Genomic DNA, 57,671 nt, shown 5'->3' with positions numbered 1-57,671 from the left:
ATGGAAAAAGTCAGTGCGGGCTATGGCAATCGCATTATTCTCGACTCGATAAAACTGAATCTGGTCCCCGGTTCGCGTATTGGCCTGTTAGGCCGCAATGGCGCAGGTAAATCGACATTAATCAAACTGTTAGCCGGTGAACTTGCGCCAGTCAGCGGTGAAATTGGTCTGGCTAAAGGGATCAAGCTCGGCTACTTCGCCCAGCATCAACTGGAATACCTGCGCGCCGACGAATCGCCTATTCAACATCTGGCACGTTTAGCACCGCAGGAACTGGAGCAAAAACTGCGTGACTACCTCGGCGGCTTTGGTTTCCAGGGCGATAAAGTAACCGAAGAAACGCGCCGCTTCTCCGGTGGGGAAAAAGCCCGCCTGGTGCTGGCGCTAATCGTCTGGCAGCGTCCGAATCTGCTGCTGCTCGACGAACCGACTAACCACCTTGACCTCGACATGCGCCAGGCACTAACCGAAGCGTTAATCGAGTTTGAAGGCGCGCTGGTTGTCGTTTCGCACGACCGCCATTTACTGCGTTCCACCACTGACGATCTCTATCTGGTTCACGATCGTAAAGTCGAACCGTTCGACGGCGACCTGGAAGATTATCAACAGTGGTTAAGCGACGTACAAAAGCAGGAAAACCAGACCGACGAAACACCCAAAGAGAACGCTAACAGCGCCCAGGCACGTAAAGATCAGAAGCGTCGGGAAGCGGAGCTGCGTGCGCAAACCCAGCCACTGCGTAAAGAGATCGCCCGTCTGGAAAAAGAGATGGAGAAGTTGAACGCACAGCTGGCGCAGGCGGAAGAGAAACTCGGCGATAGCGAACTGTACGACCAGAGCCGTAAAGCAGAACTGACCGCCTGCCTGCAACAACAAGCCAGCGCCAAATCAGGGCTGGAAGAGTGCGAAATGGCGTGGCTGGAAGCCCAGGAGCAACTGGAACAGATGCTGCTGGAAGGCCAAAGCAACTGATGGCGCAGATAACGACGACCGATGCCAATGAATTCAGCAGCAGTGCTGAATTCACCCCTATGCGCGGTTTCAGCAATTGCCATCTCCAAACCATGCTGCCGCGTCTGTTTCGTCGTCAGGTGAAATTCACCCCGCACTGGCAGCGACTGGAGTTGCCCGACGGCGATTTTGTCGATCTCGCATGGAGTGAAGATCCCGCACAGGCGCAGCATAAACCGCGTCTGGTAGTTTTCCACGGTCTCGAAGGCAGCCTTAATAGTCCTTATGCCCACGGTCTGATCGAGGCAGCGCAAAAGCGCGGCTGGCTGGGCGTGGTGATGCATTTTCGCGGTTGCAGCGGTGAACCAAACCGGATGCACCGCATTTATCACTCTGGCGAAACGGAAGACGCCAGTTGGTTTTTACGCTGGCTGCAACGCGAGTTTGGTCACGCGCCAACGGCTGCCGTCGGCTATTCGCTCGGCGGTAATATGCTGGCCTGTTTGCTGGCAAAAGAAGGCAATGAGCTCCCGATTGATGTGGCGGTGATTGTCTCTGCGCCGTTTATGCTGGAAGCCTGTAGTTACCATATGGAAAAGGGCTTTTCCCGCGTTTATCAGCGTTACTTACTGAACCTGTTAAAAGCCAATGCTGCGCGCAAACTGGCGGCCTACCCCGGAACGCTGCCGATTAATCTCGCACAGTTAAAATCGGTACGTCGAATCCGCGAATTTGACGATCTGATCACCGCCAAAATTCACGGCTACGCCGACGCTATCGACTATTATCGTCAGTGTAGCGCCATGCCGCTGCTCAATCGGATCGCCAAACCCACGCTGATTATTCACGCCAAAGACGATCCGTTTATGGATCATCAGGTGATCCCGAAACCGGAAAATCTCCCACCGCAGGTGGAGTATCAACTGACGGAACATGGCGGTCATGTTGGCTTTATTGGCGGTACATTACTTCATCCGCAAATGTGGCTGGAGTCACGCATTCCTGACTGGTTAACAACGTATCTGGAGGCGAAATCATGTTGATTCCCTGGCAAGACCTCTCCCCTGAAACGCTGGAAAATTTAATTGAAAGTTTTGTGTTACGCGAAGGCACCGATTATGGTGAACATGAGCGTACACTTGAACAGAAAGTCGCCGACGTCAAACGCCAGCTACAGTGCGGAGAAGCGGTGCTGGTATGGTCGGAACTGCACGAAACGGTCAATATCATGCCGCGCAGTCAGTTTCGCGAATAACCTGCAACCGTCGGCGGACGAGATAATAATGATAACCAGGTCATGGAGTTACTATGTCTGCCAAACATCCGGTCATTGCAGTAACAGGGTCCAGCGGCGCGGGAACCACCACCACCAGCCTCGCGTTTCGTAAAATATTCGCGCAGTTAAATCTGCGCTCAGCCGAGGTAGAAGGCGACAGTTTTCACCGCTACACCCGCCCGGAAATGGACATGGCGATCCGCAAGGCGCGCGATGCAGGACGGCATATCAGCTACTTCGGCCCCGAAGCTAACGACTTCGGCCTGCTGGAACAAACCTTCATTGAATACGGCCAGAGCGGCAAAGGGAAATCTCGCAAATATCTGCATACCTACGACGAAGCCGTACCGTGGAATCAGGTGCCTGGTACGTTTACCCCGTGGCAGGCGCTGCCAGAACCCACCGATGTGCTGTTTTATGAAGGTTTGCACGGCGGCGTGGTCACACCACAACATAACGTTGCGCAGCATGTGGACTTACTGGTCGGCGTGGTGCCTATCGTTAACCTTGAGTGGATTCAAAAACTGATCCGCGACACCAGCGAGCGCGGGCACTCACGAGAAGCAGTGATGGACTCGGTAGTGCGTTCAATGGAAGACTATATCAACTACATCACGCCGCAATTTTCCCGCACCCATCTTAACTTCCAGCGCGTTCCCACCGTCGACACCTCAAACCCGTTCGCGGCAAAAGGTATCCCGTCGCTGGATGAAAGCTTTGTGGTGATCCATTTTCGTAATCTGGAGGGAATCGATTTCCCCTGGCTGCTGGCGATGCTGCAAGGCTCGTTCATTTCCCACATCAATACATTAGTGGTGCCGGGCGGCAAAATGGGTCTGGCAATGGAGTTAATTATGCTGCCGCTGGTGCAACGACTGATGGAAGGGAAAAAAATCGAGTAACTCTGCTATTAAGCCGGATAAAATACTCTCCGGCTTCACAACGGGATAGTTAAATCACGCGGCAACCACTTCATACGAGTGAGTAATATTCACCGCTTTTTCCAGCATCAACGCGACTGAGCAATACTTCTCGGCTGAGAGATCGACCGCTCGCGAAACCGCTGCGTCTTTCAGGTCACGGCCGGTGACGATAAAATGCAGATTAATGTGCGTAAACAGGCGTGGAGCCTCTTCGCGGCGTTCAGAGGTCAATTTTACTTCACAATCGACCACATCCTGACGCCCTTTTTGCAGGATCGAAACCACATCAATTGCGCTACAGCCACCTGCCGCCATCAACACCATTTCCATCGGACTTGGCGCTTTATCGCCAGAGTTGCCATCCATTAAAATCTGGTGACCAGAGGCGGACTCGCCCAGAAAGGTTAACCCTTCGACCCACTTCACACGCGCTTGCATAATCGAAACTCCATTGCGTCAATTTTCCTGACAGAGTACGCGTACTGACCAAATCGCGCAACGGAAGGCGACCTGGGTCATGCTGAAGCGAGACACCAGGAGACACAACGCGAAAGCTATGCTAAAACAGTCAGGATGCTACAGTAATACATTGATGTACTGCATGTATGTAAAGGACGTCACATTACCGTGCAGTTCAGTTGATAGCCCCTTCCCAGGTAGCGGGAAGCACATTTCGGCAATCCAGAGACAGCGGCGTTTTCTGGCTCTGGAGAAAGCTTATAACAGAGGATAACCGCGCATGGTGCTTGGCAAACCGCAAACAGACCCGACTCTCGAATGGTTCTTGTCTCATTGCCACATTCATAAGTACCCATCCAAGAGCACGCTTATTCACCAGGGTGAAAAAGCGGAAACGCTGTACTACATCGTTAAAGGCTCTGTGGCAGTGCTGATCAAAGACGAGGAGGGTAAAGAAATGATCCTCTCTTATCTGAATCAGGGTGATTTCATTGGCGAACTGGGCCTGTTTGAAGAAGGCCAGGAACGTAGCGCATGGGTACGTGCGAAAACCGCCTGTGAAGTGGCTGAAATTTCCTACAAAAAATTCCGCCAATTAATTCAGGTAAACCCGGATATTCTGATGCGTCTCTCCGCACAGATGGCGCGTCGTCTGCAAGTCACTTCAGAGAAAGTGGGTAACCTGGCGTTCCTCGATGTAACGGGCCGCATTGCACAGACTCTGCTGAACCTGGCAAAACAACCGGATGCCATGACTCACCCTGACGGTATGCAAATCAAAATTACCCGTCAGGAAATCGGTCAGATTGTCGGCTGTTCTCGTGAAACCGTGGGGCGCATTCTGAAGATGCTGGAAGATCAGAACCTGATCTCCGCACACGGTAAAACCATCGTCGTTTACGGCACTCGTTAATCCCGTCGGAGTGGCGCGTTACTGAGTAGCGCGCCATTTTGTTTAACCCGATGTGGCGCAGACTGATTTATCATCCCGATATCAACTATGCACTACGACAAACGCTGGTGCTATGTTTGCCCGTGGCCGTTGGTCTATTGCTTGGCGAATTAAGACTCGGGCTGCTCTTTTCCCTCGTCCCCGCCTGTTGCAATATTGCGGGGCTTGATACTCCCCATAAACGTTTTTTCAAGCGTTTAATTATTGGTGCGTCGCTGTTTGCCACCTGCAGCTTGCTAACACAACTGCTGCTGGAAAAAGATATCCCCCTGCCATTTCTGCTGACGGGGTTAACGTTGATACTTGGCGTTACTGCCGAGTTAGGGCCATTACACGCAAAATTACTTCCCGCATCGCTGCTGGCAGCTATTTTTACCTTAAGTCTGGCGGGATACATGCCCGTCTGGGAACCGCTGCTCATCTATGCGTTAGGTACACTCTGGTATGGGCTGTTTAACTGGTTTTGGTTCTGGATCTGGCGCGAACAACCGCTGCGCGAGTCACTTAGCCTGCTGTACCGTGAACTGGCAGATTATTGCGAAGCCAAATACAGCCTGCTTACCCAGCACACCGATCCTGAGAAAGCGTTGCCACCGCTGCTGGAACGCCAGCAAAAAGCGGTCGATTTAATTACCCAGTGCTATCAGCAAATGCATATGCTTTCCGCGCAAAATAATACCGATTACAAGCGGATGCTGCGCATTTTCCAGGAGGCGCTGGATTTACAGGAACACATTTCGGTCAGTTTGCATCAGCCGGAAGAGGTGCAAAAGCTGGTCGAGCGTAGCCATGCGGAGGAAGTTATCCGCTGGAATGCGCAAACCGTCGCCGCTCGCCTGCGCGTGCTGGCTGATGACATTCTTTATCATCGCCTGCCGACGCGTTTTACGATGGAAAAGCAAATTGGCGCACTGGAAAAAATCGCCCGCCAACATCCGGATAACCCTGTGGGGCAATTCTGCTACTGGCATTTCAGCCGCATCGCCCGCGTGCTGCGAACGCAAAAACCACTCTATGCCCGTGACTTACTGGCAGATAAACAGCGCCGAATGCCGTTACTCCCGGCGCTGAAAAGCTATCTTTCCCTGAAATCGCCAGCACTGCGTAATGCCGGACGACTGAGTGTGATGTTAAGCATTGCCAGTCTGATGGGCACCGCGCTGCATCTGCCGAAATCCTATTGGATACTAATGACGGTATTGCTGGTGACGCAAAATGGTTATGGCGCTACTCGCCTGCGGATTGTGAATCGTTCTGTGGGAACCGTGGTTGGATTAATTATTGCAGGCGTTGCGCTGCACTTTAAAATCCCTGAGGGTTACACCCTGACGCTGATGCTTTTCACCACGCTCGCCAGTTACCTGATATTGCGCAAAAACTACGGCTGGGCGACGGTCGGTTTTACCATTACCGCTGTATATACCCTGCAACTGTTATGGCTGAATGGTGAGCAGTACATCATCCCCCGTCTTATCGATACTATCATCGGCTGTCTGATTGCCTTCGGCGGCACAGTGTGGCTGTGGCCGCAGTGGCAGAGCGGCTTATTGCGCAAGAACGCCCATGATGCCTTAGAAACTTACCAGGAGGCCATTCGTCTGATCCTCAGTAAAGATCCGCAACCTACGCCACTAGCCTGGCAACGAATGCGGGTTAATCAGGCGCATAACACCTTGTATAACTCATTGAACCAGGCGATGCAGGAACCGGCGTTTAACAGCCATTATCTGGCAGATATGAAACTGTGGGTAACGCATAGTCAGTTTATTGTTGAGCATATTAATGCCATGACCACGCTGGCGCGGGAGCACCGGACATTACCGCCGGAACTGGCGCAGGAGTATTTGCAGTCTTGTGAAATCGCTATTCAACGCTGTCAGCAGCGCCTGGAATATGATGAACCGGGTAGTTCTGGTGACGCCAATATCATAGACTCGCCAGAGATGCTGCCACACGAAGGCGCGTCTGGCACACTGGAGCAGCATTTACAACGCGTTATTGGCCATCTGAATACAATGCACACCATTTCAGCGATGGCCTGGCGGCAGCGACCGCATCACGGGATTTGGTTGAGCCGGAAGTTACGGGATTCGAAGGCGTAATATCATCATTGCCAGAAGCAAACCGTAGGTCGGATAAGGCGTTTACGCCGCATCCGACATGCTTTGCCTGATGCGACGATGACACGTCTTATTACGCCCCAACCACCTTCGCCACCGCGCGGGCAAAACGCTGCATCCCTTCATCGATATCCGCATCTTCCACCACCAGCGATGGTGCAAAACGCATCACATCTGTCCCGGCATTCAGCACCATTACGCCAGCCTCAGCGCCCGCATAAAGGAAATCGCGCGCCCGACCTTTGTACTGTGACTTAAGCTCGGCGCCAATCAACAACCCCATACCGCGAAGATCGCCAAACACATCGTACTGCTGATCTATCTTCTGCAAATGATCAACAAAACGCTGGCGTTTCGCCTGAATGCCTTCCAGCACTTCAGAGGTATTGATGATATCAAAGGCCGCGCCCGCAACCGCACAGGCCAGCGGGTTACCGCCGTAGGTGGAACCGTGAGAACCAGGATGAAACGCAGAAGCAATCTCCGCCGTGGTCAGCATGGCGCTAATCGGGAAGCCGCCGCCTAACGCTTTCGCTGAGGTCAAAATATCCGGCGTCACGCCGTAGTGCATATAGGCAAACAGATCGCCGGTACGCCCCATCCCGCACTGCACTTCATCAAACACCAATAATGCCTGATGCTGATCGCACAGCTCACGCAAGCCCCGCAAAAACTCTGGCGTCGCTGCCGTCACGCCGCCCTCGCCCTGAATCGGCTCAACCACTACCGCGCAGGTGTGATCATCCATCACTGCTTTCACTGCGTGGAGATCGTTAAAGGGAACGTGAATGATGTCTGCCGGTTTTGGCCCAAAGCCGTCGGAATATTTCGGCTGCCCGCCCACTGAGACGGTAAACAGCGAGCGTCCATGAAAGGCGTTATGGAAGGCAATAATTTTGGTTTTGAAGGGGCTATGGCGCACGCAGGCGTAATGCCGCGCCAGTTTAAAGGCGGTTTCGTTGGCTTCCGTCCCGGAGTTCATAAACACCACGCGTTCGGCAAAGGTTGCCTCGATCAGCTTACGCCCGAGACGCAGCGCCGGTTCATTGGTGAAAACATTGCTGATATGCCATAGCGTTTCCCCCTGGGTTTTTAACGCTTCCACCAGCGCCGGATGGCAATGGCCTAATGCCGTAACCGCAATGCCACCCGCGAAATCGACGTACTCCTTGCCCTGTTGATCCCAGACTCGGCTGCCCTGACCTTTTACCGGAATAAACTCTGCCGGTGCATAAATCGGCAGGATCACTTCATCGAAAGTCGCGCGTGTAATTGCTGTTTGTTCAGTTGCCATCTCATGATCACCCTGTTACGCATAAACTAATGTGAAATTATAATCACAAAATATGCATAAAAAATCACTAAATGGCAATCAGAAATCAGCGATGCAGGAAATTAGCCAACAGTTGATGCCCTTGTTCGCTGAGAATACTTTCCGGATGGAACTGCACCCCTTCCAGATCCCACTGGCGATGGCGAATCCCCATAATCTCGCGAGTTTCGCTCCAGGCAGTCACTTCAAAACACGCTGGTAATGAGCCAGGTTCCACCACCAGTGAATGGTAGCGCGTCACGGTGAGTGGATTTGCCAGCCCACGAAATACCCCCTGGCCGTTATGCGTAATCGGTGAAGTTTTACCGTGCATAACCTTTGCGGCGCGCACAACTTTGCCACCGAAAGCCTGTGCCATTGCCTGATGACCGAGGCAGACGCCAAGAATCGGCAAGCGCCCGGCGTAGTGGCGAATAACCTCAAGGGAGATCCCGGCTTCATCGGGCGTACAGGGGCCTGGCGAGATGACAATTTTCTGCGGCTTTAGGGCGTCGATATCCGCCAGCGTCAACGCATCGTTGCGCTTAACCAGCACATCCGCCCCCAGTTCACAAAAGTACTGGTAGAGGTTCCAGGTGAAAGAATCGTAGTTATCAATAAGCAGGATCATGGCGGCTCCGGTACGAAAGAACCGCGCTATTTTACTCAGATTCCCCGGCTTCGCTTACCACTTTGCTAAATATCGTCTGCAGCGCAGAGAGATCGCCCATAGCCCCGCTCTGATTTGCCTGATTCCAGGTCTCTTTTTCGATACCCTGCCAGCTCAGTTGATAGCCTGCATGAATCGCCAGTTGCTCGAAGAAGATCCGCTGTGCCAGGCCACTTCCTGCACGGAATGGATGCAGGACATTGATTTCACAATAGTAATGCGCCAGCCGCTCGACGAACTTCGCTTTCTCAAGGCCGACCAGATAACCTTCTTCCTCCAGATCCTGCATCAGGGCATTGCCCTCTTTTTCAATATAGGCAAAGTGGCAGAACGGTGTATCCCCCTGATAAATATCGACTTCACGCAGTTGCCCCGCCCAGTCGAAAATATCCTGATACAGCTGGCGATGAATAGCACGCAAATGCGGTAAACCACGCACCAATGGACCAAGCTCAATGGTCGCGGCACGCAGCGCCGTCATTTCGTAAGCCGCCTGCTCCAGCCGCTGCTGTTGTCGGATATCCAGCCGATTACGCATGATATCGAGGCCAGGATAGAGATACGGGTCGCGCCCTTCGCCGAATTTATCGCTCATAGTGCCTCCTTAGCTCTTCAAGGCGCACCAAAGCCTCAGCGGCAGTCAGTGTCACCAAAGGGATCTCAACACCTTCGAGACGACGGCTGGCCTGAAAATTACGATTACGCTGAAGCTCCCAGAGGCGGGACTTTTGCTTATCGGTGAGTTTCTTCACTTAATGCCTCCCTGAACGTGTCCGTTTGCCACAAGTATAAGCGGCAAATCCGGGTTACGCCGGAAGAGCAGATGCGCGGGCAAGATTGCCCGCGCGAGAAATCGTTACGGCAGGACTTTAGCAGAAAGGATAACTACTGGCTTTGACGGCACATTCTGGTATGGACCAACGTCATGAGTCGGCACCTGGGAAATCTTATCGGCAACGTCCATACCTTTCACCACTTTACCAAAGACGGCGTAGCCGAAATCACGCTGACCGTGGTCGAGGAAGGCATTGTCGGCCACGTTGATAAAGAACTGACTGGTTGCGCTGTCTTTGTCCGCAGTACGCGCCATAGCAATAGTGCCGCGCGTATTGCGCAGACCGTTATCAGCTTCATTTTTGATTGGCGGATTTGGTTTTTTCTGCTGCATCTGCTCGGTAAATCCACCGCCCTGAATCATAAAGCCAGGGATAACGCGGTGAAAGGTGGTGTTGTTATAAAAACCACTGTTCACATAATCGACAAAGTTTTGCACTGATACCGGTGCTTTCTGGCTATCCAGCTCCAGTTCGATATTACCAGCAGAGGTTGTTAACAATACGTGCGGGTCCCCTTTCGCTGCCATTGCTACGGGTGAGAGAGCAGAAAGAGCGAAAACAGCTACGAAAGCTGCCAGGGTCGATTTGAACATGAGATTTCCTTAACAGAGCAGAAAAAAAGCAAGTGGAGAGATTCTAAATAGCCTTCAATGACAAGGCCATTCCTTTACCTAATTTTACGTACTTGAAATATATGTAACCTGATGATCACTTTTATTTTGTGATCAGAATCACTTTAAATATTGCAAATTAGCAACCGTTTGCAATTAAATATTTAATCAGATCACAAAATCACCTAAAATCCCCCGCTCGCAGCATATCCACTATGCCATTTTATCTTTTAACGCAGGCCAATCATGACTAACAGCAATCGCATCAAGCTCACATGGATTAGCTTTCTTTCCTACGCACTGACCGGTGCGTTGGTTATTGTCACCGGGATGGTGATGGGAAATATCGCCGATTATTTCAATCTGCCTGTTTCCAGTATGAGTAACACCTTCACCTTCCTCAATGCCGGCATTTTAATCTCTATCTTCCTCAACGCCTGGCTGATGGAAATTGTCCCGCTGAAAACGCAGTTACGTTTTGGCTTTCTCCTGATGGTGCTGGCGGTTGCCGGTTTGATGTTCAGCCACAGCCTGGCGCTGTTCTCGGCGGCGATGTTCATCCTTGGGGTGGTCAGCGGCATCACCATGTCGATTGGTACATTCCTGGTAACGCAAATGTATGAAGGGCGCCAGCGCGGTTCCCGTCTGCTGTTTACCGACTCCTTCTTCAGTATGGCAGGGATGATTTTCCCGATGATCGCCGCATTTCTGCTGGCGCGCAGCATTGAGTGGTACTGGGTTTATGCCTGCATCGGGCTTGTGTACGTCGCTATTTTTATTCTGACCTTCGGCTGTGAGTTCCCGGCGCTGGGCAAACATGCGCCAAAAGCTGACGCTCCGGTAGCGAAAGAAAAGTGGGGGATCGGCGTGCTGTTTCTCTCGATTGCTGCGCTGTGCTACATCCTCGGTCAGTTAGGTTTTATCTCCTGGGTGCCAGAGTACGCCAAAGGTCTGGGCATGAGCCTGAACGATGCGGGTACGCTGGTGAGCAACTTCTGGATGTCGTACATGGTCGGCATGTGGGCGTTCAGCTTTATTCTGCGTTTCTTTGACCTGCAACGTATTCTGACCGTGCTGGCAGGCCTGGCTGCGATTCTGATGTATGTCTTTAACACCGGAACACCAGCGCATATGGCGTGGTCTATTCTTGCTCTGGGCTTCTTCTCCAGCGCAATCTATACCACCATCATCACTCTGGGTTCCCAGCAGACAAAAGTACCGTCGCCAAAACTGGTTAACTTCGTACTCACCTGTGGAACCATCGGCACCATGCTGACCTTTGTGGTTACTGGTCCGATCGTAGAGCATAGCGGTCCACAGGCGGCGCTGCTCACTGCAAACGGTCTGTACGCTGTGGTATTCGTGATGTGCTTCCTGTTAGGCTTTGTCAGCCGTCACCGTCAGCACAACACCCTGACCTCTCATTAATTACCAATGCCGGGCGGCACTTTCGTCGTCCGGCTTTTCCTCTCATCTCCCGCAACGTGCCTTCATCTCTATAAATGCTTTCATTTTGTCTGTTTTTTGCACAAACATGAAATGTCAGACAATTCCGTGACTTAAGAATATTTATACAAATCAGCAATATACCTCTTAAGGAGTATATAAAGGTGAATTTGATTTGCATCAATAAGTGGGGTTGCTGAATCGTTAAGGTAGGCGGTAATAGAAAAGAAATCGAGGCAAAAATGAGCAAAGTCAGACTCGCAATTATCGGTAACGGTATGGTCGGCCATCGCTTTATCGAAGATCTTCTTGATAAATCTGATGCGGCCAACTTTGATATTACCGTTTTCTGTGAAGAACCGCGCATCGCTTATGACCGCGTACACCTCTCGTCTTACTTCTCTCACCACACCGCCGAAGAGCTGTCGCTGGTGCGCGAAGGCTTTTACGAGAAACACGGCATCAAAGTTCTGGTCGGCGAACGCGCTATCACCATCAACCGTCAGGAAAAGGTGATCCACTCCAGCGCCGGGCGTACCGTTTATTATGACAAGCTGATCATGGCGACCGGTTCCTACCCGTGGATCCCGCCGATCAAAGGTTCTGATACTCAGGACTGCTTTGTTTATCGCACCATTGAAGACCTCAACGCGATTGAATCCTGCGCCCGTCGCAGCAAGCGCGGTGCCGTTGTTGGCGGAGGCCTGTTAGGTCTGGAAGCCGCTGGCGCACTGAAAAATTTAGGCATTGAAACCCACGTTATCGAATTTGCCCCTATGCTGATGGCGGAACAGCTTGATCAGATGGGCGGCGAGCAGCTACGTCGCAAAATCGAAAGCATGGGCGTACGCGTTCACACCAGCAAAAATACCCTTGAGATTGTGCAGGAAGGTGTTGAAGCGCGTAAAACTATGCGTTTTGCCGACGGTAGCGAGCTGGAAGTTGACTTTATCGTCTTCTCTACCGGTATCCGTCCGCGCGATAAGCTGGCAACCCAGTGTGGTCTGGACGTTGCTCCGCGTGGGGGTATCGTAATCAATGATTCCTGCCAGACTTCCGATCCGGATATCTACGCTATCGGTGAATGCGCAAGCTGGAACAACCGTGTATTTGGTCTGGTAGCACCAGGCTACAAAATGGCGCAGGTCGCCGTCGACCACATTCTCGGTAGCGAAAACGCCTTTGAAGGCGCTGACCTTAGCGCCAAGCTGAAACTGCTGGGCGTGGACGTTGGCGGTATTGGCGATGCGCATGGTCGTACACCAGGCGCTCGTAGCTATGTTTACCTCGACGAAAGCAAAGAGATCTACAAACGCCTGGTTGTCAGCGAAGACAACAAAACCCTGCTCGGTGCGGTACTGGTGGGCGATACCAGCGATTACGGCAACCTGCTGCAACTGGTGCTGAACGCTATCGAACTGCCAGAAAACCCGGATTCCCTGATCCTGCCAGCGCACTCCGGTAGCGGTAAGCCATCTATCGGTGTAGATAAACTGCCGGACAGCGCACAAATCTGCTCCTGCTTCGACGTCACCAAAGGCGACCTGATTGCTGCTATCAACAAAGGCTGCCACACCGTTGCGGCGCTGAAAGCCGAAACCAAAGCCGGTACTGGCTGCGGCGGCTGTATCCCACTGGTCACTCAGGTACTGAATGCGGAACTGGCGAAACAGGGTATCGAAGTTAACAACAACCTGTGCGAACACTTTGCTTATTCGCGTCAGGAACTGTTCCATTTGATCCGCGTTGAAGGCATCAAAACCTTCGAAGAACTGCTGGCTAAACACGGCAAAGGCTACGGTTGTGAAGTTTGTAAACCGACCGTCGGTTCGCTGCTGGCCTCCTGCTGGAACGAATACATTCTGAAGCCGGAACATACTCCGCTGCAGGATTCTAACGACAACTTCCTCGCTAACATCCAGAAAGACGGCACCTACTCGGTGATCCCGCGTTCTCCGGGTGGTGAAATCACCCCGGAAGGACTGATGGCAGTGGGTCGTATCGCGCGTGAATTTAATCTCTACACCAAAATCACCGGCTCCCAGCGTCTGGCAATGTTTGGCGCACAGAAAGACGATCTGCCAGAGATCTGGCGTCAGCTGATTGAAGCAGGCTTCGAAACCGGTCATGCCTATGCGAAAGCACTGCGTATGGCGAAAACCTGCGTGGGTAGCACCTGGTGCCGCTACGGCGTTGGCGACAGCGTGGGTCTCGGCGTGGAACTGGAAAACCGCTACAAAGGCATCCGTACTCCGCACAAAATGAAGTTTGGTGTCTCTGGCTGTACCCGTGAATGTTCAGAAGCTCAGGGTAAAGACGTGGGTATCATCGCCACCGAAAAAGGCTGGAACCTGTACGTTTGCGGTAACGGCGGCATGAAACCGCGTCATGCGGATCTGCTGGCGGCGGATATCGATCGCGAAACGCTGATCAAATATCTCGACCGTTTCATGATGTTCTACATCCGCACCGCCGACAAACTGACGCGTACCGCGCCGTGGTTAGAAAACCTCGAAGGCGGCATCGATTACCTGAAAGCTGTGATCATTGACGACAAGCTGGGGCTGAACGCACATCTGGAAGAAGAGATGGCGCGCCTGCGTGAAGCGGTAGTGTGTGAGTGGACTGAAACGGTCAATACGCCGTCTGCGCAGACTCGCTTCAAACACTTCATCAACAGCGATAAGCGTGACCCGAACGTGCAGATGGTGCCAGAGCGCGAACAGCACCGTCCGGCAACGCCGTATGAACGTATCCCGGTAACTCTGGTGGAGGACAACGCATGAGCCAGTGGAAAGACATCTGCAAAATCGATGACATCCTGCCTGAAACCGGCGTCTGCGCGCTGTTAGGTGACGAGCAGGTAGCCATTTTCCGCCCGTATCACAGCGACCAGGTGTTTGCGATCAGCAACATCGATCCGTTCTTCGAATCCAGCGTGCTGTCACGCGGGCTGATTGCGGAACACCAGGGCGAGCTGTGGGTTGCCAGTCCACTGAAAAAACAGCGTTTTCGCTTAAGCGACGGTTTGTGCATGGAAGACGAACAGTTTTCCGTCAAGCATTACGAAGCGCGAGTGAAAGACGGCGTGGTACAACTGCGCGGTTAATGTTTTAACGGGAGGCGCAATGCCTCCCCTTTTTGCATTGTCCTGTAATGACCTTCGGTATATTGCAGGGCATTTTTTAAACTTTTTGTTTTATTTTTTGTTTTATTTTTTGTTTTATTTTTTGTTTTTATTTTTAAAGGATAATCAAATGTTTACAGACACTATTAATAAGTGTGCGGCTAACGCTGCGCGCATTGCACGCCTGTCGGCAAATAACCCGCTCGGCTTCTGGGTCAGCTCTGCAATGGCGGGCGCGTATGTGGGTCTTGGGATCATCCTGATTTTCACGCTCGGTAACCTGCTCGATCCATCTGTTCGTCCTCTGGTGATGGGCGCGACCTTTGGTATCGCCTTAACGCTGGTCATTATCGCCGGTTCTGAACTGTTCACCGGACACACCATGTTCCTCACCTTTGGGGTGAAAGCGGGCACCATCAGCCACGGGCAAATGTGGGCAATCCTGCCGCAAACCTGGCTGGGTAACCTAGTCGGTTCCGTCTTTGTTGCCATGCTTTATAGCTGGGGCGGCGGTAGCCTGCTGCCGGTAGATACCAGCATCGTTCACTCCGTCGCGCTGGCTAAAACCACTGCACCGGCAATGGTACTGTTCTTCAAAGGCGCATTGTGTAACTGGCTGGTTTGCCTTGCAATCTGGATGGCGCTGCGCACTGAAGGTGCGGCGAAATTTATCGCTATCTGGTGGTGTCTGCTGGCATTTATCGCGTCCGGCTACGAGCACTCCATCGCTAACATGACGCTGTTCGCCCTCTCCTGGTTTGGCAACCACAGCGAAGCCTACACGCTGGCGGGTATTGGTCATAACCTGCTGTGGGTGACGCTGGGTAATACTTTATCGGGTGCCGTATTCATGGGATTGGGTTATTGGTATGCTACGCCGAAAGCGAATCGTCCGGTTGCGGACAAATTTAATCAAACTGAAACGGCTGCAGGTTAATCAGTAAGGGGTTTTTACGTGGATCATTTGCCTATATTTTGCCAATTACGCGATCGCGACTGTCTGATTGTCGGCGGTGGTGATGTTGCGGAACGCAAAGCAAGGTTGCTGTTAGACGCAGGCGCTCGCTTAACGGTGAATGCATTGGCGTTTATTCCACAGTTCACCGCATGGGCAGATGCAGGCATGTTAACCCTCGTCGAAGGGCCATTTGATGAAAGCCTTCTCGACACCTGCTGGCTGGCGATTGCCGCGACGGATGATGACGCGCTTAACCAGCGCGTCAGCGAAGCCGCTGAATCTCGCCGCATCTTCTGTAACGTGGTCGATGCGCCAAAAGCCGCCAGCTTCATTATGCCGTCGATTATTGACCGCTCACCGCTAATGGTAGCGGTCTCCTCTGGCGGCACCTCTCCGGTTCTGGCGCGCCTGTTGCGCGAAAAACTTGAATCACTGCTGCCGCTGCATCTGGGTCAGGTAGCGAAATACGCCGGGCAATTACGCGGTCGAGTGAAACAACAGTTCGCCACGATGGGTGAGCGTCGCCGTTTCTGGGAGAAATTGTTTGTTAACGACCGCCTGGCGCAGTCGCTGGCAAACAACGATCAGAAAGCCATTACTGAAACGACCGAACAGTTAATCAACGAACCGCTCGACCATCGCGGTGAAGTGGTGCTGGTTGGTGCAGGTCCGGGCGATGCCGGGCTGCTGACACTGAAGGGTCTGCAACAAATTCAGCAGGCAGATGTGGTGGTCTACGACCGTCTGGTTTCTGACGATATTATGAATCTGGTACGCCGCGATGCTGATCGCGTTTTTGTCGGCAAACGCGCGGGATACCACTGCGTACCGCAAGAAGAGATTAACCAGATCCTGTTGCGGGAAGCGCAAAAAGGCAAACGCGTGGTGCGTCTGAAAGGCGGCGATCCGTTTATTTTCGGACGTGGTGGCGAAGAGCTGGAAACACTGTGCAACGCGGGCATTCCGTTCTCGGTGGTTCCGGGTATTACCGCAGCTTCCGGTTGCTCTGCCTATTCGGGTATTCCACTTACGCATCGCGATTATGCTCAGAGCGTACGCTTAATTACCGGACACTTAAAAACCGGTGGTGAGCTGGACTGGGAAAACCTGGCAGCAGAAAAACAGACGCTGGTGTTCTATATGGGGCTGAATCAGGCTGCGACTATTCAGCAAAAATTGATTGAACACGGAATGCCAGGCGAAATGCCAGTGGCGATTGTCGAAAACGGTACGGCAGTAACGCAACGCGTGATTGACGGTACGCTCGCACAGTTGGGCGAGCTGGCGCAGCAAATGAACAGTCCGTCTTTGATTATTATTGGCCGGGTCGTTGGTCTGCGCGACAAATTAAACTGGTTCTCAAACCATTAATTAAATAAAATTTTAATCAAGGTCGGATATTTCCGACCTTTTTTATTCACAATAATCATCATATTAATTTTTATCTTCAGCAGACATAAAACAACTTTTTAACCAATTTGTTTTTTAACAACCACCCACAGTTACAGTGGCTTACAAATATAATCGAAATATTAATAGTCCACACACTGACGTGTAATAGATATTCCTGTATTGTTTCTAACGAGCAGCTTGCTTATATTCACATAATTAATGAATATTACTCGATATATTTTACATAGGGAATGAAAATGAATAAATTTATTAAAGTAACACTGGTAGGTGCAGTACTGGCTACATTAACTGCATGTACTGGTCATATTGAAAACCGAGACAAGAACTGCTCTTACGATTACCTGCTGCACCCGGCAATTTCTATTTCTAAAATCATTGGTGGCTGCGGTCCGACTGCACAGTAATCTCTTAACATAAATCGGTTAATACCGGTTTAATTGTCTGACGCCCTCTGTTTTCATCAGAGGGCGTATTTGTTTTTACCTTGCCTTTGAAAATATCGTTCACAACATTAAACGCTGGCAATACTCTCACGCAAAATCCGCAGCACCGTCTCTTCACCACTACGATTCGGATTAATGCGAATCGCACAATGTTCTAATTGCGGATTCGCCTGGCGAAACGTTCCGGAAAGGCGATAAAAGAGCGGCGGGATCTCATATTTCGACTCCGCGCCCACCGGATACGGCAACGCACCGCGTTTCTGCGCTTCTTCCAGCACCCTGGCGGCAATTGGCTGATGAAACTCCACAATCAACACTTTCGACTGCGCATTGGCAATGACGGCACTTTTAACTTCCGGCACCGCGCCGCCGTTAAGTAAAGCCAGCAATCGTTCAGAGACCACCGCCTGCACCGCGTGCATCACCGGCGCGAAAACCAGCCCACGCAAGACTTCCAGCGCCTGAGCGCCCTGAATCTGGCTGCCGCCGGAGTAAAGCGTGGCGCGAATACGGTTGATAACGTCAGCATCGCCTACCACCGCGCCAACACCCTCTGGCCCAAACAGCTTGAAGCAGGAAAATGTCGAGACATTCGACCCGCATTCGCAGCCGATTCGCGCTACCTTCATTACCGCATAGTTATCATCGGTTAACGCAGGAACGCCAGCCGAGCGCAACGTTGCCAGCACATCTGCCAGAATGTAGCGATCCTGCGGCTGCTGGCGCGTATGCTGCACCAGCGCCACATCAGGTTGTTGCTCGTCTACGACCTGCTTAAGTGCCGACAGATCATTGAAATCAACAGTAATAAGCGTCAGCCCCATCTGTTCAATGATGACGCGTGTCGTCGGATAAACGGGCGCATCATGCACCAGAAGACGCTGCCCTGGTTTAAGCAAAGCCGCCAGCCCGGCACGAATCGCTCCTGTGCCAGCGCCTTGCACCAGCACCGCCGCTGGCGCATGAAACGCATCTGCCAGCACCTGCTCCACACGCTGGGTAATGCGAGGCTGATTCAGCCCCGGCGTTAATCCCAAATCACCGCAGGTAAGAAATTCGCTACCAGGAAAATGGCGACAAATGCTATCCACCAGCGCAAACTGCTTCTGCTGCGCTTCAGCAATGGTCAGACTTTTCAGAGGAAACGTCTTCATAAGTGCATTCCTTAAGCCGGAACAAACAAGCCAAGCCAGTAAAGAACATTCAGCAGGATGCCGGTGATCATTACTGCCACGACCGGCGCCGCCATTTTTTGTACCGGACGACCGAGAGATTCGTTGAGGAAGTAAATGGCAACCGCAATGGAGAATCCGGTATAGCCTGCCATTTTTATTGCCGCGAAAATCGAGCCGACCAGCAGCGCCACTTCCATCAGCATATTCATGGCGTTACGGATGTTATCCGACGCATTACGCACTGACGGGTAGCGTCCCAGCCATTTGCCGATCGAACGAAGTAACAGGACTTCCGCCGAAATAACCACTGCGCCTAATACCGCCGCAATCATCGGATTCGGCGAGAGATAGCCCACCGCATAAACAAAGGTAAAGCCCGCAACTGCATACACACCCGTTGCTAACGCGGTGGTGGCAATCAACGGTACAAAACCCAGCCCGCGCATAAATTCTGCCAGTGCCGCCTGGTTGATCAGCGTTTGTGATTGTTCCGGCGTTACGCCTGCGGAGTACGCTTTCTCCAGGGTGAAGATCGACACTTCACTGCCAGCAAAAATCTTCATGCTGGCAACGGCGGCAATCAATGCTCCCACGATGGCGATATACGGTAAGTTTTTGATAATCCGCGACGTGCGTTCTTCAAACACCGAAAGCCCGCTGGCATCGATGTCATTTTCATCACGATGACGCAGGTCGTGAGTTATCGCGATCCCCAGCAGCATCACCATGCCAATAAAGATTTCGATGGATTCCGGATTGAGATGCGGGAAATAGCGCACTACCACCACACGGGTCATCAGCACAACCACGGCGGCGATCAGGCTTTGCTTCCAGCCAAACTGGTAGAAAATCGCCACCAGAGGGAACAGTGCAAAAGCTGAAACCACCGGCGAGCTTAATTCCCCCAGGCTACCTAATACATCCACCGGTAGCGCGGTCAGCAGCTGGTTTACCGGCAACAGGCAAGTGAGGATCAACACGCCCCAGATCGCGCCAAGACCAAACGCCATCAGGCTGTTTATCGCCAGTACGCCGAGGATATCGGTAGGAAGAAAGAGTAACCATGCGTTGAGCAGGCCGGTTTTCAGGGTAAAAGAGATCCCCACCGAGGCCACAAAACCAATGCTCAGACCGAAAGCGATACTCCCCGCCTCGCGACGGTTCATATAACCTTCAATCAGTTGCGGCAGGATCGGGCGGATGCCGTCATGAAAAACGGCCGCCGAGCGATGCGCCAGAAGCGATGTCATACCCGTCAGGCACGCCACCACGATAATCTGAATATACAGATCCATAGTCGTGCCTTTTATTTCAGATGGTTAATCAGCATCGGAATCGCGTGTTCGACGTGCTCAACGGAAAGGCCAAACGCCACTTTCCCTTCGGCGATCATTTTGGCGATATGTTCGTCTTTCGCTTTAATGCCAGGCTTGGCAATGGTGCAACTTTTGTTATAGCCAATCACCGCGATGGCAATCGACAATGCCGCGCCCGCACCGGTATTACACGCGCCGATGTAGTAATCCAGTTGCCCGGATTTCACTTTCATTGCCGCTTCCATGTCGTTGTGAATGAAAACTTCAAAACAGCCAGGAGCCGTCGCTTCAATGGTTTTTTTAATCTGCTCACGCTGTAAGCCTGCAACGCCAATCTTTTTCATGAGTCTGTCCTTATTGGAAAAATTGAGAGGGATTTTCACGTAACATCACATCCACATCGGCCTGACTGAATCCTGACTGGCGCAATTGCGGAATAAAGGTGGTCAATAAAAAGTCATAGCCATAACCACCGTTGGCTTTTAAATGGGAGCGGCGCGTAATATCCATCGACAGCATGACGCGGTTCAGCAACCCACGGTCGCGTAGCGCATGAAGCATCGCAATACGCTTTTCGTCTGGGTAGTAACTGTTCTTGCCAATGGTGTCGAACTGCACATACGCGCCGAGTTCGATCATCTTCAAAATATTGTCGAGGTTGTCTTTCAGATCGCAGTGCCCGACAGTAACGCGCGAAAGATCAACTCCGTGGGCTTGCAGCAGAGCCAGTTGTTCCAGCCCCATCGTGCTAAATGACGTATGCGTGGAGATCGGGCATCCGGTCTGGTTATGTGCCAACGCGGCAGCAATAAACACTTTCTCTTCCAGCGGCGTAATCTTTCCTTCGCTGGAACCAATCTCCGCGATGATCCCGGCTTTCAGCTCCGTGCCATCGATACCCTGTTCAATTTCATCGACCATCTCCTGCGCCAGTTCCTGCACGCTGCGGGTCGCCACATGTTGCGGGAAAAAGGCGTCCTGGTAATAACCGGTACAGGCCACCACGTTGATCCCTGTCTCGCGCATTACATCGAGCATAAATTGCGCATTGCGCCCCATATAACGGTTGGTCATCTCAATCACATTACGCACGCCCTGAGCCATCAGGTCGTTCATCTCCTGGCAAATGAACGCATACTGATCAAGGCGGCAATCCAGGTTGTTTTTAAAGCCGGAGAGATCAATATGCAGATGCTCATGGGCCAGGGTGTAACCCGTCGGATCAAAACTCATAGGGTGTCTCCTGCAAACCGGAGGGAGGAAAGAAAAGAGCGACCATTTTGTGGCGGTGGCGCACGGAAAAATTCACACACGGTAGCCCCCACATCAGAAAGCGTGGTGCGCACACCGAGTTGCGTGTGGACCAGCCCTTGCTGATAAACCAGCACTGGCACCACTTCACGGGTATGGTGGCTGTGACCAATGGTCGGATCGTTACCGTGATCCGCCATTACGACCAGGCAATCATCTGGCTGCATCGCCTCAATAAGCCGGGCAAGGTTACGGTCAACGACCTGCAAACGTTCGGCATAACGTGCGACGTCTTCTGCATGACCAGCGAGGTCGGTTTCCTGGATATTGGTGCAAATAAACGCCGTCGGATGCGTGTTAAATTCGTCGAGGGTGATATCCATAATCCGCTGGCTATCCACCAGGTTTTGCCAGCTCACGCCATAAGGATTGCTGACGATATCTGCCACCTTACCCACCAGCACGGTTGGCACGCCCGCTTCATACAGTTTTTGCGGCACTTGTACTTTCTCATCGACGCCGTAGCCCATATGCACGACCTGGAAGCCGTTGTCATAAGCGCCAGAGCGCGGCGCATTGATACCAATAAAGCGCCCTTCTTTGCTTTCTGCGGCATCGATAATGCGTTGACTGTCGGTTAACAGGCCGCCAAATGTAATGACCCGACCGACCTGTACCTGCTCACGCACGATACGACCAATTTTGATTGCGTCGTCAAAAGAGATCACAGAGAGATTGGCGGTGATGTTATAGACCTGGCCTAAATCCGCCTCGAGATTATCGCCAATCGCAACCGCCTGATTGACCCACAGAAATTGCAGATCATCGCCACGGCGCTCCACCTGCCAGCCTGCGGAAACTAATGCCTGCTCAACACGGTCAATCACATCGCGAAAGGGCATCCGCAGCGGCGGTAACGGGCGCGTGCCTAAAATTTCCTGATGCCCCATAAAGGTATCGCCACCTTCATGTTGCAGCTCTGCCACGCCCCAGGTTGCGGAGTCTGACGGCTGCATATCTCCAGGCGCATAACCTAATGCGTTGATTAGCCCCATTTTCTCCAGCATTGGTAGCTGCAAATGCGGCAACTGGCTCAGGATGTGACCACAGGTATTTGCCCCGGCATCCTGCGGACGCACCAACGTGACATCTTTCATTGCCCCTACGCCAAAGCTATCAATCACTAACACCACAAATCGCGCCATTACGCCTCCAGAGGGTTGCCGAGGCTGTCATAACGACCCACAATCTCTGCCGCGCCACGCTGAATACCAGACACCAGCACCACATCGCTACGGGTGACAAAAATCTGCGTGCGAAAACAGAGCACCACTGCACTGCTTACCGGATGCTCACCTGCCAGCGGCAGGGTGTAGTCGATACTGCTGTCATCCACGGCTTTGAGATATGTTTCAGTCACGCTTTGATTCTCTGGCGTAAACACCAGCGCATGTTGCGCATGACCACGACGGTAATAACCGCCGCCGTAGCAGTAGCTGTCGCCACGGAAGTGATGGGAAATTTCGCTCAGCCAAAGCATCGCGATACGTTCAGGCTGGTCTCCCTGCTGGTTTGCCGGAATCGTCCCCGTCAGTGCATGACCGGGTTCGGCATGAGTAACACCGTATTCCGCCAGTAATGGCAGCGAAGTGCAGCTGGTCGCTGAAGGCGCGTTCAGTTGCTCAATCGCAATACCAGATTTCGCCAGTTGATCCCGTGCCTGTATCAGCGTGTGAAGATTCGGTGTCGGCAAAACTTTCCCGGCAGCCTCATCCCAAAGCAGGCAAGGGAAATGGGTTAGTCCGGCTAAATGCAGCCCCGGCAGTTTCTTAATTTCAGCAACCACCTCGTGCAGCGAATGCTGTACAAAACCGCTCTCCTGCCCCGGATAAAGAAAATCATCGTCGCTATAAACTTTGAGCAGCACAGACTGAATCCGCCCCACTTTCACCGCTGCCGCAGAAACCTCCTGCGCTTTGGTAAGGGTAAACACGGTGATGACGTCGGTGCCCTGTTCAACGGCATCAGCGACCTGGTGACAAGGGATTTGTACCAGATGCCCCTGATGCGCCACCGGCAAACCAGCGCGGCGCATGACTCGCGCCTCTTTGTAATCCACCGCCACAATGCCGCTGTAGCCCAATGCCAGCAGTTTTTCCGCCAGCCACGGATTACGACCGAATTGTTTGGTCATCAGATACAGCTCAATGCCGTAAAGCCGCGCCGTCTCAATCAGCCGCTTACCGTTTTCCAGTACCTGATCCACGTCGACAACCCAACTGTCCGGGGCTATCTTGCCCTGCTGCCACAGGTTTAGTGCGGCAGAAATCAGTGCCGGGTTCTGGCGTTTCAATGCTTCTACAAACATCTTGTTGCCTCGTTTCTGTTCCTTGAATCAAATATTCATTTTTTTGAATATTTAAGTTATGCGACGTGGATTTGTTGTGGGCTTCAGACCTCTTCGTTAGCGGCCATCCATAATCCATAAAGGTTGGCCAGCAAATAGCCTTCTTCACACGGGTTAACTTCCAGCGCGAATCCCTGCAATAACACCTGGTGCAACTGCATGATCGCTGGCCAGTGGCTACATTGCGCCAGTTCAGCCAGCAATTCGTCATCCAGTGGCTGGATCTGTTCGCCGCGACGACTGCGCATCAGCGCACTCGCCATATGTATCATTGCCATCATCCCCTGCTCACTGCGCACTGGTAGATGGCATTCTGTTTCCAGTACTTTGACGACCTGCATCATGCCTTTGCAGATGTCCTTATCGATGACCCCTGCATCGCAAAGCAGGTTGAGTCTGGTTTCCATTTTAGATGCCTTTCGTTTAATAACTGGGTTCCTGTTCCCCACTGACCACTCGCTGTTGATGGGCAAGCAGGGCGTGTTTATCAACAACCGCACGCAGCAATTGTTGCATCGGGTAATCATCGGCTCGCGTCAAAACCACGGCTTCAGTAGCCTGTAAAAATCGCGGATCGTCTGTTAGCGGCGTCGCTTCTAATCCCTGCATGGCCAGTTCGCTTTCCGCTACCACATTCCAGATAACCGCATCGACATCGCCTTTAACAATGCGTTGTAAACTCTCGTGATAAGAGAGATCGACTCGCTCCACATCGCTACTGCCAAAAAAGACATCGGTCATGATCTTCTGATCTGCCGAACGGTTATCCAGCCCCACGCGCTTCACGTTACCTGACTCCCCTTTACGGCAAATCAACTGGTGCTCGCCAACGTAGGTATGCGGCCCCAACTCCAGCGCAAGACATAAGCCTTTTTGCGTGAGATAACTTTCCGCCGCCAGTCGCGAAACTACCGCCATGTCATAGACACCGTTAAGCAAACACTCCACGCGAATGTCCGCACCACGCATATGCGCATAGTAAAAAGGAATGCCATCAAACTGAGCTTTTAACCCGCTCGCTAAACCTTCATACAAGCGGGTATAGGGCAAGGGCATCGCACATACCACATTATTGATATCAACATGGGTCAACAGTGCTTTGTTATCCATCTCTACCAGATAACTGCCATTGCGCCCGCGACGTTCAATCCGAATCGCGCCGCTTGACTCCAGATTTTTTAACGCGGCCTGCGTCAGGCCGACGGACGAACGGCATTCAGTTGCCAGTTCATCTATGGTTTTCAGGCGATTACCACACTTTTCACCTAACAAATAACGAGCCAGCGTCGTGATGACGACGCCTTCTTTTTTGATAAACGTTCGACGCATAATAAATTTTCAATAAAATGAATATTTATATCTTCATGAAAATGAAGATAAGGCGCAACAAAGAGATGTGGAAACGGCGAGATGCTTCACATTTTTTTGGGTTATTGCAAATAAGGACGTAAAAAAACCGGGTTTCCCCGGTTTTTGGTATCAATAGTGAATTACGGCTTCGCCACAAAACCAATCGCTTCGTAAACCGCTTTCAGTGTACGGGAAGCGTGTGCGCTGGCTTTTTCTGCGCCGTCTTTCATCACCTGTTGCAGGAAGGCTTCATCGTTGCGGAAACGGTGATAACGTTCCTGCAATTCAGTCAGCATACCGGAAACCGCTTCAGCTACTTCGCCTTTCAGGTGACCATACATCTTGCCTTCGAACTGTTTTTCCAGTTCCGGGATGCTTTGACCCGTTACCGCAGAAAGGATATCCAGCAGGTTAGAAACGCCCGCCTTGTTCTGCACGTCGTAGCGAACTACCGGCGGCTCGTCGGAGTCAGTGACCGCACGTTTGATTTTCTTCACTACCGATTTCGGATCTTCCAGCAGACCGATAACGTTATTGCGGTTATCGTCAGACTTGGACATCTTCTTGGTCGGCTCCAGCAACGACATTACGCGCGCGCCAGATTTCGGAATAAACGGCTCCGGTACTTTAAAGATATCGCCATACAGCGCGTTGAAACGCTGGGCGATATCGCGGCTCAGTTCCAGGTGCTGTTTCTGGTCTTCACCGACCGGCACCAGATTGGTTTGATACAGCAGGATGTCCGCAGCCATCAGCACCGGATAGTCAAACAGACCAGCGTTAATGTTCTCGGCATAACGCGCAGATTTATCTTTAAACTGCGTCATGCGGCTCAGCTCGCCGAAGTAGGTATAGCAGTTCAGCGCCCAGCCTAACTGCGCATGTTCCGGCACGTGGGACTGAACAAAAATAGTGCTTTTCTCAGGATCGATACCGCAAGCCAGGTACAACGCCAGTGTATCCAGCGTCGCTTTACGCAGCTTCTGTGCATCCTGGCGCACGGTGATCGCGTGTTGGTCAACGATACAGTAAATGCAATGGTAGTCATCCTGCATGTTTACCCACTGACGCAGCGCACCCATGTAGTTACCAATGGTCAATTCACCTGAGGGCTGTGCGCCACTAAAAACGATGGGCTTAGTCATTTTTCGATTCCTGATTTTCGCTATGCGGAAGCCCTAATGCGGGCAGAAGGTCATTTATAGACTGATAAATTACATCAGGCTGGCTGAGATCGATAGCCTCGCCGTAGTTATATCCGTAGGTTAAGCCAACGGATGGGCAACCTGCCGCTTTTGCCGCCTGAATATCATTGCGTGAGTCGCCGACAAACAGCATCTGTTGCGGGACAATACCCATCCGTTCAGCCACCAGTAGCAGCGGGTCCGGGTGTGGTTTTTTGTTTTGTACGTCATCGCCGCCGATGACCACGCTAAAGTATTTTGCGATATCTAAGGCTTCCAGCAGCGGCGCGACGAACGGCGTTGGTTTGTTGGTGACCAGACCTAGCGGCAAGCCTTTAGCCTGCAACGCGCCAAGCGTATCGGCCACGTGCGGGAACAAAAACGTCCCCTCTTCGGCAACTTCGCCATAGTAGCGATCAAACAGTTTACGCAGAATACGTACTTGTTCTTCTGCCGGAATGTCGTCATCAACGGGCGGTTTACCCATTGTTTTACGCTGAGTCGCACGTTCCTGACGCGCCCAGGTCAATGCGCGCTCCATCAGGACATCTGCACCGTTACCAATCCAGGTAATAACACGTTCTTCGCCTGCAACGGGCAACTCCAGCGCATACAGCGCCATATCTACCGCAGCAGCAAGACCAGGAGCACTGTCGACCAGCGTACCATCAAGATCAAAAGCGACGCCGCGAATATCTTCAAACTTATTCATGACTTACCTTTGCCAGTTCACTGCGCATTTCATCAATGACTTTTTTATAGTCTGGCTGGTCGAAAATAGCGGAGCCAGCGACAAACATATCCGCGCCCGCCGCAGCGATTTCGCCAATGTTGTTCACCTTCACGCCACCGTCCACTTCCAGACGAATGTCAAAGCCAGACTCGTCGATACGACGACGTACTTCGCGCAGTTTATCCAGTGTTTGAGGAATGAAAGACTGACCACCGAAACCAGGGTTGACGGACATCAGCAGGATCACATCCAGTTTGTCCATCACATAGTCGAGATAGCTCAGCGGTGTCGCCGGGTTAAATACCAGCCCCGCTTTACAGCCATTTTCTTTAATCAGTTGCAGCGTGCGGTCAACATGCTCGGAGGCTTCAGGATGAAAGGTAATGATGCTGGCGCCTGCGGCAGCGAAATCCGGCACAATGCGATCAACTGGTTTCACCATCAGATGTACGTCGATAGGGGCGGTAATGCCGTAATTACGCAAGGATTTCAGCACCATTGGTCCAATCGTCAGGTTGGGAACATAGTGGTTATCCATGACGTCAAAATGCACGACATCAGCGCCAGCTGCCAGGGCCTTTGCGGTATCTTCACCCAGGCGGGCAAAATCAGCCGACAGAATTGAGGGGGCAATCAAATACTGTTTCATCCGCTTCTCCTTGAGAATTATTTTTTTGCGGGTGAAACGACTCCTGGTTTGTACAAAGCCAGCAGTTCGTCCACCTTTTTACGTGTGCCGCCGTTGCTGCTTATACTGCGTCGAACTTTGACGACATGCAATTTTGCGCGCTGATACCACTCGCGCGTTAGCGCCGTATCATGGTTAGAAATCAGTACCGGGATCTGACGGTTAACCAGACCTTCGGCGATCTCCGCCAGATGCGCTTGTTGTTCAAGAGTAAAACTGTTTGTGTGATACGCCGTAAAGTTGGCGGTCGCGGATAGCGGTGCATAAGGCGGATCGCAATAGACGACGGATACATCATCTGCGCGCGCCATGCTATCGGCGTAAGACTCACAATAGAAAAAGGCATTCTGCGCTTTTTCAGCGAAGTGATACAACTCAGCTTCCGGGAAATAGGGTTTTTTGTAGCGACCAAACGGCACGTTAAACTCGCCGCGCAGATTGTAACGACACAGACCGTTGTAACCGTAGCGGTTCAAATATAAAAACAGTACCGCCCGGCGGAACGGATCCTGGCTTTTATTGAACTCTTCGCGGAACTGATAGTAAACCTCGGCGCAATTTGTCTCAGGAACAAACAGCTCGCGGGCAGCCTGCACGTACTCATCAGTACGCATCTTCACAATGTTGTAGAGACTGATCAGGTCGCTATTGATATCGGCAAGGATATAACGAGAAAAGTCGGTGTTGAGAAACACCGACCCGGCACCCACAAAAGGTTCAACCAGACATTCACCCTTAGGCAAATGCCGTTTAATATCATCAAGCAGGGGATATTTGCCCCCTGCCCACTTCAAAAAAGCGCGATTTTTCTTCATGCTGACTAACTAATTACACCTTCTCCGGCTGTGGAGAAAGCTCCGACAGCATCCAGCGCTTCAGGCAACTCCCGCAACGATAAACCATTGCGGGAGATAACCTTGATTACTTTAGATCGGCCTGTACCTGACGCAGCGGTTTCGCCCACGGGTTTTTGGCCTGAACATCGGCTGGCAATGTAGATACCGCTTTTTTCGCTTCTTCTTTCGAAGCATACACGCCAGAAACCAGTACATACCACGGCTGACCATTACGCGTCGTTTCATAGACAACGTAATTTTTCAGATTCTCTTTCTTCGCCCAACCGTTCAGGTTGTCGTAGTTAGAAGAACTGCTCAGCTGCAGAGTGTAATGGCTGGACGGTGCCGATTTCAACGAACCAACATTACCTGCGGTCTTCGCTCCAGCGGCTGGTGTTGCCGTGGTTTGCGCCGGGGATGCCGTCTGTACTGGAGCCGTAGTCGCCGTCTCTTTTGGTGCTGGCGTTGCGGCTGGCGTAGAAGTCGCAGCCGGTGCCTTCGTGCTCGCCACAGGTGCAGCCGGTTCAGTACGTTTCGGCGTCTGTGCTACCGGCTTCGGTTCCGTTTTCACAGTTGCTTGTGGTTTTTTCGGCTCAATCACCGCCTGCTGACGTGCTGGACGCGTGGTGGTCGGACGTTCAGCGGTTTGCGCTTTCGCCGTATCACGCGATGCGTTGCCATTACGAACTGGCGCTACAGTCGCGGGTTCAGTCGGCAGCGTAGAGTTCACCGCCACATTGTTCAGCTGTTGCTGATTTTGCGGCTGGGTCAGCGCGTTATTCAGGTCACCCTGCACTTCAACACGTTGTTGACCATCCGTTGCCGCCGGGGTTTGCCCCTGAGTCGGCGTAGAAGAAATCGGCGGCAGAGAAACATCCTGCTGGGTATTTTCCGCAGACGTGGTTCCCGGCGCTGGTTGCACACCATTCGCCTGATCGGCCGCATTGCCAGCAAGATCAATACTCTTCTCGCCAGACGCGGTTTGATCGCTGGAAGAGGTCGAGGGGGCTTTTAGCGCAGAACCGATACCGATGATCAACAGCAGCAGAACCAGAATACCGACGCCCATCATCATATACTGACGAGAAGCCGGTTTGCTGGCTGCTTTTTTGCGCTTACGCGGACGACGCTCTACGCGCTCGTCATCCACAGCTTCATCTTCGGAATCATCAATTTCTTCTTCGATTTCCGGTTCCTCATTGCGCTCTTTTTGCGCACGAGTCGGACGGCGATCGTCAGTTTCATCAAGTTCGATATCATCAAAATTGATCTGCGGTTCGCCACGTTCAGTACGTTCTGAACGCTCAGAAGGTTGACGAGAACGACCAGTACGACGATCGCTGGGATCGGGTTTCAGCTCGTCTTCTGGTTTGAATTCATCCATTTAACACCCCACTAAAAGGTTAATGCTTACCACGTTGCAATTAACCTGAAGCTAATAGACCACTTGATAAGCGGCCTGACCTTTCTTGTTGTTACGCTGATTGACAATCGGCAATAGCGTTAAGAACAAGCTCGTGCGATACACCGCCGCGAACTTCACTCTTACCAATTGCCAGCGGAAGAATTAAGCGCATCTCTCCCGCAAGGACTTTCTTGTCACGCAGCATATGCGGTAAATACGCCTGCGCGGACATTTCGCGCGGCCCATTAACCGGTAATCCAGCCCGCGTAAGCAGGGTAATAATACGCTGCGTTTCGGCAGAACTAAACTGCCCGAGACGTTCCGACGTTCGAGCCGCCATCACCATACCCGCCGCGACCGCCTCACCGTGCAACCAATTGCCATACCCCATTTCCGCTTCAATAGCATGACCAAAGGTATGTCCCAGATTCAGTAAAGCACGTAAGCCGGATTCGCGCTCGTCGGCAGCGACAACTTCTGCTTTCAGCTCACAGCAACGACGAATACAGTACGCCATTGCCGGACCATCCAGACTGAGCAGCGCATCCAGATTATCTTCCAGCCAGTTGAAAAACTCACCGTCAAGAATAATGCCGTATTTGATGACTTCCGCCAGCCCCGAAGCTAACTCTCTCGGGGGAAGCGTTTTCAGACAGTCGAGATCCACCACCACTGATGCTGGCTGATAAAAAGCGCCAATCATATTTTTACCGAGGGGATGGTTGACTGCGGTTTTGCCGCCAACGGAAGAGTCTACCTGTGACAACAATGTCGTCGGGACTTGAATGAAGCGAACGCCGCGCTGATAGCTCGCCGCTGCAAAACCGGTAAGATCGCCTACTACGCCGCCGCCAAGCGCCACCAGCGTCGTATCGCGACCGTGCGGCTTTTGCAACAACGCCGTAAAAACGGTGTCGAGTACTGCCAGGCTTTTATACTGCTCGCCGTCAGGAAGGATAACGCTATCAACGTTAACACCCGCCTGTTCAAGTACGCCGCGAACCTTATCGAGATACAGAGGAGCCAGGGTTTCGTTGGTGACCAACATCACCTGCTCACCCGATTTCAGCGGTAAGAATGAAGCTGGTTCGTTAAACAAACCAGATGCGATGGTAATTGGGTAACTACGTTCCCCGAGAGTGACGACTATCCTCTCCATAACGCGACATCCACCTTAATTACTGTACCCGCAGACGAGTGTATATAAAGCCAGAATTAGTTGCTTTCCAGCATGTGAATAATCTGGTTTGCGACCACTTTGGCGCTTTGATCATCAGTACGAATGGTCACGTCGGCAATCTCTTCATACAGCGGATTGCGTTCATTAGCCAATGCTTCCAGAACTTCACGCGGCGGTGTTTCAACGTGCAGCAACGGGCGTTTTTTATCACGCTGCGTGCGCGCAAGTTGCTTTTCGATGGTCGTTTCAAGATAAACGACAACGCCACGTGCGGAAAGACGGTTACGCGTTTCGCGGGATTTCACAGAGCCGCCGCCAGTAGCCAGCACAATACCCTGTTTCTCGGTCAACTCATTGATGACCTTTTCTTCGCGATCGCGGAAGCCTTCTTCGCCTTCTAAATCGAAAACCCAGCCCACATCAGCTCCGGTTCGTTTCTCAATCTCTTGATCGGAATCGTAAAATTCCATATTGAGTTGTTGAGCTAACTGGCGCCCAATAGTGCTTTTTCCGGCACCCATAGGCCCAACCAGAAAGATATTGCGTTTCTCTGCCATTTTTTCGGTACTACTAAGACTATTCGTTAATGATAAACCCGCTTCGCTCAGAGAGCGCCGCAGGACATGAACTGAAACCTCATAAGATATTGCGAGAGTCAGACTGAAAATTATCTCAATACTCCAGCGGGTTTGGCAACTGAATAAATTGCCCATCCCTCTGCATATCTGGTCGCTGCAGGTGCACTGCCTTGCTATCACCGCTCTGGCGATAAATCACCGGGTAAGATTAGCCTAAAAAAGACAGCAAAATGCCGCGTGAAAGATAAATCACCATCATAAAACGCAGGTAACAAAGAGCACCGACTCTCAAATCGGTACTCCTTGTATGCTAAATACCTGCGCGCGTCAAATAGATGAAACATGTTCAGCATGAAAACATCGCCGTTTTCGCGGTAGTTTACTCACTGGAAACCAACCGTGGCGTGATAAATACCACTAACTCGCGTCGTTCACCTTCTTTTCCGTCATGACGAAATAATTGCCCGAACCAGGGGATGTCGCCCAACAGCGGTACGCTATCCTGACCCGATTTATTTTTACGGGTAAAAATGCCACCCAGTGCCAGCGTTTCTCCGCTTTTTACCTCAACTTGCGTTTCGATCTCCTGCTTATCAATCGCCAGCACTTCGCCATCAGCTTGTTGTAGCACCTGCCCCGGAACGTTCTGGCTGATGTGTAATTTCAGTCGGATGCGACCTTTTTGTAATACCGTGGGCGTGACCTCCATTCCCAGCACGGCCTCTTTAAATTCCACCGACGTCGCGCCGCTTTCACCACTGGAAACCTGATACGGGATCTCGCTCCCCTGTTTAATGCTGGCAGGCTGGAGATGTGAGGCCAGCAGACGCGGGCTGGCGATAATATCCAGTTGCTGTTTTTGTTCGAGCGCGGAAAGCTCCAGATCCAGTAAACGCCCGCTGATGCGCCCAATGTTAAAACCGATATGCGTTGTCGCCGTCGCTACGGAGAGATCGCTACCGAGCGTGGTCACTTGCCCAACGCCGCCAGTTTGTTGCGCATCGGCCAGCGTCCATTTCACCCCCAATTCCCGCAAACTTTTTTCATTAATGGTGACAATGTGCGCCGAAAGTTCAACCTGCCCGACCGGCAAATCCATTTGCGCTACCCATTGTTCCAGCGCACTTAACGCCGTTTTGTTATCACGCAGCAAAAGGCGATTAGTGTGTTTATCGACAGTCATGCTGCCTTTGGCGCTAAGTAGCTTCTCCCCAGCTTTCGCCAGCTCTCCGGCGTCGGCGTATTGCAGAGTAATATTGCGATTTTCCAGCGGCAGATTTGCCTGCGCCCGCACCTGTTCAGCCTCCTGACGGGCGATATTGTCATTCTGCCAGGCAACAGAATGCACTGAAAGAATGTTGCCTTCCTGGCGCGTTATCAGCCCGGCGCTTTTCACTACGGTTTGTAGTGCCTGTTTCCAGGGAACGTCAGTGAGATGTAACGACACCGTACCGCTGACGTCTGGCGAAACCACCAGGTTTAACTTCTCCTGTTCAGCCAGCGCCTGCAATACCTGAGCCACCGGAACGTCATCCACCATCAGCGTCACTTTTTGCGGCTTTGCCGCCTGTACGCTGGGTATCATCATCAACAGTAGTGCGGCTATCCATTGCTTCATTTTTATCTCCTTGCCGTTGCCACAACCACTGTGGCGGTTCGCAGTTTTTTCCGGTTCCCAGCGTTAATGTTTCTGGCGTCAGTTGTAAAATTGTCCAGCCATTCTCCAGCACATCGTTTTGCTGCACCCGTCGCCATTTTTTTTGCCCATCTTTTATTACGCCAATAACGCGCTCGCCTCGCCCTACCATCCCCTGATAACGCCACTGGCTAAGTTCGCTTACCCGGCATAGATCCTCCGGCGGCTTAAAAGGGTCGCGCATACCGGTTAAAAGACACAAGGCAATGCCTACCAACAACCAGCGTTTAACCCTCATGCGGCATCTCCAGTTGTAGCGTGAACAAAAGATCGCCACCTTCCACGCTTAACAAAAAACGGCTCACGCTGACGTTGTGCTCTGCCAGTCGTGTAAATGCCGACGGCACAGCTTCCCAGAACGTTTTCAACGCCAACTCGCCTCCCTGAGCGGATGGATGCCAGTAAAGCAGTTGCGCGCCGGGCAACTGAAAATCCAGTGGCGAAAAGGGCAACGTCTTTTCTTCAATGATGGGAGTGGTGTCTACCAGGCGATACAGTGCAGTCCATTGCTGGTGATTACTTGCCCGCAGTCGAATTAATGCGTCACTCTCTTCATGGTGTGTCGATGAAAGAAAAATGAGCGTAACTAACATCAGCAACCAGACTGCCCAGCAAAACTGGCGGATACGGAGTGATGTCGCGAACCACCAGTCAAAGAGAGTGTTCATCGCTAACCGTCCTTGTTAACTGATACTCAAATTGCCAGCGACCTTGAGCATCCTGCTGCGTGGCTCCACGCTGATTGAGCTGAAAAGAAGCATCCTGGCGGAGTGCTTTTTCCAGTGCATTTAGCGCAGTAATGTTCGTCGCAAGTCCCTTTACCTCCAACGTTCCCTGCTGCCAGCTTATCGTTGTCAGCCAGGCGTGTTCGGGAAAAAGTGCCGCCAGTGACTCCAGCGCAGATTGCCAGTCGCGGGTAAATTGTCGCTGGCACTGACGTTGCAAACGCTGTTCGCGTAATTGTTGGCGTTCCAGCAAACGGGGTTTACTGGCTTGTAGGGTGCTGGCGCGTTGTTGTTCCGCCTGAAGCAAAACAGCGTCAACGCGTACTTCAGCGTTGGTTGTCAAACGCAGCATTAGCGTTATCCCGACAACCAGCAGCAGAGGAGCAACGAACATCAGCAACCAGAAGCGAAGAAAGGCCGTCCGGCGTTGCTCTCGCCAGGGCAAAAAATTGATTGGCGGATTCATCAGCACCCCTCCCCAAGCGCCAGCCCCAGCGCGATAGCAAAATCTCCACCTGGCGGCGGTAGCGGCGGCTGACGCACAGAAACCGCATTCCAGGGGTCAAATCCGCCTTCACCGCATATCGCGAGACTTTCAGAATTAATGGCTAACGTCGCGGCCAGTTCATTCGCGCTTGTCATCCCTACCGCCAGTTTGCGCCCCCAGCTATAACGTGTCGCCCATAGCCACTGTTCGTTATCACGCCAGGCCAGACATTGCTGATGAGAAGGTAAAAAAGGCAGGAATCGCTGCAAAGCGCAGGCGTCTGGGGTAATCGCACTAACGTGAATACGCAATCTTTCTGCCAGGCTAAGCAGCGTTGCCAGCTCTTTGCTTTGCGCAGCGGTCACGTTATAGGCGGGACCTAGCGAATCTTCGCTGTAATCAAAGCGCAGGGAGTCCGGTTCCATATCCAGCTCGCGAGCCATCGTACCTGTCAACCAGGCCATTTGCTCCCGTTCGCCCAGGGACATTGCCGGACGCGGAAATGCCCTTTGTAACGTTCGGCTAGCGGGAAATGCCAACATAATGTGATGACGGTGTGGCAGTTCACGACTCCACGGTAACAACGTTTTAGTCAGCCGTTCCGCGTCAATAATGCGCCCATCTTTGATAATGTCGGTCGCCAGCGGCAAACGCCACCAGCGTTGCAAAAAGCATTCTTTCGCGCCACGCACGATAGCAACCGCCACCGCTTCTTGCTGTTGTAAATGCAAACCAATTTGCCAGGTCTTAAATGTCATTGTGATGATCTCCTTATCCCCCGTCACTCTGACGGGTATATCAATGCGTCTGGCTTGCCTTTATACTACCGCGCGTTTGTTTATAAACTGCCCAAATGAAACTAAATGGGAAATTTCCAGTGAAGTTCGTAAAGTATTTATTGATCCTTGCAGTCTGTTGCATTCTGCTGGGAGCAGGCTCGATTTATGGCCTCTACCGCTACATCGAGCCACAACTGCCGGATGTGGCGACATTAAAAGATGTACGCCTGCAAATTCCGATGCAGATTTACAGCGCCGATGGCGAGCTAATTGCTCAATACGGTGAAAAACGTCGTATTCCGGTTACGTTGGATCAAATCCCGCCGGAAATGGTGAAAGCCTTTATTGCGACGGAAGATAGCCGCTTCTACGAGCATCACGGAGTTGACCCTGTGGGGATCTTCCGTGCGGCAAGCGTGGCGCTGTTCTCCGGTCACGCATCGCAAGGGGCGAGCACCATCACCCAACAACTGGCGAGAAACTTCTTCCTGAGTCCAGAACGCACGCTAATGCGTAAAATTAAGGAAGTCTTCCTCGCGATTCGTATTGAACAGTTGCTGACGAAAGACGAGATCCTCGAGCTTTATCTGAACAAGATTTATCTCGGTTACCGCGCCTATGGTGTCGGTGCTGCGGCACAAGTCTATTTCGGTAAAACCGTCGACCAATTGACGTTGAACGAAATGGCGGTGATTGCCGGGCTGCCTAAAGCCCCTTCCACCTTCAACCCGCTCTATTCAATGGATCGAGCCGTCGCGCGGCGTAACGTCGTGCTGTCGCGAATGCTGGACGAAGGGTATATCACCCAACAGCAGCTTGATGAGACACGCACCGAAGCGATTAACGCCAACTATCACGCACCGGAGATCGCCTTCTCAGCGCCGTATCTCACCGAAATGGTACGTCAGGAGATGTATAACCGTTACGGCGAAAACGCTTATGAAGACGGCTATCGCATTTACACGACCATTACCCGCAAAGTGCAGCAGGCCGCACAGCAAGCCGTGCGTAATAACGTACTGGACTACGACATGCGTCACGGCTATCGCGGCCCGGCCAATGTGCTGTGGAAAGTAGGTGAATCAGCGTGGGATGACAAAAAGATTACCGATACGCTGAAGGCGCTGCCAACCTATGGTCCGCTGCTACCTGCCGCTGTCACCCGCGCCAACCCGCAGGAAGCGACAGCAATGTTGGCGGACGGAACATCTGTGACGCTGCGTATGGAAGGGATTCGCTGGGCACGGCCTTATCGTTCCGATACTCAGCAGGGACCGACGCCGCGTAAAGTGACCGATGTTGTGCAAACAGGCCAGCAAATCTGGGTTCGCCAGGTGGGCGATGACTGGTGGCTGGCACAGGTGCCGGAAGTGAACTCGGCGCTGGTATCGATCAATCCACAAAACGGTGCGGTTATGGCGTTAGTCGGTGGCTTTGACTTCAACCAAAGCAAATTTAACCGCGCTACCCAGGCACTGCGTCAGGTTGGTTCGAATATCAAGCCGTTCCTCTACACCGCTGCGATGGATAAAGGGCTGACGCTGGCAAGTATGCTGAACGATGTGCCAATTTCCCGCTGGGATGCAGGCGCGGGTTCTGACTGGCAGCCGAAAAACTCACCGCCGCAGTACGCCGGTCCAATCCGTTTACGTCAAGGGCTGGGACAGTCGAAAAACGTGGTAATGGTACGTGCGATGCGAGCGATGGGCGTGGACTATGCCGCAGAGTATTTGCAACGCTTCGGCTTCCCGGCACAAAACATTGTCCACACTGAGTCACTGGCACTGGGTTCCGCTTCCTTCACGCCGTTGCAGGTGGCGCGCGGGTACGCAGTGATGGCTAATGGTGGCTTCCTGGTCGACCCCTGGTTTATCAGCAAAATTGAAAACGACCAGGGCGGCGTGATTTTCGAAGCGAAACCGAAAGTAGCCTGCCCGGAATGTGATATTCCGGTGATTTACGGTGATACGCAAAAATCGAACGTGCTGGAAAACAGCGACGTTGAAGACGTGGCTATCTCTCGCGAACAGCAGAATGTTTCTGTTCCGATGCCGCAGCTGGAGCAGGCTAATCAGGCATTAGTAGCAAAAACTGGCGCGCCAGAATACGCTCCACACGTCATCAGCACACCGCTGGCATTCCTGATTAAGAGCGCCCTGAACACCAATATCTTTGGTGAACCTGGCTGGCAAGGCACCGGCTGGCGCGCAGGTCGTGATTTGCAACGTCATGATATCGGCGGGAAAACCGGGACGACCAACAGTTCGAAAGATGCGTGGTTTTCGGGTTACGGTCCGGGCGTTGTGACCTCGGTATGGATTGGCTTTGACGATCACCGTCGTAATCTCGGTCACACCACGGCTTCCGGGGCGATTAAAGATCAGATCTCCGGTTACGAAGGCGGTGCAAAGAGCGCCCAGCCAGCATGGGACGCTTATATGAAAGCCGTTCTGGAAGGTGTACCGGAACAACCGCTGACGCCGCCGCCAGGTATTGTGACGGTGAATATTGATCGCAGCACCGGGCAACTGGCCAACGGTGGTAACAGCCGCGAAGAGTATTTCATCGAAGGTACGCAACCTACACAGCAGGCGGTGCGCGAGGTAGGGACAACCATTATTGATAATGGTGAGGCTCAGGAATTGTTCTGATTAAAAAGGCGCTTCGGCGCCTTTTCAGTTTGCAGACAAAGTGCGCGTTGTTCATGCTGGATGCGGCGTGAACGCCTTATCCAGCCAACAAAATCGTCGAAACTCAATACATTGCAGGAACCACGTAGGCCTGATAAGCGTAGCGCATCAGGCAAGCTCCACGTATTTACAACCGTCCCTGCCCCTTCAACCACTCGCGCACCAGGAACAACGCGCTGACATTACGCGCTTCATTGAAGTCAGGATCTTCGAGCAAATCCATCATATGCGTCAGCGGCCAGCGCACCTGCGGTAGTGGCTCTGGTTCGTCGCCTTCCAGCGATTCAGGGTAAAGATCCTGCGCCACCACGATATTCATTTTGCTGGAGAAGTAAGACGGTGCCATGCTGAGTTTCTTCAAAAAAGTCAGATCCCTTGCGCCAAATCCCACTTCTTCTTTGAGTTCGCGGTTTGCCGCTTCATAGACACTTTCACCGGGGTCAATTAACCCTTTCGAAAATCCTAACTCGTAGGATTCGGTTCCCACCGCGTATTCGCGGATCAAAATCAGGTGATCGTCCACAATTGGCACAATCATCACGGCTTCCCGGTTGGTTGGACGCATTCGTTCATAAACACGCCGCACGCCGTTGCTGAACTCCAGATCCACGCTTTCGATGGTAAACAATCGGGAACGGGCTACAGTTTCAACATTCAGAATGGTGGGTTTTTGTAATGATTTGCTCATCGTGGAATCTATGCTGTGAAATCAGCAGTTATTGTGCGATATCGGACACGCATTCGGCAATGTGAATTGCATGTTATTTACATTTACGTAACTTAATAAATAATCATTCTCAAATCAAATTAAAAGTCAATAGGTTGAAATAACTCCAGGAATTTGCTGATATTCCGCCCTCAGAGGGTTTGCTATGATCACCGGTTACTGGGATGCGCTTAATGATGCTCAAGTTCAACTCCACGCTTGCCGATAGCCAACCGCAGAATCCTATATTGTGTCCAGGATGCGACTAATCACACCTGACAAATTAAGTAAGATGGGGAAAGCATGAGCACCATTGTGATTTTTTTAGCTGCTTTGCTGGCCTGCTCACTACTTGCGGGATGGCTGATAAAGGTGCGCTCCAGACGGCGTCAACTGCCCTGGACTAACGCCTTCGCTGATGCGCAAACGCGCAAACTCATGCCTGAAGAACGTAGCGCCGTTGAAAATTATCTCGACAGCCTGACGCAGGTTTTGCAGGTTCCTGGCCCGACGGGTGCCAGCGCAGCCCCCGTTTCACTGACGCTGAACGCTGAAAGCAACAACGTCATGATGCTGACACACGCCATCACGCGTTATGGCATTTCGACCGACGATCCTAACAAATGGCGTTATTATCTCGATTCGGTGGAAGTCCACCTGCCCCCGTTCTGGGAGCAGTACATCAACGATGAAAATAGCGTTGAACTGATCCATACCGATTCGCTGCCGCTGGTTATTTCTCTCAACGGTCATACGCTGCAAGAGTACATGCAGGAAACTCGCGGCTATGCGTTACAGCCTGTCCCGTCAACGCAGGCGTCGATTCGCGGTGAAGAAAGCGAGCAAATCGAACTGCTCAATATTCGCAAAGAAACGCATGAAGAGTATGCGCTTAGTCGCCCGCGTGGGCTACGCGAAGCGTTGCTGATTGTCGCCTCTTTCCTGATGTTCTTTTTCTGCCTGATTACCCCGGATGTATTTGTCCCGTGGCTGGCTGGCGGCGCGTTACTGCTGCTGGGAGCTGGTCTGTGGGGGCTATTTGCGCCACCAGCAAAATCATCCCTGCGGGAGATCCACTGTCTGCGTGGTACGCCGCGTCGTTGGGGATTGTTTGGAGAAAACGATCAGGAACAGATCAACAATATTTCACTCGGTATTATCGACCTGGTCTATCCCGCACACTGGCAGCCATACATTGCTCAGGATCTCGGTCAACAAACCGATATTGATATCTATCTCGACCGCCACGTAGTGCGTCAGGGGCGATATCTTTCGCTGCATGATGAAGTAAAAAACTTTCCGTTACAGCACTGGCTGCGCAGTACGATTATCGCTGCGGGCTCGCTGCTGGTGCTGTTTATGCTGTTATTCTGGATCCCGCTGGATATGCCGCTGAAATTCACTCTCTCATGGATGAAAGGCGCGCAGACCATTGAGGCCACCAGCGTTAAACAACTGGCAGATGCCGGAGTACGTGTAGGCGATACCTTACGTCTTAGCGGTACAGGGATGTGTAATATCCGCACGTCAGGCACCTGGAGCGCGAAAACCAATTCACCGTTTTTACCATTTGACTGCTCGCAGATCATCTGGAATGACGCCCGTTCATTGCCATTACCAGAATCTGAGCTGGTCAACAAGGCCACGGCACTGACCGAGGCAGTAAACCGCCAGTTGCACCCGAAACCGGATGATGAATCTCGCGTCAGCGCCACATTGCGTTCAGCAATTCAGAAATCCGGCATGGTACTGCTCGATGACTTTGGCGACATCGTGCTGAAAACCGCCGATCTCTGTGCCGCCAAAGATGATTGTGTTCGGTTGAAAAATGCGCTGGTGAATCTCGGCAACAGTAAGGACTGGGACGCACTGGTAAAACGCGCTAACGCTGGAAAACTCGACGGCGTGAATGTGTTACTCCGCCCGGTGAGCGCAGAATCACTCGATAACCTGGTGGAAACCTCCACAGCACCATTTATTACTCATGAAACGGCGCGAGCGGCGCAATCACTGAATAGCCCGGCACCGGGAGGATTCCTGATTGTCAGCGACGAAGGCAGCGATTTTGTTGATCAGCCCTGGCCTTCGGCATCACTTTACGACTACCCGCCGCAAGAACAGTGGAACGCTTTCCAGAAACTGGCGCAAATGCTGATGCATACGCCGTTTAACGCCGAAGGTATCGTCACCAATATTTTTACCGATGCCAACGGTACGCAGCATATCGGCTTGCACCCCATCCCGGATCGCTCCGGCCTGTGGCGCTATCTGGGCACGACATTGCTGTTGCTGACGATGCTGGGCAGTGCCATCTATAATGGCGTACAGGCCTGGCGTCGTTATCACCGTCATCGTACTCGCATGATGGAAATTCAGGCCTATTATGAAAGCTGCCTGAATCCACAACTGATCACCCCTTCAGAAAGCCTTATCGAATAACACGTTTGCGCGGCAGGTTATGCTACCCTGTCGCGCAAATTGCTTCACTCTGGAGATTTCCCTCATGCATATCAACATTGCCTGGCAGGACGTAGATACCGTTCTGCTGGATATGGACGGCACGTTGCTCGACCTCGCCTTCGATAACTATTTCTGGCAAAAGCTGGTGCCTGAAACCTGGGGCGCGAAAAACGGGGTCACGCCACAGGAAGCGATGGAATATATGCGCCAGCAATATCACGACGTGCAGCATACGCTAAACTGGTACTGTCTTGATTACTGGAGTGAGCAACTGGGTCTGGATATCTGTGCGATGACCACCGAGATGGGACCGCGCGCCGTACTGCGTGAAGATACCATTCCGTTTCTTGAGGCACTTAAAGCCAGCGGTAAGCAGCGAATTTTGCTCACCAACGCGCATCCGCACAACCTGGCGGTAAAACTTGAGCATACCGGTCTCGACGCGCACCTTGATTTATTACTTTCCACCCACACATTTGGTTATCCGAAAGAGGATCAGCGGTTATGGAATGCGGTGGCCGAAGCTACGGGTCTGAAAGCTGAAAGAACGCTGTTTATCGATGACAGCGAAGCGATTCTCGATGCTGCCGCGCAATTTGGTATTCGTTACTGCCTCGGCGTCACTAATCCCGACTCAGGGATTGCTGAAAAACAGTATCAGCGCCATCCGTCACTGAATGACTACCGCCGCCTGATCCCCTCGCTAATGTGAAGGAGACGCCATGAAAGAAAAACCTGCTGTTGAGGTTCGACTGGATAAATGGCTATGGGCCGCCCGTTTTTACAAAACCCGCGCGCTGGCTCGTGAAATGATCGAAGGCGGTAAGGTGCATTACAACGGGCAGCGCAGCAAGCCGAGTAAAGTCGTCGAACTGAATGCCACGCTCACTCTGCGCCAGGGAAATGACGAGCGAACGGTAATCGTGAAGGCGATTACTGAACAGCGTCGCCCCGCCAGCGAGGCAGCCTTGCTGTATGAAGAGACTGTGGAAAGTGTAGAGAAACGCGAAAAAATGGCGCTGGCACGTAAACTTAATGCCTTAACCATGCCGCACCCGGACCGACGCCCGGACAAAAAAGAGCGCCGCGACCTGTTACGATTTAAACACGGCGACAGTGAATAACTGTCACCTGCAAGAGAGATGATTATGCCGCAACATGACCAATTACATCGCTATCTGTTTGAAAACTTTGCCGTTCGCGGCGAACTGGTAACCGTTTCGGAAACCCTGCAACAGATCCTTGAGAATCACGATTACCCGCAGCCCGTTAAAAACGTGCTGGCAGAACTGCTGGTTGCGACCAGCCTGTTAACCGCTACGCTGAAATTTGATGGTGATATCACCGTACAGCTGCAAGGCGACGGCCCGATGAATCTGGCGGTTATTAACGGTAACAACAACCAGCAGATGCGTGGCGTGGCGCGCGTACAGGGCGAAATTCCGGAAAATGCTGACCTGAAAACGCTGGTTGGCAATGGTTACGTGGTGATCACAATTACCCCAAGCGAAGGTGAACGCTATCAGGGCGTGGTTGGTCTGGAAGGTGATACCCTGGCGGCCTGCCTGGAAGATTACTTTATGCGTTCTGAACAGCTGCCGACGCGCCTGTTTATTCGCACCGGCGACGTAGATGGCAAACCGGCTGCGGGCGGTATGTTGTTGCAGGTAATGCCTGCGCAAAATGCCCAGCAGGACGACTTCGACCATCTGGCGACGCTAACCGAAACCATCAAAACCGAAGAACTGCTGACCTTACCGGCAAACGAAGTGTTGTGGCGTTTGTATCACGAAGAAGAGGTGACGGTTTACGATCCGCAGGATGTTGAGTTCAAATGCACCTGCTCGCGTGAACGTTGCGCCGATGCGCTGAAAACGCTGCCGGATGAAGAAGTGGATAGCATCCTGGCGGAAGATGGCGAAATTGACATGCATTGTGATTACTGCGGTAACCACTATCTGTTCAATGCGATGGATATTGCCGAGATCCGCAACAACGCGTCTCCGGCAGATCCGCAGGTGCATTAATTAGTTTTTCCGGCGGAGATAACTCTGCCGGATTTCATGACGCAATTGCCTGATGCGTTGCGCTTATCAGGCCGACGGTATAAATCGCAAGTTATTGTAGGTCAGCTAAAGCGCCGCATCCGGCAAAAATCAGATACGCGTTGTCATTCATTCAGATTCAAATCCAGCGTTTCACCATCCACCGTAAGATTGCGCCACGTTTTAGGCTTCGTCCCCAGTTTTCCTTCCTTCGCGGCAGTGAGTAATTTCTCTTTCGTTATTTCACGCGGAAGTACACTCATCGCAAGCTCTTGCCATTCTTTCTTGTCAGGATCAAAGCCATAAACAACATATCTTTCATCATTAAAAGCGAAAAGGATCCTCTCTGCCCTGCCATCACTATTCAGATCTTGCTCGACCAGTACGCAGGCGTCTTTTTCAATACAGGTCATCACGTTATAGCGTTCTTTGATTAAGGCCGACCAGAATGTCGCATCCGGTTTACCTGAACCTGGAGCAATTAACACATTATCGGCTAATGCTTTTTCCGATACCTGCTGAAGATGTTGCTCCCCATCAAACGCCATTAGCAGATTCCATGCGCGTTTCGGGTCTTTCATATACCCGGCATCGCTTTTCAGTGACTCAAGCGCCGCACGTCCATAACGACCGCTCTGCTCGAGCATGTAGATACTTACCTGGTCTGGCGTGTTTTTGCCGCTCTGATAACGCGCCATATGACTGTGCACGCTAATACGCATACTGTCCAGCACCGGCGAATTAAGAAGCACCAGTATCGCCAGCACCAATAACGAAACCGTAAGGTTCACTTTGCTCTGAAAAACAAGGGGATTTTGCCCTTTACGCCAGACAATACTGACAAAATATCCCAGCGACCAAACCAGTAACACCACCACAACCAACACACCATGCAAGCGTTCCGTAGTCCAGCCGTACTGAGCGACCCGCAGCCATAACGCCCAGGCGGCGACTAACACATACAATGGGGCGACCAGCAGAGCGGTTTTAATCAGGCAACGCAACGGGCCAGTCCAGGGAAGTGACGCTTTTTGCGGATCGCGGACAATGGTCATTAAGAGCAATTGCAAAAAGGCCAGCGTCAAAAGCAACCCGGCAGCGGAGATGTGGCGAGAAATCGCGCTCAGGCCCGTAAACGGCAGGGTGATAATAAACATCAGGGTTAGCAATGATACTAACGGCAACACCCCCGTGGCGATTAACGTGAACAACTTTTGAATGGAGTCGATTAAACGTGACTGTGTCCGCGCGAGGATCACCGCCAGTGCGGTAACCAGACCTGACGTAAGATAAATAAACCAGTCGGTTGTAAAAAAGAGCGTTTTAAAAAACGTGATGCCAACGAGTTTAAATAACTCACTCCACAGTAAAAGCACCAGCCACGTCAGGCCATTGGCGATAAAAATCACCAATAATATAAGTACGTTATGCCATACCGACTGGTAAAAATAGCTATAGCGGGTATTGTCATTACGCTCACGCAGACTCTGTTGTATCCACGGCAGCAACATCATTCCCATCAGCAGCAGATAACACCCAAAATCCCAAAGCGCCTTTTCCGCTCTCCAGGGACTCATGCCATCAATTTGCCACTTCAGCCAGCCGCTCATCCCGAGAGTGGCAATCAACACTATCGCCAGCCATCCCCAAAGTCGCTTCTGTTTGAAGGACACTACAGAAAATAACAAAACGGATGAAAGCGCCACGGTCGCAGGTACACCATAAACTATCCAACTGTTATTTTTACTGGCAAGCCAGGAGATCAGCAGGTAACAAACTAATCCCTGGAGTAATCCGGTAGCAACCATTCCCCTGCGTGTCGCGGGTGAAAGCTCAACGTTTTCCATGTTGGTTATCCAGAATCAAAAGGAGAGGTAATTATCGCATCCAGGCAGGACTAATTTGCTTTTTTCAGAAAGTAATCAAAAAAAGTTAGCGTGGTGAATCGATACTTTACTCATTGAATTTGCATCAATTTCACTCAGGAATGCGATTACACTCACAACATTCTCGCCATATAAACTAAGTTTTAACCTTTTAGGAACATTTTCCACACCTAAAATGCTATTTCTGCGATAATACCAACCGTTTCGTGACAGGAATCACGGAGTTTTGTCAAATATGAATTTCTCCAGATACGTAAATCTATGAGCCTTGTCGCGGTTAACACCCCCAAAAAGACTTTACTATTCAGGCAATACATATTGGCTAAGGAGCAGTGAAATGCGCGTTAACAATGGTTTGACCCCGCAAGAACTCGAGGCTTATGGTATCAGTGACGTACATGATATCGTTTACAACCCAAGCTACGACCTGCTGTATCAGGAAGAGCTCGATCCGAGCCTGACCGGTTATGAGCGCGGGGTGTTAACTAATCTGGGCGCCGTTGCCGTCGATACCGGAATCTTCACCGGTCGTTCACCAAAAGATAAGTATATCGTCCGTGACGATACCACTCGCGATACCTTCTGGTGGGCAGACAAAGGCAAAGGTAAGAACGACAACAAACCTCTCTCCCCTGAAACCTGGCAGCATCTGAAAGGCCTGGTGACCAAACAGCTTTCCGGCAAACGTCTGTTTGTCGTTGACGCTTTCTGTGGTGCTAACCCAGACACACGTCTTTCCGTCCGGTTCATCACCGAAGTGGCCTGGCAGGCGCATTTCGTCAAAAACATGTTTATTCGCCCAAGCGATGAAGAGCTGGCAGGTTTCAAACCAGACTTTATCGTCATGAACGGCGCGAAGTGCACCAACCCGCAGTGGAAAGAACAGGGCCTGAACTCTGAAAACTTCGTCGCGTTTAACCTGACTGAACGTATGCAGTTGATTGGCGGCACCTGGTACGGCGGCGAAATGAAGAAAGGGATGTTCTCGATGATGAACTACCTGCTGCCGCTGAAAGGCATTGCCTCCATGCACTGCTCCGCCAACGTTGGCGAGAAAGGTGATGTTGCGGTGTTCTTCGGCCTTTCCGGCACGGGTAAAACCACCCTTTCCACCGACCCGAAACGTCGCCTGATTGGCGATGACGAGCACGGCTGGGATGATGACGGCGTGTTTAACTTCGAAGGCGGCTGCTACGCGAAAACCATCAAGCTGTCAAAAGAAGCGGAACCCGAAATCTACAACGCCATCCGTCGCGATGCGCTGCTGGAAAACGTCACCGTGCGTGAAGATGGTACTATCGACTTTGATGATGGTTCAAAAACCGAGAACACTCGCGTTTCTTATCCGATCTATCACATCGAAAACATCGTTAAGCCGGTCTCCAAAGCAGGCCACGCAACTAAAGTTATCTTCCTGACCGCAGATGCTTTCGGCGTATTGCCACCGGTATCTCGTCTGACTGCCGATCAAACCCAGTACCACTTCCTCTCTGGCTTCACCGCCAAACTGGCCGGTACTGAGCGTGGCATCACCGAACCGACGCCAACCTTCTCTGCCTGCTTCGGCGCGGCGTTCCTGTCGCTGCACCCGACGCAGTACGCAGAAGTGCTGGTGAAACGTATGCAGGCGGCGGGCGCGCAGGCGTATCTGGTTAACACCGGCTGGAACGGCACTGGCAAACGTATCTCGATTAAAGATACCCGCGCCATTATTGACGCTATTCTGAATGGTTCGCTGGATAACGCAGAAACCTTCACTCTGCCGATGTTTAACCTGGCGATCCCGACCGAACTGCCAGGCGTTGACACGAAGATCCTCGATCCGCGTAACACTTACGCCTCTCCGGAACAGTGGCAGGAAAAAGCTGAAACGCTGGCGAAACTGTTTATCGACAACTTCGATAAATACACTGACACCCCTGCAGGTGCCGCGCTGGTAGCGGCTGGTCCGAAGCTGTAATGGTTTGAAGCTGGAGAATATCTATCCAGTATCTTATAGAAAGCAAAACGGGAGGTACCTTCGCCTCCCGTTTTATTTACCCTTCTTTTGTCGCACCCTGCGCCCGTGTTACCGGCAATGGCAGCCAGGCGCGAATGGAAAGCCCGCCTCGCTCGCTGGTGCCAAGTTCCAGCATCCCGTTATGGTTATCGATAATCCGCTGCACAATCGCCAGCCCTAAGCCAGTACCGCTGATAGTGCGCGCGCTGTCACCACGGACAAACGGCTGGAATAAGTGCTTACGCTGCTCCGGTTCAATACCTGGGCCGTCATCTTCCACCTGGAACCAGGCGCGATTCGGCTCCGTGCCGCTGCTGACTTTGATCCAGCCATTGCCGTAGCGGGCGGCGTTCACCACCATATTCGCCACCGCGCGTTTAATTGACAGCGGGTGCATTTTCACTTCAATGCTGCCCGGCTCAAGCGCGGTATCAATTTCCCGCTCATAGCCACTTTCGGCGGCAATCACCTCACCAAGCACAGCGTTAAGATCCGCCAACTCCATCGGCATCTCCTGCCCGGTGCGCAGGTAGTCGATAAACTGCTCAATGATGGCGTTGCACTCTTCGATATCTTTATTGATCGATTCTGCCAGATAGCTATCCTGCTCGCTCATCATCTCCGTCGCCAGGCGAATACGCGTCAGCGGCGTGCGCAGGTCATGGCTTACCCCTGCCATCAGCAGCGTGCGGTCATCCGCCAGTTGCTTAACGCCTGCCGCCATGTGGTTAAAGGCGCGGGTAACCGAACGCACCTCCGAAGCGCCATATTCACGCAGCGGCGGCGGAATAATCCCTTTACCGACCTGCAAAGCAGCATGTTCGAGATCGACCAACGGTCGGTTCTGAATACGAATAAACAGCCACGCACCGCCTATCGCTAACAGCATTATCGCCAGCGTATAGCGGAACAGCGGAGAGAAATCGCCCTGATGAATTTCGGTTAGTGGCACACGCACCCAAATATTGGGCGACAGCCAGGTTTTCAGCCAGACGACAGGCGAGCTTTTGTTGACCTCGACGCGAACTTCCGTCGGGCCGCCGAGCTGCTGCGCCATCTGATGGCTTAAGAATTCATAGTGTTGCGCCCAACGCAGCCCGGCCTCTTCGGCGGCTTCATTGGAGTAGAGAGAGATCCCCAGCTCACGGTAGATCTCCCGACGAAAAGCGGGAGGCACAACCAACTGCGTACCGTCCTCCAGTTGCAGTTTGTCAGTCATCAACATACGCACTTCGTACGCGAGGACTTTATTAAACTGCTGGAGGCTCGGCAAAATCGCGAAGTTCAGCACCACCAGATAAGTCGTCACCAGGCTGACGAACAGCAAGGTGACGATGAGCAATAACGTGCGGGCAAATGAACTTCGTGGCGAGAAGCGCAATCGCCTCATGCTTTAGAACCGTCCGGCACGAAAACATAGCCCAGACCCCAGACGGTCTGAATGTAACGCGGATGCGCCGGATCTTCTTCCACCATGCGGCGCAGACGTGAGATCTGCACGTCGATGGAGCGTTCCATTGCGGAATATTCACGACCACGGGCAAGGTTCATTAGCTTATCGCGAGAGAGTGGCTCACGCGGATGGCTGACCAGCGCCTTCAGTACCGCAAATTCACCGCTGGTGAGCGGCATCGGCTCATCTTCACGGAACATTTCGCGCGTACCGAGGTTAAGTTTGAACTTACCAAAAGCAATTACTGCTTCTTCCTGTGACGGCGCGCCTGGCAGTTCGTTGGCCTGACGGCGCAACACTGCACGAATACGAGCCAGCAGTTCACGCGGGTTAAACGGTTTTGGAATATAGTCGTCAGCGCCAATCTCCAGGCCAACGATACGGTCTACTTCTTCCCCTTTCGCCGTCACCATAATGATCGGCATCGGGTTACTCTGGCTACGAAGACGTCGGCAAATCGACAAGCCATCTTCACCAGGTAACATCAAATCCAGTACCATAAGATGGAAAGATTCACGAGTCAGCAGGCGATCCATCTGTTCTGCATTAGCGACGCTTCGAACCTGGAAGCCTTGTTCGGTGAGATAACGCTCCAGCAGCGCGCGCAGGCGCATGTCGTCATCGACCACCAGAATCTTGTAGTTCTCTTGCATTCTTTGTACTCCCAAAGGTTCGCAACAATTTGTAAGCGTGTATTCTTAAAAAAGCTTACGTTCGTCACCAGCAAAATCTGGTATGAATTTCAGCCTAAATTGTTACAAAGCATATTAAACAGCAGCTTAAGTATACAATTTATTCGGCGAAACATTATTGATTCTGTTGATATGATCACGTTATACCCAATGTGCGCATTATCAAACAGACAAAGGGAATCAACGAGATGAAAACGCCCCTGGTTACCCGGGAAGGGTATGAAAAACTCAAACAAGAGCTAAATTATCTCTGGCGTGAAGAACGCCCGGAGGTCACAAAAAAGGTGACCTGGGCCGCAAGTCTGGGCGACCGCAGTGAAAATGCTGACTATCAGTATAATAAAAAGCGCCTGCGTGAAATCGACCGTCGCGTGCGCTATCTCACTAAATGCATGGAAAATCTCAAAATCGTCGATTATTCCCCGCAGCAGGAAGGCAAGGTCTTCTTTGGCGCATGGGTAGAGATTGAAAACGACGATGGCGTGACTCACCGTTTTCGAATTGTCGGCTATGATGAAATTTTTGGTCGTAAAGATTACATCTCTATCGATTCCCCGATGGCTCGCGCATTGCTGAAAAAAGAGGTGGGCGATTTGGCAGTAGTGAATACGCCTGCCGGGGAAGCGAGCTGGTATGTTAATGCCATCGAGTACGTGAAACCGTAAGGAAGAGTCTTAACCTCCAGCCTTTGGCTGGCATTTTTGCCAGCCAGTCCGTATAACTATCCCCTGATTTTTGATCCGAAAAGATGAACTCAAACCATGATGAATGATTCGTTCTGCCGCATTATTGCGGGTGAAATTCAGGCGCGCCCGGAACAGGTTGAAGCCGCCGTTCGCCTGCTTGACGAAGGGAATACCGTGCCGTTTATCGCACGTTATCGTAAGGAAATCACCGGCGGTCTGGATGACACGCAGTTGCGTAATCTGGAAACGCGTCTGAGCTACCTGCGTGAACTGGAAGAGAGACGTCAGGCGATCCTCAAGTCTATTTCTGAGCAAGGTAAACTCACCGATGAGCTGGCGAATGCCATCAACGCCACCTTAAGCAAAACCGAACTCGAAGACCTCTATCTGCCCTACAAACCTAAACGTCGTACCCGTGGGCAAATCGCCATTGAAGCAGGTCTTGAGCCGTTGGCTGACCTGCTGTGGAACGATCCGTCACATACGCCGGAAGTCGCCGCTGCGCAATATATTGATGCCGATAAAGGCGTGGCAGATACCAAAGCCGCGCTGGACGGCGCGCGCTATATCCTGATGGAACGTTTTGCCGAAGATGCCGCCCTGCTGGCGAAAGTGCGTGATTATCTGTGGAAGAACGCGCATTTGGTTTCTACGGTGGTGAGCGGTAAAGAAGAGGAAGGGGCGAAATTCCGCGACTATTTCGATCATCACGAACCGCTGTCCACGGTGCCTTCTCACCGCGCGCTGGCGATGTTCCGTGGGCGTAACGAAGGCGTACTTCAGCTTTCGCTGAATGCCGATCCACAGTTCGATGAGCCGCCGAAAGAGAGTTATTGCGAACAAATCATTATGGATCACCTCAATCTGCGCCTGAACAATGCCCCGGCGGATAGCTGGCGCAAAGGCGTGGTGAGCTGGACGTGGCGCATCAAGGTACTGATGCACCTGGAAACAGAACTGATGGGCACCGTGCGCGAACGTGCGGAAGATGAAGCAATCAACGTATTTGCCCGTAACCTGCACGATCTGTTGATGGCAGCCCCAGCCGGATTGCGTGCGACGATGGGGCTCGATCCGGGTCTGCGTACCGGGGTAAAAGTTGCGGTGGTCGATGCAACCGGCAAACTGGTAGCGACCGACACCATTTATCCGCACACCGGACAAGCCGCAAAAGCGGCGATGACCGTTGCCGCTTTGTGTGAAAAACATAACGTTGAGCTGGTGGCAATTGGTAACGGTACGGCTTCCCGCGAAACCGAGCGTTTCTATCTCGACGTGCAGAAGCAGTTCCCGCAAGTGACTGCGCAGAAAGTGATCGTCAGCGAAGCAGGCGCATCCGTTTACTCAGCTTCCGAACTGGCAGCGCAGGAGTTCCCGGATCTCGATGTTTCGCTGCGTGGCGCAGTGTCTATCGCTCGTCGTTTGCAGGATCCGCTGGCAGAGCTGGTGAAAATCGATCCGAAATCTATCGGTGTGGGTCAGTATCAACATGACGTCAGCCAGACGCAGCTGGCTCGTAAACTGGACGCAGTGGTGGAAGACTGCGTTAACGCCGTTGGCGTCGATCTCAACACTGCTTCTGTTCCGCTGTTAACTCGCGTGGCGGGCCTGACGCGCATGATGGCGCAAAACATTGTTGCCTGGCGTGACGAGAACGGTCAGTTCCAGAACCGTCAGCAACTGTTAAAAGTGAGCCGACTGGGGCCAAAAGCCTTTGAGCAGTGCGCGGGCTTCCTGCGTATTAACCACGGTGATAACCCGCTGGATGCTTCTACCGTTCACCCGGAAGCCTATCCAGTGGTGGAACGCATTCTGGCGGCAACGCAGCAGGCGCTGAAAGATCTGATGGGTAACAGCAGCGAACTGCGTAACCTGAAAGCCTCTGACTTTACCGATGAAAAATTCGGTGTGCCGACGGTAACCGACATCATCAAAGAGCTGGAAAAACCAGGCCGCGATCCGCGTCCAGAATTTAAGACCGCTCAGTTTGCCGATGGCGTCGAGACAATGAACGACCTGCAACCGGGTATGATCCTCGAAGGTGCTGTCACCAACGTCACCAACTTTGGCGCGTTTGTCGATATCGGCGTGCATCAGGATGGCCTGGTTCACATCTCTTCTTTGTCGAACAAGTTTGTGGAAGATCCGCACACCGTGGTGAAAGCGGGTGACATTGTGAAGGTGAAAGTGCTGGAAGTGGATCTTCAGCGTAAACGTATCGCCCTGACCATGCGTCTGGATGAGCAGCCAGGTGAAACCAATGCCCGTCGCAGCGGCGGTAACGATCGCCCGCAAAACAACCGCCCGGCAGCCAAACCGCGCGGTCGTGAAGCGCAGCCTGCCGGTAATAGCGCGATGATGGATGCGCTGGCAGCGGCAATGGGCAAAAAACGTTAAACATCCTGGTTGGCCTACGGTTCGAATTTGCACGAAATCGTAGGCCAGACAAGGCGTTCACGCCGCATCTGGCAACTCATAACGAGCACCTTGCCTGACATAAAAATGCCGGAAATTATCTCCGGCATTTTTATTCCACAGCTAAATCCACAATATATTTTTGCTAATATTTATCACTGCATTAACAATTAAAACCTTAATTAAACATTAACCAGCCCTAATAATTCGCCATTCGAGTTATATTTTTGCTCCGATATAACCTTGAGCCACATCAACATTGAGTCAGATTATTATCTAAACCAACATTCGCACACATTTTAAGTATTGCTGATAGAAACCATTCTCATTATCATTGTATTGTTGATTATTTAATCTCTCCTTCGTTGGCAAATCATCTGGTCTCATGTCGCTGTCAAACGCCCCATGAGGTAGTTATCCAGTTAATGAGAAACAAGTAGGCCCTTATGCAATACACTCCAGATACTGCGTGGAAAATCACTGGCTTTTCCCGTGAAATCAGCCCGGCATATCGCCAAAAACTGCTTTCTCTTGGCATGTTACCTGGCTCCTCTTTTAATGTGGTGCGCGTCGCTCCACTCGGCGATCCCATTCATATCGAAACCCGTCGTGTGAGCCTGGTATTACGCAAAAAAGATCTGGCCTTATTAGAAGTGGAAGCGGTTTCCTGTTAATACGGTGAGAATAACAATGAAAAAATTAACCATTGGCTTAATTGGTAATCCAAATTCTGGCAAGACAACTTTATTTAACCAGCTCACCGGTGCACGCCAGCGTGTAGGGAACTGGGCTGGCGTTACCGTCGAACGTAAAGAGGGTCAGTTCTCCACCACCGATCATCAGGTCACTCTGGTTGACCTGCCTGGTACTTATTCTCTGACTACCATCTCATCGCAAACTTCTCTGGATGAGCAAATCGCTTGTCACTACATTCTGAGTGGCGACGCCGATCTGCTGATTAACGTGGTGGATGCGTCTAACCTTGAGCGTAACCTGTACCTGACACTGCAACTGCTGGAACTCGGCATTCCCTGCATCGTGGCGCTGAACATGCTCGACATTGCCGAGAAGCAAAATATTCGCATTGAAATTGATGCGCTGTCGGCGCGTCTTGGCTGCCCGGTGATCCCGCTGGTTTCCACGCGTGGTCGCGGTATTGAAGCTCTGAAACTGGCGATTGACCGCTATAAAGCCAACGAGAATGTAGAACTAGTGCATTACGCGCAGCCGCTAATCAATGAAGCCGATGCACTGGCGAAAGTGATGCCGTCGGACATCCCGCTGAAACATCGCCGCTGGCTGGGTCTGCAAATGTTGGAAGGCGATATCTACAGCCGCGCCTACGCCGGTGAAGCGTCGCAGCATCTGGATGCTGCCCTCGCCCGTCTGCGTAATGAGATGGACGATCCGGCGCTGCACATTGCCGATGCACGTTACCAGTGTATTGCTGCCATCTGCGATGTGGTAAGCAATACTCTGACGGCAGAACCCAGCCGTTTCACCACGGCAGTGGATAAAATTGTGCTTAACCGATTCCTCGGTCTGCCGATTTTCCTCTTTGTGATGTATCTGATGTTCCTGCTGGCTATCAACATCGGCGGGGCGCTACAGCCGCTGTTTGACGTCGGTTCCGTGGCACTCTTTGTGCATGGTATTCAGTGGATTGGCTACACGCTCCACTTCCCGGACTGGCTAACTATCTTCCTCGCCCAGGGCCTGGGTGGCGGTATTAACACCGTTCTGCCACTGGTGCCGCAGATCGGCATGATGTACCTGTTCCTCTCCTTCCTCGAGGACTCCGGGTATATGGCGCGTGCGGCATTTGTGATGGATCGTCTGATGCAGGCGTTAGGCTTGCCGGGTAAATCCTTTGTGCCGTTGATCGTCGGTTTTGGTTGTAACGTACCGTCGGTAATGGGCGCACGAACCCTTGATGCACCACGTGAACGCCTGATGACCATCATGATGGCACCGTTTATGTCCTGCGGTGCTCGTCTGGCAATCTTCGCAGTATTTGCTGCCGCGTTCTTCGGGCAGAATGGCGCACTGGCTGTGTTCTCGCTGTATGTCATCGGTATCGTGATGGCGGTGCTGACTGGCCTGATGCTCAAGTACACCATCATGCGCGGTGAAGCGACGCCGTTTGTCATGGAGCTGCCGGTCTACCATGTACCACACGTTAAAAGCCTGATTATCCAGACCTGGCAGCGTTTGAAAGGCTTCGTCCTGCGCGCCGGTAAAGTGATTATCATCGTTAGCATTTTCCTGAGCGCCTTCAACAGCTTCTCGCTGAGTGGGAAAATCGTCGATAACATCAACGACTCGGCGCTGGCCTCTGTCAGCCGTGTGATCACTCCAGTCTTCAAGCCGATTGGCGTGCATGAAGATAACTGGCAGGCAACGGTTGGACTGTTTACTGGCGCAATGGCGAAAGAAGTGGTGGTCGGTACGCTCAACACTCTCTATACCGCAGAAAACATTCAGGACGAAGAGTTCAATCCGGCGGAATTTAACCTTGGTGAAGAGCTGTTCAGCGCAGTAGATGAAACCTGGCAGAGCCTGAAAGACACCTTCAGTCTTAGCGTACTGATGAACCCAATTGAAGCCAGCAAAGGCGACGGCGAAATGGGTACTGGGGCAATGGGCGTGATGGATGAGAAATTCGGTAGCGCGGCGGCAGCTTACAGCTATCTGATATTCGTCCTGCTGTATGTACCGTGTATTTCGGTGATGGGTGCCATTGCCCGTGAATCAAGCCGTGGCTGGATGGGCTTCTCCATCCTGTGGGGGCTAAATATCGCTTACTCGCTGGCAACATTGTTCTATCAGGTCGCCAGCTACAGCCAGCACCCAACTTACAGCCTGGTGTGCATTCTGGCGGTTGTCCTGTTTAACATCGTGGTTATCGGTCTGCTGCGCCGCGCGCGTAGTCGGGTCGATATCGAACTACTGGCAAGCCGCAAAACGGTAAGCAGTTGCTGCGCAGCCAGCACCACTGGCGATTGCCACTAAGGACACGGCAATGGCTTCGCTCATTCAGGTGCGTGATTTGCTGGCGTTACGGGGTCGTATGGAAGCGACCCAGATCAGCCAGACGCTGAACACCCCGCAGCCGATGATTAACGCTATGCTGCAACAGCTGGAAAATATGGGCAAAGCGGTACGGATTCAGGAAGAACCTGATGGCTGCCTCTCTGGCAGTTGTAAAAGCTGCCCGGAAGGAAAAGCCTGTCTGCGTGAGTGGTGGATGTTGCGTTAACCTTGTTCCATCGTTCGTTTTGAAAAGCCCGGTATGCATTAGCTACCGGGCTTTTTTGCGTGCGGCTTTCCATAAAAATGCAACTCTTGCAGCATGGAGTAAGTTCCTCTGAAAGTGTCTCGCAGGGATGAAAACTTGCTGATGCACAGCCGTGGAGTGGCGCGTAAAGTCGCGGCATTCAAAAAAACAGGTGAAGGAACGCCATGAGCAAAAAACAGAGTTCCACCCCACACGATGCGCTGTTCAAACTCTTTTTACGCCAACCGGACACGGCACGCGATTTTCTTGCGTTCCATTTACCGGCCCCCATTCACGCGCTCTGTGATATGAAAACCCTCAAGCTGGAGTCGAGCAGCTTTATCGATGACGATCTGCGTGAAAGCTATTCCGACGTGCTGTGGTCGGTGAAAACGGAACAAGGGCCAGGATACATCTATTGCCTGATTGAACATCAAAGCACCTCAAACAAATTGATCGCATTTCGCATGATGCGTTATGCCATTGCCGCAATGCAAAACCACCTTGATGCAGGATACAAAACGTTGCCGATGGTCGTACCGTTGTTGTTTTACCACGGCATTGAAAGCCCCTATCCCTATTCGCTGTGTTGGCTGGATTGTTTCGCCGATCCCAAACTGGCAAGGCAGCTTTATGCCTCTGCATTTCCGCTGATTGATGTCACCGTCATGCCTGATGATGAAATCATGCAGCACCGACGCATGGCGCTGCTGGAGTTAATTCAAAAACATATTCGTCAACGCGACCTGATGGGGCTGGTAGAGCAAATGGCTTGCTTATTAAGTAGTGGGTACGCTAATGACAGACAAATCAAAGGGCTGTTTAATTACATACTACAAACTGGCGATGCGGTACGTTTTAACGATTTTATCGACGGCGTTGCCGAACGTTCACCGAAACACAAGGAGAGTTTAATGACTATTGCGGAAAGATTGCGGCAGGAAGGGTTTCAGAAAGGTATACGTACCAACGCCCTAAATATTGCCAAAACCATGCTGGATGCCGGAGTCTCTCTTGAGGACGTTCTGCGATTTACCAGCCTGACGGTTGAAGACCTTGCTGAAATAAATCATCAATAACGTAAAGGATGGTTTTAATGACAGATGCAGAAAGAGAATATCTTATTAGTCATCTGATTGGTTGTTTATTGGGTCGACGCCTGGAAGCCCTGGATACCGCCAAAAGAATGCTGCAATCCGGAGTCCTTCTTGCAGACATTATGCGCTTTACCGGGGTGTCAGAAGAAAAGTTGGCTGCGGCGAGCCAGTAAAGTTCTGTCTCGCCATTTCAAAAGCCACCTACACCCTCTGCTTCAACGCTACCAGCTGCTGACAAAACTCGTCTGGATGTGAAATAAACGGCGCATGGGCCGCTTTGGCGAAGATATATGATTCGCTGTGCGGCCAGAGTTCATCCAGCATCGGCACTACTTTGCGCGGCACCAGACCGTCGAGATAACCATACAATCGCAAAAACGGCATTGGTACGTTTTGCAGCGGCTGACGAAGATCGACCGTTTTCAGGATTTCCAGCCCACCATTGAGCACCTCAACCTCCGGCATCGGTAATGCCAGAACGGTTTTCTTCAGCGCCCGCGCATCCTGGCGCGCAGTTTCTGTCCCCATGGTTTGCAACGCCAGGAACCGCTCCACCGTACGCTGAAAATCTTCACTTAGCTGCTGCTGGAAACCCGCCAGCACGTCCGGTTTTATCCCCGGCCACCCATCGCGGGCACTAAAACAAGGTGACGACGCCACGGTGACCAGCGCCTGAACACGCTCGGGATAGGCTAATGCAATCTGACTTGCCACCAGCCCGCCCAGGCTCCAGCCTAACCAAATGGCTTTATCCGGTGCCTGTTGCAGCACGACATCAGCCATGTCAGCAAGCGACATCGCACCAAATCCCTGACTGCGTCCGAAGCCAGGCAGATCAACAAGATGTAACGTAAAATGCGAGCTAAGTTCCTCGTCAATGCAACGCCACACTTCGGCATTCAGTCCCCATCCGTGCAGCAGCACAAGATGAACATTCCCCTGACCTTGGGTCTGCCACCAGATGTTATTCATCCGCTA

56 protein-coding genes (1 of these 56 only partly in view) are annotated in these 57,671 nt (G+C 52.1%); 25 read left to right on the top strand and 31 right to left on the bottom strand.

Annotated features, from left to right (window positions below; translation table 11 throughout):
- The 4 genes in view from A7589_RS10430 to A7589_RS10415 are tightly spaced (at most 53 nt apart) and all read left to right on the top strand, a layout consistent with a single transcriptional unit that may run on beyond the window.
- A protein-coding gene (locus A7589_RS10430) for an ABC transporter ATP-binding protein (RefSeq protein WP_108188828.1) crosses the window boundary here: on the top strand, positions 1-972 show its 3' portion. 942 nt of this gene lie to the left of the window's left edge; only the last 972 of its 1,914 coding nucleotides appear in the window; its start codon lies beyond the left edge, outside the window; its stop codon occupies positions 970-972.
- Entirely contained in the window at positions 972-1,994 is a 1,023-nt protein-coding gene (locus A7589_RS10425) for a hydrolase (RefSeq protein WP_108188827.1), read from the top strand. Before A7589_RS10430 ends, A7589_RS10425 begins: the two co-directional genes overlap by 1 nt.
- Positions 1,988-2,206 (top strand): YheU family protein, encoded by a 219-nt coding sequence (locus A7589_RS10420; protein ID WP_000907085.1) that lies wholly within the window; start codon positions 1,988-1,990, stop codon positions 2,204-2,206. Before A7589_RS10425 ends, A7589_RS10420 begins: the two co-directional genes overlap by 7 nt.
- Positions 2,207-2,259: 53 nt before the next feature.
- The gene (locus A7589_RS10415) at positions 2,260-3,129 is read left to right on the top strand and encodes a phosphoribulokinase (protein WP_001274701.1); all 870 of its coding nucleotides are present in this window, start codon (positions 2,260-2,262) and stop codon (positions 3,127-3,129) included.
- A gap of 54 nt (positions 3,130-3,183) precedes the next feature.
- On the opposite strand, the gene A7589_RS10410 is transcribed toward A7589_RS10415, so the two are convergent.
- Positions 3,184-3,588 carry an OsmC family protein gene (locus tag A7589_RS10410; RefSeq protein ID WP_001148911.1) on the bottom strand — a complete coding sequence of 135 codons (405 nt, stop codon included), beginning with the start codon at positions 3,586-3,588 and terminating at the stop codon, positions 3,184-3,186.
- A gap of 301 nt (positions 3,589-3,889) precedes the next feature.
- Here A7589_RS10410 and crp point away from each other — a divergent pair, with 301 nt between their 5' ends.
- Positions 3,890-4,522: a cAMP-activated global transcriptional regulator CRP gene (gene crp / locus A7589_RS10400; protein ID WP_000242755.1), complete on the top strand. Its 633-nt coding sequence runs from the start codon at positions 3,890-3,892 to the stop codon at positions 4,520-4,522.
- Between the two features lie 50 nt (positions 4,523-4,572).
- Entirely contained in the window at positions 4,573-6,663 is a 2,091-nt protein-coding gene (locus A7589_RS10395; protein ID WP_000269293.1) for a YccS/YhfK family putative transporter, read from the top strand.
- 91 nt (positions 6,664-6,754) lie between these two features.
- Here A7589_RS10395 and argD read toward each other — a convergent pair whose 3' ends face one another.
- The 5 genes from argD to ppiA all read right to left on the bottom strand — a co-directional run bounded on the left by argD (position 6,755) and on the right by ppiA (position 10,092).
- Positions 6,755-7,975 carry a bifunctional acetylornithine/succinyldiaminopimelate transaminase gene (argD, locus tag A7589_RS10390; RefSeq protein ID WP_000190015.1) on the bottom strand — a complete coding sequence of 407 codons (1,221 nt, stop codon included), beginning with the start codon at positions 7,973-7,975 and terminating at the stop codon, positions 6,755-6,757.
- 85 nt (positions 7,976-8,060) lie between these two features.
- On the bottom strand, positions 8,061-8,624 hold the full coding sequence (gene pabA, locus A7589_RS10385) for an aminodeoxychorismate synthase component 2 (RefSeq protein WP_000601864.1): 564 nt from the start codon (positions 8,622-8,624) through the stop codon (positions 8,061-8,063).
- Between the two features lie 31 nt (positions 8,625-8,655).
- On the bottom strand, positions 8,656-9,258 hold the full coding sequence (locus A7589_RS10380; RefSeq protein ID WP_001280620.1) for a putative adenosine monophosphate-protein transferase Fic: 603 nt from the start codon (positions 9,256-9,258) through the stop codon (positions 8,656-8,658).
- Positions 9,248-9,415 (bottom strand): FicA/YhfG family antitoxin, encoded by a 168-nt coding sequence (gene ficA / locus A7589_RS10375; protein ID WP_000736855.1) that lies wholly within the window; start codon positions 9,413-9,415, stop codon positions 9,248-9,250. The genes A7589_RS10380 and ficA overlap by 11 nt, the downstream gene beginning before the upstream one ends.
- 104 nt (positions 9,416-9,519) lie before the next feature.
- Positions 9,520-10,092: a peptidylprolyl isomerase A gene (ppiA, locus tag A7589_RS10370; RefSeq protein ID WP_000477213.1), complete on the bottom strand. Its 573-nt coding sequence runs from the start codon at positions 10,090-10,092 to the stop codon at positions 9,520-9,522.
- 264 nt (positions 10,093-10,356) lie between these two features.
- Here ppiA and tsgA point away from each other — a divergent pair, with 264 nt between their 5' ends.
- The 6 genes from tsgA (at position 10,357) to A7589_RS10340 (ending at position 17,458) form a co-directional block, all read left to right on the top strand.
- Entirely contained in the window at positions 10,357-11,538 is a 1,182-nt protein-coding gene (gene tsgA, locus A7589_RS10365) for an MFS transporter TsgA (protein ID WP_000185241.1), read from the top strand.
- Between the two features lie 260 nt (positions 11,539-11,798).
- Positions 11,799-14,342, top strand: coding sequence for an NADPH-nitrite reductase large subunit (gene nirB, locus A7589_RS10360; protein ID WP_000049233.1), 2,544 nt, complete (start codon positions 11,799-11,801; stop codon positions 14,340-14,342).
- Positions 14,339-14,665 carry a nitrite reductase small subunit NirD gene (gene nirD / locus A7589_RS10355; RefSeq protein WP_000084764.1) on the top strand — a complete coding sequence of 109 codons (327 nt, stop codon included), beginning with the start codon at positions 14,339-14,341 and terminating at the stop codon, positions 14,663-14,665. Before nirB ends, nirD begins: the two co-directional genes overlap by 4 nt.
- A 148-nt stretch (positions 14,666-14,813) precedes the next feature.
- Positions 14,814-15,620 carry a nitrite transporter NirC gene (gene nirC / locus A7589_RS10350; RefSeq protein ID WP_000493563.1) on the top strand — a complete coding sequence of 269 codons (807 nt, stop codon included), beginning with the start codon at positions 14,814-14,816 and terminating at the stop codon, positions 15,618-15,620.
- Between the two features lie 18 nt (positions 15,621-15,638).
- On the top strand, positions 15,639-17,012 hold the full coding sequence (gene cysG, locus A7589_RS10345) for a siroheme synthase CysG (protein ID WP_000349873.1): 1,374 nt from the start codon (positions 15,639-15,641) through the stop codon (positions 17,010-17,012).
- A 278-nt stretch (positions 17,013-17,290) separates the two neighbouring features.
- A complete protein-coding gene (locus tag A7589_RS10340) occupies positions 17,291-17,458 on the top strand; it encodes a YhfL family protein (protein WP_001031838.1) in 168 nt (55 codons plus the stop codon).
- A 107-nt stretch (positions 17,459-17,565) separates the two neighbouring features.
- On the opposite strand, the gene A7589_RS10335 is transcribed toward A7589_RS10340, so the two are convergent.
- The 20 genes from A7589_RS10335 to hofM all read right to left on the bottom strand — a co-directional run bounded on the left by A7589_RS10335 (position 17,566) and on the right by hofM (position 35,266).
- A complete protein-coding gene (locus A7589_RS10335; RefSeq protein WP_000847118.1) occupies positions 17,566-18,651 on the bottom strand; it encodes an aminotransferase class I/II-fold pyridoxal phosphate-dependent enzyme in 1,086 nt (361 codons plus the stop codon).
- Positions 18,652-18,662: 11 nt separating this feature from the next.
- Positions 18,663-19,967 carry a YhfT family protein gene (locus tag A7589_RS10330; RefSeq protein WP_000366859.1) on the bottom strand — a complete coding sequence of 435 codons (1,305 nt, stop codon included), beginning with the start codon at positions 19,965-19,967 and terminating at the stop codon, positions 18,663-18,665.
- A gap of 11 nt (positions 19,968-19,978) precedes the next feature.
- Positions 19,979-20,332 carry a DUF2620 domain-containing protein gene (locus A7589_RS10325; protein ID WP_000719728.1) on the bottom strand — a complete coding sequence of 118 codons (354 nt, stop codon included), beginning with the start codon at positions 20,330-20,332 and terminating at the stop codon, positions 19,979-19,981.
- Positions 20,333-20,342: 10 nt separating this feature from the next.
- Positions 20,343-21,221 (bottom strand): phosphotriesterase-related protein, encoded by an 879-nt coding sequence (locus A7589_RS10320; protein ID WP_000006974.1) that lies wholly within the window; start codon positions 21,219-21,221, stop codon positions 20,343-20,345.
- Positions 21,218-22,444 carry a phosphopentomutase gene (locus A7589_RS10315; protein ID WP_000090585.1) on the bottom strand — a complete coding sequence of 409 codons (1,227 nt, stop codon included), beginning with the start codon at positions 22,442-22,444 and terminating at the stop codon, positions 21,218-21,220. The genes A7589_RS10320 and A7589_RS10315 overlap by 4 nt, the downstream gene beginning before the upstream one ends.
- On the bottom strand, positions 22,444-23,607 hold the full coding sequence (locus A7589_RS10310) for a YhfX family PLP-dependent enzyme (RefSeq protein WP_000497314.1): 1,164 nt from the start codon (positions 23,605-23,607) through the stop codon (positions 22,444-22,446). The genes A7589_RS10315 and A7589_RS10310 overlap by 1 nt, the downstream gene beginning before the upstream one ends.
- 83 nt (positions 23,608-23,690) lie before the next feature.
- Entirely contained in the window at positions 23,691-24,053 is a 363-nt protein-coding gene (locus A7589_RS10305; protein WP_010349551.1) for a hypothetical protein, read from the bottom strand.
- Between the two features lie 16 nt (positions 24,054-24,069).
- A complete protein-coding gene (yhfZ, locus tag A7589_RS10300) occupies positions 24,070-24,975 on the bottom strand; it encodes a GntR family transcriptional regulator YhfZ (RefSeq protein WP_001254800.1) in 906 nt (301 codons plus the stop codon).
- A gap of 161 nt (positions 24,976-25,136) precedes the next feature.
- Entirely contained in the window at positions 25,137-26,141 is a 1,005-nt protein-coding gene (trpS, locus tag A7589_RS10295; protein ID WP_000165546.1) for a tryptophan--tRNA ligase, read from the bottom strand.
- Complete coding sequence (gph, locus tag A7589_RS10290; RefSeq protein WP_105282539.1) at positions 26,134-26,892, bottom strand: phosphoglycolate phosphatase; 759 nt, start codon at positions 26,890-26,892, stop codon at positions 26,134-26,136. Before gph ends, trpS begins: the two co-directional genes overlap by 8 nt.
- Positions 26,885-27,562: a ribulose-phosphate 3-epimerase gene (rpe, locus tag A7589_RS10285; protein WP_000816280.1), complete on the bottom strand. Its 678-nt coding sequence runs from the start codon at positions 27,560-27,562 to the stop codon at positions 26,885-26,887. Before rpe ends, gph begins: the two co-directional genes overlap by 8 nt.
- 17 nt (positions 27,563-27,579) lie before the next feature.
- Positions 27,580-28,416, bottom strand: a complete 837-nt coding sequence (gene dam, locus A7589_RS10280) for an adenine-specific DNA-methyltransferase (RefSeq protein WP_000742149.1) — start codon at positions 28,414-28,416, stop codon at positions 27,580-27,582.
- A 106-nt stretch (positions 28,417-28,522) separates the two neighbouring features.
- On the bottom strand, positions 28,523-29,821 hold the full coding sequence (gene damX, locus A7589_RS10275; RefSeq protein ID WP_000343127.1) for a cell division protein DamX: 1,299 nt from the start codon (positions 29,819-29,821) through the stop codon (positions 28,523-28,525).
- Positions 29,822-29,912: 91 nt separating this feature from the next.
- The gene (gene aroB, locus A7589_RS10270) at positions 29,913-31,001 is read right to left on the bottom strand and encodes a 3-dehydroquinate synthase (RefSeq protein ID WP_000439861.1); all 1,089 of its coding nucleotides are present in this window, start codon (positions 30,999-31,001) and stop codon (positions 29,913-29,915) included.
- Between the two features lie 56 nt (positions 31,002-31,057).
- Positions 31,058-31,579, bottom strand: coding sequence for a shikimate kinase AroK (gene aroK, locus A7589_RS10265; RefSeq protein ID WP_000818618.1), 522 nt, complete (start codon positions 31,577-31,579; stop codon positions 31,058-31,060).
- A 400-nt stretch (positions 31,580-31,979) separates the two neighbouring features.
- Complete coding sequence (gene hofQ, locus A7589_RS10260; protein ID WP_108188826.1) at positions 31,980-33,218, bottom strand: DNA uptake porin HofQ; 1,239 nt, start codon at positions 33,216-33,218, stop codon at positions 31,980-31,982.
- Entirely contained in the window at positions 33,130-33,534 is a 405-nt protein-coding gene (locus A7589_RS10255) for a DUF2531 family protein (RefSeq protein ID WP_001264142.1), read from the bottom strand. Before A7589_RS10255 ends, hofQ begins: the two co-directional genes overlap by 89 nt.
- Entirely contained in the window at positions 33,524-33,964 is a 441-nt protein-coding gene (gene hofO, locus A7589_RS10250) for a DNA utilization protein HofO (RefSeq protein ID WP_001093902.1), read from the bottom strand. Before hofO ends, A7589_RS10255 begins: the two co-directional genes overlap by 11 nt.
- Positions 33,948-34,487: a PilN domain-containing protein gene (locus tag A7589_RS10245; protein ID WP_001069303.1), complete on the bottom strand. Its 540-nt coding sequence runs from the start codon at positions 34,485-34,487 to the stop codon at positions 33,948-33,950. The genes hofO and A7589_RS10245 overlap by 17 nt, the downstream gene beginning before the upstream one ends.
- A complete protein-coding gene (gene hofM, locus A7589_RS10240) occupies positions 34,487-35,266 on the bottom strand; it encodes a DNA utilization protein HofM (RefSeq protein WP_108188825.1) in 780 nt (259 codons plus the stop codon). Before hofM ends, A7589_RS10245 begins: the two co-directional genes overlap by 1 nt.
- Positions 35,267-35,385: 119 nt before the next feature.
- On the opposite strand from hofM, the gene mrcA reads away from it, so the two are divergent.
- Complete coding sequence (gene mrcA, locus A7589_RS10235; RefSeq protein WP_010353804.1) at positions 35,386-37,938, top strand: peptidoglycan glycosyltransferase/peptidoglycan DD-transpeptidase MrcA; 2,553 nt, start codon at positions 35,386-35,388, stop codon at positions 37,936-37,938.
- A gap of 166 nt (positions 37,939-38,104) precedes the next feature.
- Here the strand turns inward: mrcA and nudE are convergent, their stop codons facing one another.
- Positions 38,105-38,665, bottom strand: coding sequence for an ADP compounds hydrolase NudE (nudE, locus tag A7589_RS10230; protein ID WP_000045734.1), 561 nt, complete (start codon positions 38,663-38,665; stop codon positions 38,105-38,107).
- A 321-nt stretch (positions 38,666-38,986) separates the two neighbouring features.
- On the opposite strand from nudE, the gene igaA reads away from it, so the two are divergent.
- The 4 genes from igaA (at position 38,987) to hslO (ending at position 43,170) form a co-directional block, all read left to right on the top strand.
- The gene (gene igaA, locus A7589_RS10225; protein WP_000104505.1) at positions 38,987-41,122 is read left to right on the top strand and encodes an intracellular growth attenuator protein IgaA; all 2,136 of its coding nucleotides are present in this window, start codon (positions 38,987-38,989) and stop codon (positions 41,120-41,122) included.
- Between the two features lie 64 nt (positions 41,123-41,186).
- Entirely contained in the window at positions 41,187-41,855 is a 669-nt protein-coding gene (gene yrfG, locus A7589_RS10220) for a GMP/IMP nucleotidase (protein WP_010353807.1), read from the top strand.
- Between the two features lie 10 nt (positions 41,856-41,865).
- Positions 41,866-42,267, top strand: a complete 402-nt coding sequence (gene hslR, locus A7589_RS10215; protein WP_000660492.1) for a ribosome-associated heat shock protein Hsp15 — start codon at positions 41,866-41,868, stop codon at positions 42,265-42,267.
- Between the two features lie 24 nt (positions 42,268-42,291).
- A complete protein-coding gene (gene hslO, locus A7589_RS10210; RefSeq protein ID WP_001135574.1) occupies positions 42,292-43,170 on the top strand; it encodes an Hsp33 family molecular chaperone HslO in 879 nt (292 codons plus the stop codon).
- A gap of 143 nt (positions 43,171-43,313) precedes the next feature.
- Here the strand turns inward: hslO and A7589_RS10205 are convergent, their stop codons facing one another.
- Positions 43,314-45,035, bottom strand: a complete 1,722-nt coding sequence (locus tag A7589_RS10205; protein WP_105282538.1) for a DUF4153 domain-containing protein — start codon at positions 45,033-45,035, stop codon at positions 43,314-43,316.
- 376 nt (positions 45,036-45,411) lie between these two features.
- On the opposite strand from A7589_RS10205, the gene pckA reads away from it, so the two are divergent.
- A complete protein-coding gene (gene pckA / locus A7589_RS10195) occupies positions 45,412-47,034 on the top strand; it encodes a phosphoenolpyruvate carboxykinase (ATP) (protein WP_001309803.1) in 1,623 nt (540 codons plus the stop codon).
- Between the two features lie 76 nt (positions 47,035-47,110).
- On the opposite strand, the gene envZ is transcribed toward pckA, so the two are convergent.
- Positions 47,111-48,463 carry a two-component system sensor histidine kinase EnvZ gene (gene envZ, locus A7589_RS10190; protein WP_001253710.1) on the bottom strand — a complete coding sequence of 451 codons (1,353 nt, stop codon included), beginning with the start codon at positions 48,461-48,463 and terminating at the stop codon, positions 47,111-47,113.
- Entirely contained in the window at positions 48,460-49,179 is a 720-nt protein-coding gene (gene ompR, locus A7589_RS10185) for an osmolarity response regulator transcription factor OmpR (protein ID WP_001157751.1), read from the bottom strand. Before ompR ends, envZ begins: the two co-directional genes overlap by 4 nt.
- Positions 49,180-49,406: 227 nt before the next feature.
- Here ompR and greB point away from each other — a divergent pair, with 227 nt between their 5' ends.
- From greB to A7589_RS22945, 7 genes are all read left to right on the top strand, one after another.
- Entirely contained in the window at positions 49,407-49,883 is a 477-nt protein-coding gene (greB, locus tag A7589_RS10175) for a transcription elongation factor GreB (RefSeq protein WP_000856744.1), read from the top strand.
- A 96-nt stretch (positions 49,884-49,979) separates the two neighbouring features.
- Positions 49,980-52,301, top strand: a complete 2,322-nt coding sequence (locus A7589_RS10170; RefSeq protein WP_105282537.1) for a Tex family protein — start codon at positions 49,980-49,982, stop codon at positions 52,299-52,301.
- 464 nt (positions 52,302-52,765) lie between these two features.
- Complete coding sequence (gene feoA, locus A7589_RS10160) at positions 52,766-52,993, top strand: ferrous iron transporter A (RefSeq protein ID WP_001200455.1); 228 nt, start codon at positions 52,766-52,768, stop codon at positions 52,991-52,993.
- Between the two features lie 16 nt (positions 52,994-53,009).
- Positions 53,010-55,331 (top strand): Fe(2+) transporter permease subunit FeoB, encoded by a 2,322-nt coding sequence (feoB, locus tag A7589_RS10155; RefSeq protein WP_021550078.1) that lies wholly within the window; start codon positions 53,010-53,012, stop codon positions 55,329-55,331.
- Positions 55,332-55,341: 10 nt separating this feature from the next.
- Entirely contained in the window at positions 55,342-55,578 is a 237-nt protein-coding gene (gene feoC, locus A7589_RS10150; protein ID WP_000157593.1) for a [Fe-S]-dependent transcriptional repressor FeoC, read from the top strand.
- A 203-nt stretch (positions 55,579-55,781) separates the two neighbouring features.
- A complete protein-coding gene (gene rpnA, locus A7589_RS10145; RefSeq protein ID WP_000039065.1) occupies positions 55,782-56,675 on the top strand; it encodes a recombination-promoting nuclease RpnA in 894 nt (297 codons plus the stop codon).
- Positions 56,676-56,692: 17 nt separating this feature from the next.
- A complete protein-coding gene (locus A7589_RS22945; protein ID WP_165797960.1) occupies positions 56,693-56,866 on the top strand; it encodes an Rpn/YhgA-type helix-turn-helix domain-containing protein in 174 nt (57 codons plus the stop codon).
- A 28-nt stretch (positions 56,867-56,894) separates the two neighbouring features.
- On the opposite strand, the gene bioH is transcribed toward A7589_RS22945, so the two are convergent.
- Entirely contained in the window at positions 56,895-57,665 is a 771-nt protein-coding gene (gene bioH, locus A7589_RS10140) for a pimeloyl-ACP methyl ester esterase BioH (RefSeq protein WP_001060106.1), read from the bottom strand.
- Positions 57,666-57,671: the final 6 nt, after the last annotated feature.

Origin of the sequence: Escherichia sp. MOD1-EC6475 (genome assembly GCF_003046645.1) — a bacterium.
Lineage (GTDB): Bacteria > Pseudomonadota > Gammaproteobacteria > Enterobacterales > Enterobacteriaceae > Escherichia > Escherichia ruysiae.
The sequence above is the reverse complement of the archived record's forward strand: the minus strand, read 5'-3'. Positions and strand labels throughout refer to the sequence as shown.

Bases quoted from the DNA above. Each gene is read 5' to 3' on its own strand.
- ompR (WP_001157751.1), bottom strand. From the start codon at position 49,179: ATGCAAGAGAACTACAAGATTCTGGTGGTCGATGACGACATGCGCCTG.
- tsgA (WP_000185241.1), top strand. From the start codon at position 10,357: ATGACTAACAGCAATCGCATCAAGCTCACATGGATTAGCTTTCTTTCC.
- hofQ (WP_108188826.1), bottom strand. From the start codon at position 33,218: ATGAAGCAATGGATAGCCGCACTACTGTTGATGATGATACCCAGCGTA.
- yhfZ (WP_001254800.1), bottom strand. From the start codon at position 24,975: ATGCGTCGAACGTTTATCAAAAAAGAAGGCGTCGTCATCACGACGCTG.
- feoB (WP_021550078.1), top strand. From the start codon at position 53,010: ATGAAAAAATTAACCATTGGCTTAATTGGTAATCCAAATTCTGGCAAG.
- yrfG (WP_010353807.1), top strand. From the start codon at position 41,187: ATGCATATCAACATTGCCTGGCAGGACGTAGATACCGTTCTGCTGGAT.
- A7589_RS10325 (WP_000719728.1), bottom strand. From the start codon at position 20,332: ATGAAAAAGATTGGCGTTGCAGGCTTACAGCGTGAGCAGATTAAAAAA.
- crp (WP_000242755.1), top strand. From the start codon at position 3,890: ATGGTGCTTGGCAAACCGCAAACAGACCCGACTCTCGAATGGTTCTTG.
- argD (WP_000190015.1), bottom strand. From the start codon at position 7,975: ATGGCAACTGAACAAACAGCAATTACACGCGCGACTTTCGATGAAGTG.
- bioH (WP_001060106.1), bottom strand. From the start codon at position 57,665: ATGAATAACATCTGGTGGCAGACCCAAGGTCAGGGGAATGTTCATCTT.
- A7589_RS10425 (WP_108188827.1), top strand. From the start codon at position 972: ATGGCGCAGATAACGACGACCGATGCCAATGAATTCAGCAGCAGTGCT.
- A7589_RS10245 (WP_001069303.1), bottom strand. From the start codon at position 34,487: ATGAATCCGCCAATCAATTTTTTGCCCTGGCGAGAGCAACGCCGGACG.
- nirB (WP_000049233.1), top strand. From the start codon at position 11,799: ATGAGCAAAGTCAGACTCGCAATTATCGGTAACGGTATGGTCGGCCAT.
- hslR (WP_000660492.1), top strand. From the start codon at position 41,866: ATGAAAGAAAAACCTGCTGTTGAGGTTCGACTGGATAAATGGCTATGG.
- A7589_RS10330 (WP_000366859.1), bottom strand. From the start codon at position 19,967: ATGGATCTGTATATTCAGATTATCGTGGTGGCGTGCCTGACGGGTATG.
- A7589_RS10410 (WP_001148911.1), bottom strand. From the start codon at position 3,588: ATGCAAGCGCGTGTGAAGTGGGTCGAAGGGTTAACCTTTCTGGGCGAG.
- pckA (WP_001309803.1), top strand. From the start codon at position 45,412: ATGCGCGTTAACAATGGTTTGACCCCGCAAGAACTCGAGGCTTATGGT.
- aroB (WP_000439861.1), bottom strand. From the start codon at position 31,001: ATGGAGAGGATAGTCGTCACTCTCGGGGAACGTAGTTACCCAATTACC.
- dam (WP_000742149.1), bottom strand. From the start codon at position 28,416: ATGAAGAAAAATCGCGCTTTTTTGAAGTGGGCAGGGGGCAAATATCCC.
- A7589_RS10305 (WP_010349551.1), bottom strand. From the start codon at position 24,053: ATGGAAACCAGACTCAACCTGCTTTGCGATGCAGGGGTCATCGATAAG.
- ppiA (WP_000477213.1), bottom strand. From the start codon at position 10,092: ATGTTCAAATCGACCCTGGCAGCTTTCGTAGCTGTTTTCGCTCTTTCT.
- A7589_RS10335 (WP_000847118.1), bottom strand. From the start codon at position 18,651: ATGAAGACGTTTCCTCTGAAAAGTCTGACCATTGCTGAAGCGCAGCAG.
- hslO (WP_001135574.1), top strand. From the start codon at position 42,292: ATGCCGCAACATGACCAATTACATCGCTATCTGTTTGAAAACTTTGCC.
- A7589_RS10170 (WP_105282537.1), top strand. From the start codon at position 49,980: ATGATGAATGATTCGTTCTGCCGCATTATTGCGGGTGAAATTCAGGCG.
- nirC (WP_000493563.1), top strand. From the start codon at position 14,814: ATGTTTACAGACACTATTAATAAGTGTGCGGCTAACGCTGCGCGCATT.
- damX (WP_000343127.1), bottom strand. From the start codon at position 29,821: ATGGATGAATTCAAACCAGAAGACGAGCTGAAACCCGATCCCAGCGAT.
- trpS (WP_000165546.1), bottom strand. From the start codon at position 26,141: ATGACTAAGCCCATCGTTTTTAGTGGCGCACAGCCCTCAGGTGAATTG.
- gph (WP_105282539.1), bottom strand. From the start codon at position 26,892: ATGAATAAGTTTGAAGATATTCGCGGCGTCGCTTTTGATCTTGATGGT.
- A7589_RS10315 (WP_000090585.1), bottom strand. From the start codon at position 22,444: ATGGCGCGATTTGTGGTGTTAGTGATTGATAGCTTTGGCGTAGGGGCA.
- A7589_RS10340 (WP_001031838.1), top strand. From the start codon at position 17,291: ATGAATAAATTTATTAAAGTAACACTGGTAGGTGCAGTACTGGCTACA.
- feoC (WP_000157593.1), top strand. From the start codon at position 55,342: ATGGCTTCGCTCATTCAGGTGCGTGATTTGCTGGCGTTACGGGGTCGT.
- hofM (WP_108188825.1), bottom strand. From the start codon at position 35,266: ATGACATTTAAGACCTGGCAAATTGGTTTGCATTTACAACAGCAAGAA.
- nudE (WP_000045734.1), bottom strand. From the start codon at position 38,665: ATGAGCAAATCATTACAAAAACCCACCATTCTGAATGTTGAAACTGTA.
- nirD (WP_000084764.1), top strand. From the start codon at position 14,339: ATGAGCCAGTGGAAAGACATCTGCAAAATCGATGACATCCTGCCTGAA.
- A7589_RS10205 (WP_105282538.1), bottom strand. From the start codon at position 45,035: ATGGAAAACGTTGAGCTTTCACCCGCGACACGCAGGGGAATGGTTGCT.
- aroK (WP_000818618.1), bottom strand. From the start codon at position 31,579: ATGGCAGAGAAACGCAATATCTTTCTGGTTGGGCCTATGGGTGCCGGA.
- A7589_RS10420 (WP_000907085.1), top strand. From the start codon at position 1,988: ATGTTGATTCCCTGGCAAGACCTCTCCCCTGAAACGCTGGAAAATTTA.
- A7589_RS10255 (WP_001264142.1), bottom strand. From the start codon at position 33,534: ATGAGGGTTAAACGCTGGTTGTTGGTAGGCATTGCCTTGTGTCTTTTA.
- A7589_RS10310 (WP_000497314.1), bottom strand. From the start codon at position 23,607: ATGTTTGTAGAAGCATTGAAACGCCAGAACCCGGCACTGATTTCTGCC.
- feoA (WP_001200455.1), top strand. From the start codon at position 52,766: ATGCAATACACTCCAGATACTGCGTGGAAAATCACTGGCTTTTCCCGT.
- igaA (WP_000104505.1), top strand. From the start codon at position 38,987: ATGAGCACCATTGTGATTTTTTTAGCTGCTTTGCTGGCCTGCTCACTA.
- A7589_RS10415 (WP_001274701.1), top strand. From the start codon at position 2,260: ATGTCTGCCAAACATCCGGTCATTGCAGTAACAGGGTCCAGCGGCGCG.
- rpe (WP_000816280.1), bottom strand. From the start codon at position 27,562: ATGAAACAGTATTTGATTGCCCCCTCAATTCTGTCGGCTGATTTTGCC.
- greB (WP_000856744.1), top strand. From the start codon at position 49,407: ATGAAAACGCCCCTGGTTACCCGGGAAGGGTATGAAAAACTCAAACAA.
- envZ (WP_001253710.1), bottom strand. From the start codon at position 48,463: ATGAGGCGATTGCGCTTCTCGCCACGAAGTTCATTTGCCCGCACGTTA.
- A7589_RS22945 (WP_165797960.1), top strand. From the start codon at position 56,693: ATGACAGATGCAGAAAGAGAATATCTTATTAGTCATCTGATTGGTTGT.
- A7589_RS10380 (WP_001280620.1), bottom strand. From the start codon at position 9,258: ATGAGCGATAAATTCGGCGAAGGGCGCGACCCGTATCTCTATCCTGGC.
- hofO (WP_001093902.1), bottom strand. From the start codon at position 33,964: ATGAACACTCTCTTTGACTGGTGGTTCGCGACATCACTCCGTATCCGC.
- rpnA (WP_000039065.1), top strand. From the start codon at position 55,782: ATGAGCAAAAAACAGAGTTCCACCCCACACGATGCGCTGTTCAAACTC.
- A7589_RS10395 (WP_000269293.1), top strand. From the start codon at position 4,573: ATGTGGCGCAGACTGATTTATCATCCCGATATCAACTATGCACTACGA.
- A7589_RS10320 (WP_000006974.1), bottom strand. From the start codon at position 21,221: ATGAGTTTTGATCCGACGGGTTACACCCTGGCCCATGAGCATCTGCAT.
- pabA (WP_000601864.1), bottom strand. From the start codon at position 8,624: ATGATCCTGCTTATTGATAACTACGATTCTTTCACCTGGAACCTCTAC.